The sequence below is a fragment of the Candidatus Magnetaquiglobus sp. genome (genome assembly GCF_058402785.1).
In genome coordinates, this window is sequence record NZ_JBZVFG010000034.1 from 1 (window position 1) to 41,784 (window position 41,784).

The 41,784-nt window shown below is 58.5% G+C and carries 35 protein-coding genes and 1 pseudogene; 9 read left to right on the forward strand and 27 right to left on the reverse strand.

Annotation, left to right across the window (positions count from 1 at the left end):
* Nucleotides 1–392 precede the first annotated feature (392 nt).
* Nucleotides 393–875, reverse strand: coding sequence for a chemotaxis protein CheX (locus ACV4UY_RS11510; RefSeq protein WP_491607733.1), 483 nt, complete (start codon nucleotides 873–875; stop codon nucleotides 393–395).
* Nucleotides 876–918: 43 nt separating this feature from the next.
* Nucleotides 919–1,656, reverse strand: a complete 738-nt coding sequence (locus ACV4UY_RS11515) for a hemerythrin domain-containing protein (RefSeq protein WP_491607734.1) — start codon at nucleotides 1,654–1,656, stop codon at nucleotides 919–921.
* 102 nt (nucleotides 1,657–1,758) lie between these two features.
* On the opposite strand from ACV4UY_RS11515, the gene ACV4UY_RS11520 reads away from it, so the two are divergent.
* Complete coding sequence (locus tag ACV4UY_RS11520) at nucleotides 1,759–2,007, forward strand: FeoA family protein (RefSeq protein WP_491607735.1); 249 nt, start codon at nucleotides 1,759–1,761, stop codon at nucleotides 2,005–2,007.
* 92 nt (nucleotides 2,008–2,099) lie between these two features.
* Here the strand turns inward: ACV4UY_RS11520 and ACV4UY_RS11525 are convergent, their stop codons facing one another.
* The 25 genes and pseudogenes from ACV4UY_RS11525 to mamD form a co-directional block, all read right to left on the reverse strand.
* The gene (locus tag ACV4UY_RS11525) at nucleotides 2,100–2,927 is read right to left on the reverse strand and encodes a CZB domain-containing protein (RefSeq protein WP_491607736.1); all 828 of its coding nucleotides are present in this window, start codon (nucleotides 2,925–2,927) and stop codon (nucleotides 2,100–2,102) included.
* Between the two features lie 7 nt (nucleotides 2,928–2,934).
* The gene (locus tag ACV4UY_RS11530) at nucleotides 2,935–5,055 is read right to left on the reverse strand and encodes a hypothetical protein (protein ID WP_491607737.1); all 2,121 of its coding nucleotides are present in this window, start codon (nucleotides 5,053–5,055) and stop codon (nucleotides 2,935–2,937) included.
* Nucleotides 5,056–5,096: 41 nt separating this feature from the next.
* The gene (locus ACV4UY_RS11535) at nucleotides 5,097–6,029 is read right to left on the reverse strand and encodes a hypothetical protein (protein ID WP_491607738.1); all 933 of its coding nucleotides are present in this window, start codon (nucleotides 6,027–6,029) and stop codon (nucleotides 5,097–5,099) included.
* 3 nt (nucleotides 6,030–6,032) lie between these two features.
* On the reverse strand, nucleotides 6,033–6,455 hold the full coding sequence (locus ACV4UY_RS11540; RefSeq protein WP_491607739.1) for a response regulator: 423 nt from the start codon (nucleotides 6,453–6,455) through the stop codon (nucleotides 6,033–6,035).
* A gap of 380 nt (nucleotides 6,456–6,835) precedes the next feature.
* Nucleotides 6,836–9,376 (reverse strand): annotated as a pseudogene (locus ACV4UY_RS11545) (ATP-binding protein); the annotation flags it as partial.
* Nucleotides 9,377–9,479: 103 nt separating this feature from the next.
* Nucleotides 9,480–10,073: a hypothetical protein gene (locus tag ACV4UY_RS11550; RefSeq protein ID WP_491607740.1), complete on the reverse strand. Its 594-nt coding sequence runs from the start codon at nucleotides 10,071–10,073 to the stop codon at nucleotides 9,480–9,482.
* A gap of 70 nt (nucleotides 10,074–10,143) precedes the next feature.
* A complete protein-coding gene (locus ACV4UY_RS11555; RefSeq protein WP_491607741.1) occupies nucleotides 10,144–11,055 on the reverse strand; it encodes a hypothetical protein in 912 nt (303 codons plus the stop codon).
* A 19-nt stretch (nucleotides 11,056–11,074) separates the two neighbouring features.
* Nucleotides 11,075–11,587 carry a magnetosome protein MamT gene (mamT, locus tag ACV4UY_RS11560; RefSeq protein WP_491607742.1) on the reverse strand — a complete coding sequence of 171 codons (513 nt, stop codon included), beginning with the start codon at nucleotides 11,585–11,587 and terminating at the stop codon, nucleotides 11,075–11,077.
* A 9-nt stretch (nucleotides 11,588–11,596) separates the two neighbouring features.
* Complete coding sequence (locus ACV4UY_RS11565) at nucleotides 11,597–12,157, reverse strand: MamS/MamX family magnetosome protein (protein ID WP_491607743.1); 561 nt, start codon at nucleotides 12,155–12,157, stop codon at nucleotides 11,597–11,599.
* A gap of 10 nt (nucleotides 12,158–12,167) precedes the next feature.
* Nucleotides 12,168–13,058, reverse strand: a complete 891-nt coding sequence (gene mamB, locus ACV4UY_RS11570) for a magnetosome biogenesis CDF transporter MamB (RefSeq protein WP_491607744.1) — start codon at nucleotides 13,056–13,058, stop codon at nucleotides 12,168–12,170.
* A 56-nt stretch (nucleotides 13,059–13,114) separates the two neighbouring features.
* A complete protein-coding gene (locus ACV4UY_RS11575; protein WP_491607745.1) occupies nucleotides 13,115–14,107 on the reverse strand; it encodes a LemA family protein in 993 nt (330 codons plus the stop codon).
* A 23-nt stretch (nucleotides 14,108–14,130) separates the two neighbouring features.
* Complete coding sequence (gene mamA / locus ACV4UY_RS11580; protein ID WP_491607746.1) at nucleotides 14,131–14,793, reverse strand: magnetosome protein MamA; 663 nt, start codon at nucleotides 14,791–14,793, stop codon at nucleotides 14,131–14,133.
* Between the two features lie 22 nt (nucleotides 14,794–14,815).
* The gene (mamP, locus tag ACV4UY_RS11585) at nucleotides 14,816–15,643 is read right to left on the reverse strand and encodes a magnetosome magnetite formation protein MamP (RefSeq protein ID WP_491607747.1); all 828 of its coding nucleotides are present in this window, start codon (nucleotides 15,641–15,643) and stop codon (nucleotides 14,816–14,818) included.
* Nucleotides 15,640–17,601, reverse strand: coding sequence for a TSUP family transporter (locus tag ACV4UY_RS11590; RefSeq protein WP_491607748.1), 1,962 nt, complete (start codon nucleotides 17,599–17,601; stop codon nucleotides 15,640–15,642). Before ACV4UY_RS11590 ends, mamP begins: the two co-directional genes overlap by 4 nt.
* Nucleotides 17,602–17,655: 54 nt before the next feature.
* On the reverse strand, nucleotides 17,656–18,981 hold the full coding sequence (gene mamN / locus ACV4UY_RS11595; protein ID WP_491607749.1) for a magnetosome biogenesis transporter MamN: 1,326 nt from the start codon (nucleotides 18,979–18,981) through the stop codon (nucleotides 17,656–17,658).
* A gap of 18 nt (nucleotides 18,982–18,999) precedes the next feature.
* On the reverse strand, nucleotides 19,000–19,986 hold the full coding sequence (mamM, locus tag ACV4UY_RS11600) for a magnetosome biogenesis CDF transporter MamM (RefSeq protein ID WP_491607750.1): 987 nt from the start codon (nucleotides 19,984–19,986) through the stop codon (nucleotides 19,000–19,002).
* A complete protein-coding gene (locus tag ACV4UY_RS11605) occupies nucleotides 19,983–20,162 on the reverse strand; it encodes a lipopolysaccharide assembly protein LapA domain-containing protein (RefSeq protein ID WP_491607751.1) in 180 nt (59 codons plus the stop codon). The genes mamM and ACV4UY_RS11605 overlap by 4 nt, the downstream gene beginning before the upstream one ends.
* 97 nt (nucleotides 20,163–20,259) lie before the next feature.
* Nucleotides 20,260–20,580, reverse strand: a complete 321-nt coding sequence (locus tag ACV4UY_RS11610; RefSeq protein ID WP_491607752.1) for a DUF4870 domain-containing protein — start codon at nucleotides 20,578–20,580, stop codon at nucleotides 20,260–20,262.
* Between the two features lie 51 nt (nucleotides 20,581–20,631).
* Complete coding sequence (gene mamK, locus ACV4UY_RS11615) at nucleotides 20,632–21,666, reverse strand: MamK family actin-like protein (protein ID WP_491607753.1); 1,035 nt, start codon at nucleotides 21,664–21,666, stop codon at nucleotides 20,632–20,634.
* A gap of 80 nt (nucleotides 21,667–21,746) precedes the next feature.
* Nucleotides 21,747–23,390 (reverse strand): hypothetical protein, encoded by a 1,644-nt coding sequence (locus tag ACV4UY_RS11620; RefSeq protein WP_491607754.1) that lies wholly within the window; start codon nucleotides 23,388–23,390, stop codon nucleotides 21,747–21,749.
* Between the two features lie 127 nt (nucleotides 23,391–23,517).
* Nucleotides 23,518–25,677 (reverse strand): trypsin-like peptidase domain-containing protein, encoded by a 2,160-nt coding sequence (locus ACV4UY_RS11625; RefSeq protein ID WP_491607755.1) that lies wholly within the window; start codon nucleotides 25,675–25,677, stop codon nucleotides 23,518–23,520.
* A gap of 6 nt (nucleotides 25,678–25,683) precedes the next feature.
* Entirely contained in the window at nucleotides 25,684–25,908 is a 225-nt protein-coding gene (gene mamI, locus ACV4UY_RS11630; protein ID WP_491607756.1) for a magnetosome protein MamI, read from the reverse strand.
* A 19-nt stretch (nucleotides 25,909–25,927) separates the two neighbouring features.
* The gene (mamH, locus tag ACV4UY_RS11635; RefSeq protein WP_491607757.1) at nucleotides 25,928–27,208 is read right to left on the reverse strand and encodes a magnetosome biogenesis transporter MamH; all 1,281 of its coding nucleotides are present in this window, start codon (nucleotides 27,206–27,208) and stop codon (nucleotides 25,928–25,930) included.
* A gap of 55 nt (nucleotides 27,209–27,263) precedes the next feature.
* On the reverse strand, nucleotides 27,264–27,578 hold the full coding sequence (locus tag ACV4UY_RS11640) for a magnetosome magnetite crystal formation protein family (RefSeq protein ID WP_491607758.1): 315 nt from the start codon (nucleotides 27,576–27,578) through the stop codon (nucleotides 27,264–27,266).
* Nucleotides 27,579–27,693: 115 nt separating this feature from the next.
* Entirely contained in the window at nucleotides 27,694–28,560 is an 867-nt protein-coding gene (mamD, locus tag ACV4UY_RS11645) for a magnetosome protein MamD (RefSeq protein WP_491607759.1), read from the reverse strand.
* 508 nt (nucleotides 28,561–29,068) lie between these two features.
* Between mamD and ACV4UY_RS11650 the strand changes: the two genes are divergently transcribed.
* From ACV4UY_RS11650 to ACV4UY_RS11685, 8 genes are all read left to right on the forward strand, one after another.
* Entirely contained in the window at nucleotides 29,069–32,896 is a 3,828-nt protein-coding gene (locus ACV4UY_RS11650) for a hypothetical protein (RefSeq protein WP_491607760.1), read from the forward strand.
* A 10-nt stretch (nucleotides 32,897–32,906) separates the two neighbouring features.
* Nucleotides 32,907–33,851, forward strand: coding sequence for an OmpA/MotB family protein (locus ACV4UY_RS11655; RefSeq protein WP_491607761.1), 945 nt, complete (start codon nucleotides 32,907–32,909; stop codon nucleotides 33,849–33,851).
* A complete protein-coding gene (locus ACV4UY_RS11660) occupies nucleotides 33,848–35,119 on the forward strand; it encodes an EH signature domain-containing protein (RefSeq protein WP_491607762.1) in 1,272 nt (423 codons plus the stop codon). The genes ACV4UY_RS11655 and ACV4UY_RS11660 overlap by 4 nt, the downstream gene beginning before the upstream one ends.
* A gap of 112 nt (nucleotides 35,120–35,231) precedes the next feature.
* Nucleotides 35,232–35,987: an oxygen-binding di-iron domain-containing protein gene (locus ACV4UY_RS11665; protein WP_491607763.1), complete on the forward strand. Its 756-nt coding sequence runs from the start codon at nucleotides 35,232–35,234 to the stop codon at nucleotides 35,985–35,987.
* Nucleotides 35,987–37,243 carry a sensor histidine kinase gene (locus tag ACV4UY_RS11670; RefSeq protein WP_491607764.1) on the forward strand — a complete coding sequence of 419 codons (1,257 nt, stop codon included), beginning with the start codon at nucleotides 35,987–35,989 and terminating at the stop codon, nucleotides 37,241–37,243. The genes ACV4UY_RS11665 and ACV4UY_RS11670 overlap by 1 nt, the downstream gene beginning before the upstream one ends.
* 68 nt (nucleotides 37,244–37,311) lie before the next feature.
* The gene (gene feoB / locus ACV4UY_RS11675) at nucleotides 37,312–39,447 is read left to right on the forward strand and encodes a ferrous iron transport protein B (protein WP_491607765.1); all 2,136 of its coding nucleotides are present in this window, start codon (nucleotides 37,312–37,314) and stop codon (nucleotides 39,445–39,447) included.
* A gap of 146 nt (nucleotides 39,448–39,593) precedes the next feature.
* A complete protein-coding gene (locus ACV4UY_RS11680) occupies nucleotides 39,594–40,394 on the forward strand; it encodes a hypothetical protein (protein ID WP_491607766.1) in 801 nt (266 codons plus the stop codon).
* Nucleotides 40,395–40,772: 378 nt separating this feature from the next.
* A complete protein-coding gene (locus tag ACV4UY_RS11685) occupies nucleotides 40,773–41,507 on the forward strand; it encodes a cytochrome c (protein WP_491607767.1) in 735 nt (244 codons plus the stop codon).
* Nucleotides 41,508–41,784: the final 277 nt, after the last annotated feature.

Below are 41,784 nucleotides of genomic sequence, written 5' to 3' on the forward strand. Positions count from 1 at the left end.
ATGAAAAAGGATGCTGGGGATATTGCCGTATCCCTGGTATTCCATGGCGGCGCTTACAGCGTGTGCGACATGTCAATGATTGTTTTGCATTTTCTCCATTTTTTGCATTTTTGTAAAACTCTAAAGTCCAGAAAATCTGTTCAACATCTTGATTTTTAAGGATTCGTTGGTTGATAAATTGTCAACCGGCTCTTTTCGCCTAATTGACAAGATTTATTCAACTGTTTGATTTTAAAAGATTTACTGGTTGACAAAATCGCCGGTCAACGCCTTGATCTGGTTGACAAAAGCGCTGCAACCATTTGATTTACAGAGATTCGTTGGTTGACAAATCCGGTTGGTCCACCAACAAAGTCACCGTGATGGAGCAGGCGTGCCGGGTGAATCCTCGCTTACGGCTGATAAAACACCTCCACCAGAAACGGGCCGTTGTCGGTGCGGAAGTAGCATTTCGTGCTGGCTTGTCGTTTGGTGAGACCGATCTGATGGTCGCGGCCAATGACCACCCGTGGCGGAGTGAGTTGGATCTGATCGTCGCAGATGCGACTTTTGACAGCACCGGCGATGATGTTGGCCAGTTCGCCGATGGCATCCTTGGCGGTGTCGTCGAAGGCGGGGAGCTGTTCTCCGGAGAAGGCAGAGGCCAGGACCACGGCGCAGTGGAACGGCGCGGAGAGATGCACCCCGCCTTCGATGCTGCCGTTGAAGGCGATGATCGCGGTGACATCCGCCTGCGGGGGGAGATAGGGTTCATTGGCCGAGGTTATCACCGACGGGCCGGCCTTGATGCCGATATCCGAGGTGAAAAAGGCGACAGCAGTCTCCTGGATCGATTCCCGGATCACTTCCGCCAGACTTGCAAAGTGCATGGTCATGATCTTACCTCTCCACATTTTGAAGCCATTTGCTTGGGTGGCATCAATTTTTGCAGGCAACCAGGGCGCTGTAGAAAGCACACGATCTCTTCTCCAAAAATTCGATCCGGATTTCGTCCTTGGAGACCGCCACGATTCGGCATGACATCCAGTCGCTCTCCTCCAAGGGGATGATGTGCAACAATACGGTTTCACCCCTTTGGATCCACTCCGGTACCGCCTGAAAGAACAACAACGCCCCCGTATCGCTAACATCCACCACATTGCAGGTCAGACCGCGACCGCCGGAAAGTTCCAGCAAGGCGCGTGCATTCAGCCTGATTCGGGGTGAACGCTGTTTGACCTCATGCGCGCGGCCAAGAAAGTGCTCGCGGTGCTGACGGTCCACTTTCAGAATGTGCTGGCACAACCACTCTTGCAACAGGGTGGCTAGTTCGATCGAGATGGTTTGCAGGTTGGCCAAATCGTTCCTGGCAAATAACAATTTCTCTTTGATGCGCCCGTATTGCACTCTGAATTGGTCGTGCATTTTTTTGTGTTGCGCAAAAATCAGAATGCTGGATTTCTTTAAAATCTGCTCTTCATACGACAAATGCTCCGATATATAGGACTCAATTTCCAACAAAACAGCTTCGATTTGGAGGATATTTGAATAATTCGCTTCGGTGATTGAGCGACAAAGAATAAACAATCGTTCGTGTTGCTCATCGATACCAGTAATGTCGAGCCTGAGATCGGATTCAAACGTGATCTCTTTTTGCAAGCAGATAATTTTTAACATTTTATCTTGATATTTTTTATTAAATTTTACTTGACACGATCGGTTTCTGTCACTATTTTATTGACTAACCCCAAAACCCAGTTGCCGCGCAAGGAAATTTCGATGATCAACACTACTGCCTCCACCATGACGCTCGACAAACTGCCCGCCGGTTGCACGGCCCGCATCGAGGGACTTCAGGGCGATGATCTCGGCAAAAAACGGCTCATGGCCATGGGGCTAGTGCGGGGCAAGGAGATTGCCCTGGAAACCAAGGCCCCGCTCGGAGATCCCCGCATCTATACGATTCTTGGCTATCGGCTCTCCATCCGGAATGACGATGCCAGAAACATCCTGGTCTCCTCGGTTTGATCTCTTGGCGGTGCCGGTTCATGCCATCGGACCGGCACCGCCCATTTCTGGCACATCCCACGTTTCGCCATCCCCTTTCTGGTCCGAATCGTTCAATAATCCAGCAGGTTTAGCGGTTTGGCCACCTGACCCGACTGCAACAGGGCCATTTCGATGCGTGTCAACAGGTAGATCACCTCGCGTCCGAGCAGCACCACCTCCTGATAGCTGGTTTCGGATTTGCGGAAGTTCTTGCGGCGCAACAGCCGGATGGTCTCTTCGGCGCGCTGATGGAACAGTTGGTGCTTGTCGTCCAGTTCGCGGATGAACGCCGCGTGCTGTTTGTTCAGAGAGCCGACATCGCGGATCCAGATCCCGACAAAACAGGCCTCCGCCGTCTCCAGAACCGCATCCCGTCCCCAATGTTGAAAGGCCTTCAGCAGTTGTCGCGACCAGCGCAGGTGCATCAAACGGGCGTGACTCACCTCTAGCACCCCATGGTTCCAGGACTCCCCGTGATCGGGCAGATGGATGTTGAACAGGCGGTGGATCATCGCCTTGAAGGGGTGGGCGGAGAAATCTTCCAGGGGTTTGTGTTCCAGATAGTCCAGTTCGGCCTCGGTGATGAAATAGACGATATCCCGACTCAGGGAACGTATCTGGCGCATCTCCTGTTCCACCTGCTCGGGGGCGGCGTTGGCAAAGATCGACAACAGATGCAGCGCGGCGCGATGGAACCGCTCATGGATCTCCACCAGTTGCCGGATCGGCGCCAAATGATACAGCTCGCGAATCCCTTCGCCATGCAGCCAGCTACCCAGTTCGCAATCCTCGTGGCTGGTCAAATGCACGCTCTGGCGGCGCATGGAGACCAGATCTTCCAACTCCGACTCCCACATCACATGGGCGATACGGGCGAGGCCAAAATCGATCGATTTCATGGCAACCTCACGGTTTGGTGGTGCGCAGGATGAAGGACATGGTCAAGGCGGTCAGATCCTTCAAATGCACCCCATCCGGACCCTGTTTGACCACACGGCTGACGCTGACGGCCTTTTTGCTGGCCTTGGAAAATGGGGTCCAGAGTGCTTGCGGGATCACCACCTCGCCGTTACGATCCAGCTCGAACATGTAGGCGCGCCCTTTTTCCACCTGCAATACCAGCCGCAACTCGGCCATGGATTCCGAAGAGAGCACGAAGGTCTCTTTCGGTCGGATGGCCGTATGTCCCAGCATGTCGGCAATCGAGAAAAGCATGTCGCCGTCCGCGGTGCGATGCACCCGCAGTGCACCGTGTTTGGTGTTTTTGGCGGGTTTGAATTTCTCATACGACTCTTTGGTCAGCCGTACCATCGGGGTGTCATGACGGGCGAATTGCGTCTGCCAGGATTCCGGTTCCGAAGGCTTTTGTGCCTGAACAGATTCAAGGGGCGTGGCGGAAAGGTTGGGCGGTTCCGCGGCCTTGACATCCACGTTGGGCAGATTGTTCTGCTCTTTCATCAGTGCAGAGAAGCGGAGTGATTCGCTCTTCCGGCTCTCCGTGGCGCTGGGCCCGGCGGCAACGGGTGCCGGGTCTGGTTTGCTGGCGGCAACCTGTATTTCTTGCATGGCCGGAGCCGAAGGTGGCGACACAACTGCCGGTGCCGGGGATGACGGTACGACTGCCGGAGCCGGGGCGGGTGGCGTGACCACTTGTGGCGTCATGGCAAGGGTGGGAGGCTCTTTGGGTGCGGCAGGTTTGGCTGCGGGTGGTGTGGCAACCACGGGTGCCGGTTTGACGGCGGGGATCTCCTGGACGGGTGGCGCGGCTTTGCCAACGGTCTCCTTGGAGGGCGCGGCGGGCGACCACAACTGGACGAGGGGGGCGGGCAATGTGACGAGTTGTGTCTGTTGGGCCGCGACAACCAGCAGACCCGCTGCTGCCATGCCGCCGAGCATCCAACGTTTTTTGCGGCTTTTCGCGGCAGCCTGCTCGGCCTGCTGGCGTTGTTGCGCTTCGGCCTGGCGTTCCGCCAGATCCCGGCGTGCGCGCTCCTGCCGCTCCAGTTCCTGCCGCTCCAGTTCCTGCCGGTTTCGGAGCCGCTCTGCTTCGTCGTTGGCGGCCTGACGGCGTTGCTGATCTTCGAAATGGGCCTGACGGGCGCGGGCCTCGGCCTCGCCGAGTTGCGTTTCTTCCAGCGGATCGGTGGGGGTGGGTTGGCCGAGTTCGCCTTGGTGGGTCTGCTCCTCCATCTCGTCGAGTTGCGTATCGGCCAACAGATCCTGGGCGCGTTCCGCTTCGGCCCGGACGTGCGCCTGGGCTTGGGCCTTTTTTTCCAGCCGTTCGACTTCGTTGGTCACAGCCTGGGCTAGCTCCTCCGGGATCTCCAGCCGCACGATGCGCTCTTGCGGTAACTGGATCAGGCCGTGGAGGATTTCGCCGGGCAGAACCGTGGTCAGCAGCAGGCGCACCATGCCACCAGGGAGATCGTCGCGCCAAGTGAATCCCTTGTTAAGTTCCGGCTTGGAGGCAATCACTGTGGCCATGGCTTCGACCGAGGCTTTGATTCGTTCGAATTGGTTGCGGTTGGCCTCTGGATCACCGCTCAGGGGAATATGGAGAGAGTAGAAGTCGAGCCCCTGGGTCACGGCCATGACCAAGGCTTGCGGGTAGTCCGCCAGGTTGAACTCCGGCGGATCAGCATGGGCGGCCAGCATGGCCGAGATGGCGAGCAGTTCCTGGTCGATGGCCAGGGGTGGGTCCAAATAGGGATTATCCAGCAGTTGCGCCAATTTTTTGAAGGCCGACCCGACCACCGGGATGAACTCGGCTCGCGCATGCAACATCTGTCCACGAAAACGACCCAGAAAGGATTCCATCGCCTGACACAACCGCACCAGTTGCGGCATGGCGTGAAAACGGGCCGAGCCGCCGATGCCACGGGTGGTGCGCAGCAGGCGGTCGAATGCGACTGCCCGTTTTTCCGGAGCATCCTGGCTCAGGGTCTCCAAATCGTCCAGGCAGAGTTTGACCCGGTTCTGAGACTCCTGGATAAATAATTTTAACTGGGAATTGTTTTCATCGAGCATGGCAGCCCCCGAAACACTGGTAAAAAAACAAGCATGAATGACTATTCGATTTCAAAAAAGTTCTCAAACTTCATTTGATGCAAAAGAGTTTTGATGTGTGGGCTGCAATGGATCATCCGGATCGGTTCACCCTGTTTTTCACGATTGTGTTGGTTCAACATCAGCATGGAGCCGAAGGCGGCCTTGCCGAGATGCACCGTGTCACAAAAATCGAGGATATATTTTGTGTTGCGTCCGCGATAACGATAGATTTTGGCAAAATCATTACGACAGTTATAGTCAAACATCCGAGCGATGCGTATTTGGAGTGTGGTTGGTTGACCTAACTCACGAATCGTTTCAACCTGGAACTGATGGGCCGTATCACCTTCCTGTTCTTCACCGAGCAGGGTGATGCCGATGGCCGGAAGGTTGACCAGCGACAAGGCATCCAGGATCTCCTTGCGACAATTGAAGAGGACGATGTCGTCCTTGGTTCCCTGGTTGTGTGCTTCAAGATGCAGCAGCATGGCCACTCCCGAAGGAGCGATGCCTGTGACATTCTTGAAATCAACCCGGTAGCGCCAGAGGGGGGGGCGTTCGCGATAAATCGGCACGAATTCATTCCAGTAATCGGCAGAAAGTTCTCCACGCAACCAGATCATGCTCTCCTCGTCGGTATGTTGAACATATTTGACTCCGCTGCCTGAAGAAGAGCACAATCGGGTAAATATGCTCGACTCTTCGATGGAGACCAGGGAGACGCCAGACTTGGTCACTCGAGCCACCTTGATGCGTTCCTGGATGGTTTGTCCGTCCAAGGTGAATTTCAATAGACCCTTGTGGCCAATCTCGAATGATTGCGGGGTCGGAAAGACTAAAAAAACCGCAATATCGTTGACATCCAAGGCGCTTCCGAGCACGCCATCCAGTTCCATGGGAAGTCCGCAGAAGACGCGTTCATGTTTTCTTCGGGTATGTGAGGTCATGGCCATGGATCACTCCTCCTCGGCATCCTCGGGGATCAAATTGAATTTCTTTAGTTTTTCCAAAAGCGCCTGCCGGGTGACCGGTTTGGTGAGATAGTCCGAACACCCCCCCTTGAAATAGGCCTGCATCGCCTGGAGCGAGGAGTCCATGCCGGTCACCATGATGACCGGGATCTCTTTGTAGCCTTCCCGCTCGGCGGTCACTTTTTTCTCGGCGGCGCGGATGCGAGCCAGGGCCTTCTGTCCGTCCATGACCGGCATGATGATGTCGAGTAGCACCAGATCGTATGGGTCGCCATCCTCCAGATCGGCGGTGAACAGCTCCAGGGCAGCCTTGCCGTCGCTTACCATGTCGCAATGGGCGTATTGTTTCAAATAATCGCGCAGCAGCTTGCGGTTGTTCAACTCGTCATCGGCAATCAGGATCTTCATGCGACACCTTCTTCGGTTAGACGTTGAACCAGGGCCTCCACATACTGTTCCAGGTTCGGATACATCATCAGCGCATCGTCCCAGGCTTCCATTTCGGCCTGGCCAGTCAGGCGGATGGTGTGCGAGGCCAACCGATTGGCACCGATATGCCCGGCCATGGTGCGCAACCACTGCCCCTCCTGGACCACACTGCCCAAATCGTTTTGCAACAAGGAGTGCTGCAACTGCCGCAAGTGATCGGGAGCCTCGACCACGAAGTTACGTCGGCACTGCCGCAGGGTCTCCTCATCGGTATCCACCTCCGCCAGGACGATCTCGCCGACCACCGGTTTGCCAGACGGCGGCTTGTTAATCCTGGAAAAGCTGGAGACCGTTTCGATGAGTTCATGGGTCTGATACGGTTTCAGAAGAAAGCCGTTCATGCCAATTTGATAGCACTTCATCTTCTCGTTCATCATCACCATGGCCGAAACCGCCACGATCGGTACCTTGGGATTCCCGACCTCGCTCGGATCACCGGTGCGGATGCGTTGTGTGGTCTCGAAGCCATCCATGATCGGCATCTGCAGGTCCATGAGGATCAGATCGAAGCGCATCCCGTTCTTCAGGCAATCGAGCGCCTCGACGCCGTTGTTGGCGAGCGTGACCCGGTGGCCCTGGAGGGTGAGGATGTCGTGGGCGAGTTTCTGGTTGGCGGGCAGATCCTCGACCAGCAGGATCTCCAACGGCTGTGTGACTTTGGACAGCGTCGGGGAGGGGGTGACCGGCTCGTCGATCATGGTTTCGCCCAGCTGTTGGCCAAGCAGGCGTGCGATCTTTTTGATCAGCAGAAACTGCCGTACCGGCTTCTTGATGATCGCGACCTTCTTGAACACCCCTTCGAGGACAAAATTCCGAGAGGTCAGATGGGTCGAGATCATGACAAGGATACGCGACTGGTAATGCAGATAGGGCTGTCGATCCAGGCATGAGCATCCCTGTACGATTGCCTCATCGACCAACAGCAGGTCGAAGGGTGCGTCTACATTCTGCTCCATTTCTGCGATCCAAGCGGCGCGACTGCCGGCCCGGGTTACCTGCGCTCCGTGGTAAAGCAGCAGGTTCTCCAGGATATCGGCGCTGGTCGCATGTCCATCGACCAGCAGGATCCGCCTGCCCTGGAGTTGCGTGTGTTTGGGAAGACTCCCCTGATCGCGCTGCCTTGGTTTCATCCAGGGCTCCAGGGGTTCGGGCTGGCGGGCGAGGAGGAAGGGAATGGTGAAGAAAAAGCGGCTCCCTTTTCCCTCGCGACTCTCCACCTGGAGCTTGCCACCCATCATTTCGACCAGATGGCGCGAGATCGTCAATCCAAGGCCCGTGCCGCCGTATTTGCGGGCAATTGATCCATCCGCCTGAACGAACCCCTGAAAGATCTGTTGTTGTTGCTCTTTGGGGATGCCGATGCCGGTATCGCTCACCGAGAAACGGAGCCAGATCTTTGGGTGTGACGCCTCTTTTGGGCGCATCACATGCTCCACGGTCAGCACGATCTCGCCGGCGCTGGTGAATTTGATTGCATTGTTGATCAGATTGACGATGATTTGCTTCAAGCGCAGAGGATCCCCCTCCATGGCGAGCGGAAGATCCGGCGGGATGCGGTTGTAGAGCCTTAACCCCTTCTGATGGGCCTTGATGGCCAGCATTTCGCAGGCCCCTTCGAGTTGACCGAGCAGATCGAACGGGATACGTTCCAGTTGGAAATGGCCGGCCTCGATCTTGGAGAGATCGAGAATCCCGTTGATCAGATCCAACAGCGACAACGATGAGTTGCGCACGATCTCCAGGTTGCCGAGCATCTCTTCGCGTGCCAGCTTGGTGTTCAACACCAGATCGGTCATGCCGATGATGGCATTGAGAGGACTGCGGATCTCGTGGCTCATGTTGGCCAGAAATTCACTTTTTGCTTTATTGGCTATTTCCGCTTCTTCTTGGGATGCCTTCAATGCCTGATCAACTCGTGAGCGTATAATCAGATTGACCAATACCTTTCCTATCGAATCCAGCATCAAATTGTTGAACATTCCCTCTACGATGGTTCTGTCAACCACCATACGAAAAATTCCTATATTCTTAGTTTGTGAAATCAATGGGATACAATAGTCAATCTTGTTTTTCGATTGCTCTTCGGAAAAATGATGCCCCGGAGAGACAAACACACTTAATAAAGGATTGGTATGCAATGAGTGCATGCAGAAAGAACATTCATTGGATGCATATTGACAATGATAAAGTTTTGGGAAACCACCTCCCGGGCAATCTGCAATCAGTTCGAAATCATTATTATTTCTTAAATAAACTCCTAACCAGTTCTCTCCATTGACCAGCCACGGCAACCTGCTGATGAAATCCAATGCCATTTGCAACTTCTCTTGTAAAGAGCGATCCTCCAGGGAGAGATGAAGAATATGATTCACCGTTTGCTGAGTTTGCAATGCAATTGTGGCGTTTCTTTCTGATCGTTTTACCCTCTCAAGTTCAATATTTTTTTTGGCGGCATTTTGTTCAGCAATCATAAGGGTATCATTGAGCGCATTGGCTAATTGCTGAAATACTGTCATGTCTCGAATACTGGCAACACCATATAATTCTTGATCAATTTCGACAAGAAAAAGGGATATTTCAATATTAATAAGAGAACCATTGAAGCATACAACATGAGAATTAAATCTTTTGAGGAATTTCGGAACCAGATTTTTCTGATTTTTTAAGAGCTCCAGGCCACGTTTATGCGCTGAACCAAATTCCGATGGAATCAGAAAATCGCTGATATTCCTGCCAATGCAATATTCTTTAGAGAAACCGAATAGCGTTTCTGCTGAATGATTGAATTCAACAATTTTGCCATCAAGATCGGCAATGACCATTGCGTCAATGCAGTAATCAATTAATGAACGTGAAATATTGTTAATTCTGTAATTTTTGATATCACAAAAAGGGGAATGTTGCTTTTCGCGATCATGGGGTTCCGCGTTTGAAATAATGGCATCATGTTGGATCATGGGAGCCTTCTCCCAGGCTTTCAACGGCATGCGAGAGACCGAAGGTCACCACATACGGCACGATGTGCCGCTCGGCGCCGATGTTGACGTAGTAGATGCCTCGGCGCGAGGTCTGCTTCCAGATCAGCCGGTAGCGCACCATCTGGCCCGGTTCGGTGGAGAAGTGGATCTTGACCCGGCGGGTGACCTGCGTACCGAATTCGATGTGCAGGGTTTTCTTCAGCTCCTTTTCGACCAAGCCGTCCACCAGACGCATAACCGAGGATTTGACCTGGTTGACCCGCTCCTGACTGCGATCCACGGCAAAGCTGATCTCTGCGGTGCGCACGAATTCGTGTTCGCTGGTCAGCACCTTGTTGCCGTGACGGTTGTCCAGCGGCACCTCTTCGGTGGCCAGAATGATCGACTCCTCCTGGATGAGCCGTTCGCCGACCAGATCGATCAGGGTGATCGGCGCCCGTTGCGGCAGGTTGCCGGACGGGGGATCGTCCAGATGTTCGCTCAAGAACTCCGGCACGTACTTCTTGCCGAGCAGCCCGCCGACCAGCGCCGCCACGCCGTAAGGGATCAATTGCAGCATCTTAGAGTCTCCCGGTTCGATGGTGAAGAACGTCCCCTGACCAACCAGTCCCCAACCGATCCTCTGAGCCTCACTCCGTCGCCACACCCACGCCAAGTGCCTTCAACTGCTCCTGATAGGCCATGTGCTGCAGCAACTCCGCCTGGCGCAAACGGTCCATCTGCTGGGTATGCGCCTGATGTTTGCGGCGCATCTCCTCCAGGAAATCGGGAAAATCCCCATGCAGTTGCGCCATGAGATCGTGCGCCTGGACGATGATCTCCAGGTTGTTGCGGAACAGCCGCCCCACGTTCTGAAACGGAGTCACCACGATCTGCAACGCCTGCTGGGTGCGCTCGAAGGCGGCCTGACACTTCTCCATCTCCGCGCTCACGTTCTGCAACATGTCGGCGATCTCCCGATCCGTGCCGGTCTTCTGGCCGGTGAGAAGCTCGTTCAACTCCTTCAAGGCGTTGTTCTTCATCTCCTCGGCCTGACGCCCTTCCTCTTCCAGCATCTCGATCAAGGGTTTCAGGTAGATCATCAGGCGCGGGTCGATCCGTTTTTCCAACGTTTGCAAAATGGTGCTCTGCTGGCTCTGGAACTTGTCGAACAGTTCCGGAACCTGGGAGAGGGCATCGAGCTTCTCCACCATCGGCGATGCCGCGCCCAGCGGCACACCGTCCGATTTTTCCACCAACTGGTGCAGGGCTGTCTTCAGCTCGGCCACATCGCGGCGCACATCGGAAAGCCCTTGTTGCACCTCGGCGCTGATCCGGCCATCGGTCGGCATTCCACTGCCGAGATCCGGCGTACCCTCCATGCGGCGCATGAAACCGGTGATGGTCTCAGCCGAGATCTCGATGCGGTTGAGCTTCTCGTCCAGGCTCTTGACATGCACTGCCGTGGAAAGATGCACCTCCACCACCTTTTTCAACAGATCTTCCAGAAGGGCGATGCGATTTTGCACTCCGACATCGTCGGAACCATCTTTCTGAGCCATGACGATCACTCCTTCACCATTACTTGGTTTGTACGTACACCAGGATATCGTGACACTTGATGCAGCGACCCGAAGGCGGATGCGGACGAGTCGAGTTCGGCATGATCGGTGGTCCCACCTTGTAATAGGCCGAAACCTGCTCCCACACCTTGGCCACCGGCGTGGCAGGTTGACTGCCGGGCGGCGCCCCGCCACGGATCAAATGGCAGTTGGTGCAGGGTCCCCAGCTCGGGTGCGGCATGCGCGCCCCGGGGTCGATGGTCGGGATGCGCTTGACCAGCATCCGCTGCAACGATCCGGAAGGGGGATTCACCAACTGCAACACCGGCTCCTTCAAGGAGGGCTGCGTCGGCTTGGGGATCGAGCCGAACACCTCGCCCTGCACCTGCCCGGTGGCCTCGTCGGCCAACAGCGGGGTGGCGCGCCTGCCCCAACCGTCCAGACCCCAGGCAATCAGCCCGGCCACGACGATCAGGCCGAACACCGCGAGAGCCGTCTTGAAGCCGGAGGAGTGAAAGGGCAAACCGCTCATCGCATCACGTCATCGCAGCTTGTTGGACCAGAGGGCAAACCCCTCGTCATTGCGCAACTGGCAGAGCCTGCCGTTGATGCGGATCCGCTTGGCGTAGATCAAGGGCCGCGCCCCGCCTTTCTCGTAAGAGAAACCCACCCCGTCCACGGCCACATCGTGGGCCAGCGGACAGCCGAGGTATTTCAAGAACCACCCCGGTCCCACGGAGATGCGTGACTCCACGCCATTGGCCGCGGTCAGCCAGAGGTGCAACTGTCCATCGCTCTGCGGCTGCTCGGAGATCTGCTGCACCTTGCCTGAAAAGGTCACGGTCGGCGCCTGTTGCAACTGGATCAGCCCGGCGGCGCCGGTTCCGCCATCCGCCGGGGCGCGGGGGGCTGCCACCGGGATCATGCGCAACCCCTGCTGGTCACCCGGATGCCACTGGGCGTTGCTCGCCGGACCGGTGGGAAGCGGCGTGGCCTGGCGCGTCCAGAGCCGCTCGGGCAGCAAAGCCGCCACCACGATGCCCAGCACCACCAGCACCCCTGCAAGCAGGATCCACTCCGCCAACCCCAAGGAACGTTTCATCGGGTCACCTTTATTCGTCCTCATCCCGGACATCCGGGGTCAGATAGAACTGCATGCTGCCGACATTCTCCACGTTGAGGCTCAATTTTTCAGTCAGGGCGGCAAGGATCAGATCCCCCTCGAACACCTTCAGATTCTTGTCCACCCGTAGATCGGCCTCGATGTAGAGCGATTCGCCCAGACTGCGCGCCCGCAGATAGTTGATCCCCTGAATGCGCGGAAAGGCGCGGATGATCTTGTAGATCCCGTCCAGCTCTTCGACATCCGGCGAAGCGTCCATCAGGTTATCCACTGCCTCGATGATCAACTCGATGCCGATCTTGATCACCAGAATCGACAGGATGATCGCAGCCAGGGGATCGGCCACCGGAAAGTCGAGCACCGTGGCGAAGAACAGTCCCACCACCATGCCGACCGAGGAGAAGGCATCGGAACGGTTATCCCAGGCATTGGCCATGATCGCCGGGCTGTTGTTCTCGATCGCGACGCAGCGTTGATAAAGGAACATCAGCTCGTTGCCGATGGTCGAGACCACCGCCGCGACCAGGGACATGCGATCCGGGGTGGCGAAGGTGTTGTTGATGATGCTCAACAAGGCATCGACCAGGATGAAGATCGAACCGACCACCAGGATCAAGCCGACGATCCCCGACGAGATGTGCTGGATCTTGCCATAGCCGTAGGCGAATTTCTCGTCCGCCGGACGGTCGGAGAGGCGCAGGCTGAACAGCGTGAAGATGCTCGCCAGAAGGTCGGCCATGGAGTGGAAGGCGTCCGCCATCAACGCTGCGCAGTTGGTCACCAGCGACATGATGATCTTGTAGGTGACCATGAACACGTTGAACCAGATCGAATACCAGGTCACGTAATCACGGCATTGGATACAGTGCGGATACTTCATGGGCGCGTCAGCCTTGCATCAAAATGAAAAATTTCGATTGGATCCATTGTGTCACCCTATTGCGTTCCTTCGAGCTTGCCCGCCGGCTTGCCCGCATCGACTGGAGGCGCGCCGATGGCCGCGGCATTCGGATCGCTCTTGGCAGCCCCCTTGCCGGCATCGGCGGGTGAGGCCTCGTGCCTGGGATGCTCCTTGCCGTGCGAAGTGTTCAACTCCCCCTCCGGGATCAGGCGCATGAACTTGCGGGAATCCAGATCCATATCCATGTTGTCCGGACCCGGGCTGGCGCTGAAATAGGGATAGCGCTGGAAGCCGAGAATCCGCGCCATGATCGACCAGGGGAAGGTGGTGATCAGGGTGTTGTAGAGCTTGACATCGGTGTTGTACTCGTCGCGGCGCTGGCTGATGAGATTCTCGATGTCCACCAACTTGTCCATCAACTGCTGATAGGTGGTCGAGGTCTTGATGTCCGGATACTGCTCCACCAGCCCGAACAGCCGGGCGATCGCCTCGGCTGCCGTGTTCCCGGAGGGGAGTGGCGCGCTTCCCGCAGGCGCACCCGCTCCAGAGGGGGGGCTGGGCGGCTGACCGCCAGGCGCCTCGCCATTGCCCTTGCCGCCATTGGCCGTCCCGCCGCCACCGGGCATCGTCTTGCCCATCATCCCCAGACGACCGTCGGAGACATAGCGGAACACCTCCTGCTCCAGCATGGCGTGGTTCAAGGTCAGATTGACCAGATTGCCGAACAGGTTGGAGCGTCGCTGAAGAGCATCGTGAATGTGCCCGCGCGCGGACAACACCTGCTCCTCGGCGGCGATGAAGCGGTTGAAATTGTAAAAGGTGGTCACCACAAGAAAGAGAATAGCCGCGATACTGAATCCTACTACCAAGGTTTTGGACTTGATCGGCGGCACCTCGACGACCGGCGTGACCTCCTCCTCCTGGTAGAGCTGACGCATCAGCTTGCGCATGCGCTGCATGCGTTCGCTGCTGGTCATCTCCAGACCGGGCTCATCCATTTCGTCCATCGGGTCGCGTTTGTCCGCCATGACAGGTCACATCCAACCGTTGCTCAACCGTCGCCAATCCCTTCCTTGATCTCCGAGGTCTTCTTAAAGAAGACCACGGCCTCGTCGTGCCGCCCCTGCTGATCGAGCACGAAACCGATCGACTGGTACACCTTCATCTCGTTCGGACGGATGGTCAGGGCGTTCTGGAACGCCTCGATGGCACCGTCGTATTCGCCGAGATGGTCCAGCGCCAGTCCGAGACGATAATGCATGTTGAAATTGTGCGGCGATCTGGCGATCCCGGCCTGCAACACCTCGACCGCCTTCTTGTACTCCTTGGCCTGGATGTAGGCCATCCCGAGGATCGAATTGACCCGCGCGCTGGCCGGGTCCAATGCGCGCGCCTGCTCCAGCGTCACGATCCCCTCGCGGGTCTGATCGGTCTTCAAGTAGCAATAGCCCAGATGGAACAGCGCATCCTCATCCTTGGGCACATGGCGGATCACCTGCTCCAACAGCGGCAACGCCTGCCAGTAGCGCCCCATCTTGGTGTGCTCGACCCCGCGTTCCCGATAGAAACGGGCCCGCATCGCGTCATCCACGGTGAAGACACGATTGAAGGAATCAATGGCGTTGACGGCCATGCGCTGCACGACCCCCAGACTGGCAAAGGAGAGCAGTTTGATCTCATCCAGCATATTGACAGGCGAACGTGATGTACTCATGAAGGTCGAATCCCTTATAATTTCAACGGATGATGATGTGACAAGCCTGACATGGCCCCCGATCCTTGTGGGGGGAGACCGCGTTGGCCCGGATGGGCGGAGGCGGCATGATGATGCCATCCGGATCCGGGACGATGTGTCCGGTCGTGCCGATGGCGTGACACTGGGTGCACGGCCCCCGATAGGGGTGGGGCATGATCTCGCCGGGCAGGATCATCGGCGCGGTCTCCACCTGGGCATAGCCCAGATTGTTCTTGGCCACCAGCATGAACTGCTGCATCTTCCCCTTGCGATAGACCAGCATGGAGGCCGATTTGGCCATCTGTACCCGCCGGGTCTCGACCACCAACTCCTCCAGGCTGCGCACCGGTTTGCCGTTCACGGCCACCAGCACATCGCCAGCCAGAAGACCGGCTTCGGCGGCATTCAGGGTCACCTCGTCGATCAGAAGCCCTTCCAGTTCCATGGGCAGTTTGAGCTTTTTCTTCAGCTCCATCGACAAGGGCAGCGCCTCCAGCCCCTTCCAATGCCCCTCGGAGAGTTTGGCCTTGGGGTTGAAATAGGGTTTCAGACCTTGATCCACGGCACCCTTGCCCGGCAGGGCGGGCGCCTGGGCCACAAGCGGTGCGGGCGCGGCGATCTGGGGTGGCTGCGGTATCGCTGGTGACGCGGGTGCCAAGCGTGCAACCGGGGTTGCGGGGGGCACAACGGGTTGCGAATTCACGACGCCATTGACCGGCGCCTCACCTCCCTTGCCCTTTGGATCGGCCAACAAGGCGAAAAGGATCAGCCCGACGATCAGGATGAAACCGACCGAAACCAGCAAGGTCGCATCCAGTTTGAATTTCATGACCAGAACATCCTTATCGCGATGATGAACATGAGCACTGCATAGATCCAGCGCAGCACGTTCAAGGGGATCACCGAGGTCAGCCAAGCCCCGACCATGCCACCGACAAAGGCCCCTGGCGTCAGGATCAAGGCCATCACCACCGGGGTTTGCACTTCGAACGAACCGGTGGTCACCCCATGCCACAAGGCCACGATGGAGCCGACGATCGAGGCGAAAAAGACCAGCGTGGCACTGTTGGCAATCGCGGTGCGCAGCGGCATGCGCGCAATGTAGCGCTGCAACGGCACCTCGATCACCCCGCCGGTGATCCCCAGAATGCCGCTGATAATCCCCATCGGCAGTCCAAGCATGCCGTGTCTGGCCCGGGCGCTCTGCAACTCGGGCGGCGGCAGGTCGTCATCCACCCGGCTGCCGAAATATTTCTGCAACCAGGAAAGCCAGGCGGACTCCTGCTTCTCCCGGGGGAGATCCTCCTCCAAAGGGTCACCTTGCTTGCGGTAGCCGCTCACGCGGTACTCGGTGATCTCGACCAGCATCTTTATGCCGAGCAGCAGCGCGAACACCCCCAACAGCCACTGGATGGCGGTTTTGCTCATCACGTTGCCGATGAAATAGCCCAGCACCATGCCGGCCATGGCCCAGGGGATCAGCGGGCGACACTGATGAAATTTCAACAGCCCCTGGCGTTGGTAGCGCAACATGGCCGCGCCGTACATGAAGATGTTGGTGATGTAGGCCACCGGACGCACCAGCAGCAAACCGTAGCCGAAAAACCACATCAACCCGGTCACCTTGATGATGCCCCCACCCATGGTCATCATGCCGCCGCTGATGCCGGAGACGAAGCCGAGAAGCAACAAGCCGAGGAAATTTCCAGGGGTGTAGCCCAGGATCAACAGTTTGGTCTCGTGCACCGGATCACGCACCGCACCGACCGAATCCCCCGGCGCGAGCGCCACATGCTTGCCAAGATTGATCCCCAACAACCCCTGCACCTTCTGCCACCAGATATCCGCAGTGCGCGGGGTCCGTGTCGGCTGCTGGGAGGTCGCCGGCTGCGGCGGGGTGGAAAAGAACGGCTCGGCGGACGGGGTGGCAACGGCTGCCGGCGTACTCTTGTGGACAAAGGTGACCACCTCCTGGAAGTGGGTCACCAGCACGGTGGTCGGGATCGCATAGCCGAAAATTCGGCCCGCGTTATCCTCCACCGCCAGATTGATCCCCACCAGATGGCCGCTGCCGTTCACCAGGGGACCGCCGTTCTGCGCCCAGTTGTAAACCGCGTCGGTCAGCATGAGGTGGGTCAGCGGGGTGCCTTTGATGGTCACCGGTTCGGTCAAATCCATCCGGGCAAGGGTGCCGACCCGCTGGATCGGCTCGGTGCCCAGGGGATCGCCCCATGCTTGTACCGGATCGCCCACCTGCAACACCGGGGTCTGTTCGAGAGCCAGATAGGGGAAAATGTCCTGGGAGACGATCTTGATCAGCGCCAGATCGTGCTGGGGCAGCACCTTGACCGTCTTGGCCGGGTACTGGCGCGGCCCATACGGGGTCTGCACCCGCACCTGGATCTCAGCCAGATCACTCAACAGATGCTGCGCGGTGACCACATACCCCTTCGGGTTGATGAGCACCCCGGATCCGGTGCTGACATAGTTCCCTTCCTGGCCGTTGGCCGGCTTGCTGATGCCGGCGATGTTCACCATGGCCACGCGGATGGGATTGATGGCCTGGGAGAGGGGTTGGGTCAGGGCCACCCCTTGGCCATTCACGCCGGAGGTCGCCGATTGGGTCATGGCCAGCATGCCCAGGCCCAACTGATCGGCATGATCCCGCACCAGATGAATCCCCCAGGCAAAGGTGCCGATGAACAGCACGATCAGCACCATGGCGGGAATGCGCCAGGCTTGACGGCAGAACGGCAGAATATGGGGAAGATGCTTGTACGCTCTCATCGTGGTGTCCCAAACGATTGCTTGATTCCAAACAACACCGCTACAGCCAAACCATCAGGCTGCAATCACCGTGATGTAGACGGTGGAGATCAACAAAAACAGCAAAGCGACCGGAATTCCCCAGTGGAGATAGCCGTGGAAATCCAGAACCTCACCTGTCTGACGCCCGTCGCGTGACCACTCCCGGTTCATGCGGGCCATGGTGCTGGCCACGACCGGTCCGGCGGTGGCGCCAGACAGACTGGCCGACGAACCGGCCAAAACCCCCAAAGAGAGCGCCCACCAGATGGCATCCCCCGGCAACTCGCCGCTCATTCCCTTCACCACCGGGATCAACAGTGCGGTGGTGGGACCGGCATTGAACAGTGGCGTCACCATGCCGGCCAGCCACATCACCACCACCAGGGTGGTGGTGCTCTGCTGGCCACCCAGACTCTCGATCACTGCCCGGAACAGTTCCAGCACCCCGGCGGCCTGCAGCCCGCCCACCATGACGAACAGTCCCAGAAAGAACAGCAGATCCCCGCCGCTCATCGCGGCAAAAAGCCCCTCCCTGGGGATCCGGCCCAACACCAGCATCGCCACACCCGCCACCAGCGAGATCATCGCCGGCTGAACTCCCAAAGGCTTGGCGAGAAAGAATCCGATCAGAGAGAGCACGAATCCCCAGCCGCCCACCTTATAGAGATAGGTGTCCACCTGAATGGTGCCATCCGCCCCGTGTCGCGGGGAGAGTTGCGCCAGGGCCTGGTGAATGGCCTCCAGATCAAGCGTCCGGGAAGATCCGACCTCGCTGACGGTTTTCTGGAAATGGAGCAGCAAAACGGCCAAAAGAATCAGACACGGCACCATCATGCCGGCGATGAAATCATCGAAATGGAGCCGGGCCACCGAACCAATGATCATGTTGGGGAAATCCCCGATCAGGGTGGAGGCTCCACCCAGATTGGAGGCGATCAGCTCCGCGGCCACCAAAGGTGCTGCCGGCATGGCCAGCGACCGGCACAACACCAGGGTCAGTGGCAGCACGATCACCATGACGGATAAATTGTTGAAACAGAGCGAGGCCGCATAGGTGGCCAGGATCAAAAGCGTCAGGATCAACTGGCGATTCCCCTGGGAGTAGCGCACCGCCTTGAAGGCCAGGGCGTGGAAGAACCCTGAGCGATAGAGGACGTTGGAGATCAGCGACATGCCAAAAAGCAGAGCCAGACTGTCAAAATAGATCGCCTCAAAGGCTTCCTGAAAAATATAAAAATCGAACAGCCAGCCGAGCAGCAGAAACAGGACCGCTCCGCCGACCATCGCCACGCCCCTCTCCACCCGGTCGCTCTGCACCAGAAAGAAGATCGCCACGAACAAAGAGAGCATCATGATCATGCGAAAACTCTCCATGGGTCAGCCCACTCCGAGGTCAGGGGCTTCCGTCTCGGCCTTGCGGGCAAATTTTTCGCGCAGCGCGGCGAATTCGTCTGCCATCTGCTGCATCTCCGGCACACTGCCGCTCGCGGATTTGAACTGGACGCTCACCTCTCCCAGATGAGGGATGGCGCTGACCAGACGCTCCTCGACCCACAGGCTGATCTCCTTGCCGCGCTCCACGGTCAACTCCGGATCGATGCCAATCACCAGGGTCACCCAGATCTCCTGTCCAACCCGCCGTGTCAACACGCTCTCCACGCTCCGCACCCCTGCGACACCGCGGGTCAACTCATTCACTTTCTGGATGGTCTCCTGGGGGGCTGAGACATCCATCAACCCCTGCAACGCCTCCGAGGTGATCTTGATCCCCAGATGGAACAGATCCAGACACTCCCCGACCGCCACCAGGGTATCCAGCCACGGCATGTTCAGATAGTGCGAGCCAATGATGCCCAAGGCCACGGCAAAGGAGGAGATGGCATCCGATTTCTGATGATCCGACAGGATGGCGATGATCGGGCTGTTGACCTGATGGGCCACGCAGCGGGTGTAATACCACATGTAAAGGTTGGCACCGACCACGAACAACGCGGTCCATAGTGCGATCATGTGCGGGGCCTTGTGGGTCATACCCGCCCCGGAGAATACCTTGTCGGCTTCGAAATAAATGAACATCCCGGTGATGGTGATCATCGAAAGGCCGACCACCAGCGAGAAGAGGAACTCCGCCTTGCCGTGCCCGAACTGATGCTCCTCGTCGAGCGGTTTCTTGGAGTAGTTGAGACCCAGCAGGATGATGATCGAGGTCAGGACATCCTTGGCCGAATAGAGCGCATCGACCATCAAGGCCTGCGAGCCGGAGATGAACCCGACAAACAGCTTCAGCAAAGACAAGCCGATGTTGACCACCAGACCCGTCCACCCCACGGTGCGGTGACAGATCAGGCATTGCGGGTAACTCATGGTTCCTCATTCCTGCGTCGGATGCGCATCACTTTGCGGGCCAGATGGTTGACTGTCGAGACCAGAAAACCGGCAATGAAGGCCCCGGAGATGATCAGGATCAGGGGCAACTCCAAGGGCGGTCCCGCGACCAGTCGGATCTGCACCGCGTGCATGTTCTGCGAGGCGAAGATCAACAAAAGAATCGCCAAAAGAAGAGCGAGGAAGGCACGTGACCGGCCTTCCTTGTCTCTTTTGACGGGAGTGCGCTGCTGACCCACCTTCATGCCGGTTTCAGATGTTTTCTGCCCAATTGCCGATCAACGGCAGTTTCCAGGCGCGTCCCGAAAAGACCGAGATCAGGCCGATGACGGAAAAAACGAAACAGAGCAGGCTGGAGATGCCGAAAAAGAGCCGTCCAAGCCCGGGGAAGACCAGGCTGTAGATGGCCAGGACCTCCCACATCCACAACACGATCCCCTGCCGGGCGTGAAAGCGCACATAGGGATCGTCCCGATTCACCACCAGCGGCACCAGGGAGAGGATACCCAAATAGCTCATGGCAGCCAGCATCCGGGTGGTCAGGCTGCGTGACATGGTCAAGGTCGAAGACATTTCTTGCTCTCCTTCTGTTGGAAGGTGGTTTGGCACGTTGTTTGACAAAGATCAGGCAGAAGCCACATGTCCGACCTGATCCCAGTATTGCGGCGGCAACTCCATGGCGAGCTTCAAGGCGCCGATCACCCCACAGTAATCCGGATCCGGCACCTGTTGCACCTGCACCGTGCCGTAATCCTGCATCATCGCCATGATCATCTCCTCCAGGCCGCGAATCTTCGAGCCGCCGCCGGTCAGATAGATGTTCTGCAGTGCCTCTTCCTGATCTTCGGGATCAAAGACGCTGATCAAGGCCTGGAGATGCTCGACGATCTCGCTGACGATCGACTCGCAGGCGGTGCGTATCTCCCGAGTCAGATTGATCGACACCGGTTTTCCGGCCAGGCGCATGCTGACGACCACCTCCTCCCGGGGCGTGCCGACGAAGGCATACTGCTCCTTGATCTTGCGCGCCAGATTGTTGGTCATCTGCACATGTGGGTGGTTCTCGCGAATCAGATTCTCCAGCACCAGGTCGATATAATTGCCGGCCTTGAGCACCGTCACCTGTTCGTTGACCCCTGGGATGGTCCCCATCATGGCGCAGATGTCGGTAGTGCCGCCGCCGATGTCGATGATGATCGCGTTGTTCAACTGGTCGATGGCATAGGCGGCCATGAACGGCTCGGAGACCACCATGGAGAGGTCCAGCAACTCGTGGGTGATCTTCAACAACTGGTTCTTGTTGAAGAGAGAAGCGCGCGCCGGTACGCCCAACACTCCGTAGATCTTCTCGCCCGGCTGCGGATTCATGAGGCTGATGGCGTGCTTGATCAACAATTTGGCCGCCTCGGTGGCTTGGTCGTTGGCATCCTTGAGCACACCGTCCTCCAGGGGATAGTGAATGTTCAAATAGGATTGCCGCTTGACGGCCTCCTCACCGATCATGTGCGATTGGTGCATCAGCTTGACGCCAATGATGTCCTTGGGATAGCCGACAACGGAGCGCACCGTGGCCTTGTCCCCACGGTTGGACATGATCATGGTCCTGGAGGTCCCCAGGTCGATCCCGAGCAAAAGTGGACTGCGATCGGATGGTTGCATGGTATATCTATCCCTTCGGCGTGGATGTGAATGGAATCGTCATTCCTATCGCTTAAGAAACGTGACGGTTGGCAATCCGGTCATTTCCTGCCCGGTTTGAATGCCTGAAATACCGAACCAATGGCGCCCAGCACCGGCATGGTGACGATGCCGACGGCACCAACCACGATGTTCCCAGCGCCGACCACGATCTCGGCCACGCCGCCACCCGCGCCCTTGACACCCCTGGCGATGCGTTGCGCGGCCCGATCGGTGCCCGAGAGCTTCGGACCCGGCGCTTCCGGTTGCGGCTCTTCGCCGGTCACGGTGGTCTGCACCTTGTGGGCAGCCGCGATACTCCCCTCGACCACCGCACCCACCATGTCACCCAGGGCATTGAAGATGCCCAACCCCAGCGACTCGACCGGCACCTCGACGGAGCCATCCTCGCCGACGCGACGACCGGGGGCTCTCTTCGGTTTGGCAGAGGCTTCCGTCTCGGGCTGCGGTGCGGCTTCGGCGGGCTTGGAGCGGGAAATCTTGATATCCAGCTCCTCCGGCATGGGCTCGTGCCCCTTCAATTGCCGCAGGAAGGCCTCGGTCAAACGGGCCTGGCTCGGCGAGGGGAGGGGATCCATCTTCTGCCGCATTCCGCTCGGGGCCTTCATCGAGGGGGGGAGCAGAACGCCGGGTTGCACGACGGGGGCCGCCGGCTTCTCCTCCGGCATGCCGGACGGGGCGCTCTGGGCAACCGCCTTATCCACAGTGGCGACGGATTCGGGAGCCGAGGTGGTGATCACATCCTCCTGAATGGTGAAGCCGGTCTGCGACGTGATCTCAGCGCCTTCGGTCGCAATCGGGGCCTCGGTCGGCGCCTCGATCGCCGCTTCGGTTGCCGCTTCGGTTGCCGCTTCGGTTGCCGCCGGGGCTTCGGTTCCTTCCGGGGCCTCGGTCTGCGGGGACATTCTGGCCTTCAACGAGGCGCGCAGATCAAATCCCTCCTCCATCCGTTTGGAGGCGGCATCGCGAATCATCTTCAACACCCGCTCTTTCTCCGCAGCGGCCACATAGGGATCCTTGCGGGTCATGCCAACATCGATCTTCGGGCTCTCCTCGACCGGGGCATCTTCAGCCTCTGCCGTGGCTGGGGACGGGGTGCGCGCCAAGTCGGTGAAGTGCTCCGCCAGGCCGGACATCTCGGCGATCCGCTCGGCAATCGGATTGGCCGGTTTCTCCTCCGGTGCCGGGGTGGCATCCTCCATCGCTGCCGCTGCTTCTGGCGTTACTTCTGGCGTTACTTCTGGCGTTGACTCGGGCTGCGCGGGTTCCTCTATGGCGGCAGGGGCGGCCTCGGTGGCGAGTGTCTCAGGTGGTTCAACGGTTTCGGGTGCCGGCTCGATGGCAGGTGCCTCGGCGACAATGGCAGCAGACTCTTCAGTCGGGGAGGGGGCTGCGTCCACCGCAGACGGTGTCGTTTCCACCATGGCCTCGGGCTCTGTGGCGGCCTCCGGCTGGGGTGCGGCATCCACGGTCTCGACCGGCGTGGTCTCGGGGGCATCCCCAAGCCGCAACACCAGATTCGGCTTCTCGGCAACCGTTTTCGTATCCACTGCGGAGAGCGTCTTGGCGGAGGTGAGGGATTTGCTGTTCTGCTTGCCCTTCAACTTGTCGTTGATCTGACGTTGCAGCACGGCATCCATCTGGCTTGCGGCAGCATCCTCGGCGTCAATCGGATTTACAGCCACGGATTTCTCCCCATTGGATGGTGACTTGGCCCCTTTTTTTTCTTCTCCAAGTCCGTCTTTGTTCTTTTCCATTTCGCTGTTTCTCCTGTCAGCCGTTATTCAGTGGCGAAAATAAGGAATATTGCTGCTATTGCAATGTGACAAACATACGTTTTCCGTCTCGCTCCACATCCAGAAGAATGGTCTTCGCCGTGGCGCTGGTCTTGATCGCCTTGTCCAGCTCGGCGTTGCTGCCAACTGGCATGCCATTGATCGCCACCACGATGTCGTTGGCGCGGATGCCGGCCATCTCCGCCTGCAGACCGGGATCAACCTCCTTCACCAAAGCGCCTCTTTTGTTCTTGAGCGCCGGATTCTTGGTGATATCGGCCTTTTGGATCGGATTCAGCTCCATGCCGAACCACTCGAACTCGGTTGGCGGCTTGGGCTGCTTGGGTTGTTTGGTTTTGGCCTTGGCAGTGGTCTGGTCGTTGGCCGCGGCGGCAGGGTCAACCGGCATCTGCTGGGTGGGATCCATCATGACGACCGGCGGTGACATGGTGACCGGCTGCGGGGTCATGGTCAGGGTCATCTCCATGCGCTGCCGCTTGCGCACCAGGGAGAAGCGCGCCTTGTCGCCTACGGGGATCTCCTGGAGCCGTTGCTGCAACTCGTCCGGATTGCGTACCCAACGGCCATTGACCTTGAAGAGGATGTCCCCGGTCTGCAACCCGCCGCTCTCGGCCAGGGAGCCGGGCTGCATGGATTGCAGGAAGACGCCGGTTGAATAGGGCGGCTGGAACCGCTTGACCAGCCCGTCGTCCAGCGCCCGGAATTCAGCGCCGAGAATGGTGGACAGGACGCTGATCGAGGTGGCTGCCGGATTCGCGCCCGTGCCGGACGGATTGGCCTCGGCGACCGCATTGCTGGTTCCAGGCTGGTTGGCAGAACCCGGCGTGGCGTTGCCGACCGAATTGACCGCACCCGCGCCACCCTGGGCGCTGTTGACGCCGGCTCCGGGCTGTTGGGGGTTGAGCGAGACGTTGATGCCGTTGGCGCCACCGGGAACGGTGCCGTTGCCAACCGCCTGATTGACCGGCTGGCCGCTTTTCAAAAGAACATGGCAGTTTTCGCACGGACCGCGATCCCCGTGCGGGGCTACGGCATTGACCGGGATCGGCGGCGGGCCGGTGCGGGTGGCGGCCACCGGGCGGCCCTGGCCCAACCAACCCGGCTGGGTCATGGCCGGGGTCACCTCCGGGATGGAAATCACCTCGGCGAGGAACTCCTTGACACTGTTGACCGGCACCGCGAACCCGACGCCCGAGAAGGCCTGGGTCGGCGAGTAGATCGCGGTGTTGATGCCGATGACATAGCCATATCGGGAGACCAGCGGACCACCGGAGTTGCCCTGATTGATCGCGGCATCGGTCTGGATCAGATCCTTGTGGATCGTTCCTTCGATGGTGACCGCCTTGCGGGCGCCGGAGATGATCCCCTTGCTGACGGTTTGATCGAGTCCGAAGGGGCAGCCCACGGTGATCACCGGGTCACCGACCGCCAGAAGATCGCTGTTGCCGAGCGGAGCGGGTTGCAACGGAATCGGCACGTTGATCTTCAACAACACCAGATCCCGGCTCGGATCCAGTCGCACCACGTCGGCAGGGTAGCGCTGCATGCCGTAGGGGCCGAACACGGTCACGAAGACGTTCTGGGAGTTCTCGACAACATGGAAATTGCTGACGATGTAGCCGTCCGCGGAGACGATCACCCCGGAGCCGATGCTCTCCATGGCCACCCCGGAGTATGGGCTGGCGAATTTGAGACCATCGGGGGAGCCGGGCGCGGCCACGTTGGCCGGTTGCGCGGCACCGGGCTGCTGGGCCGCGGCGGGCGTGGACATCGGCATGGTGTTGGGCATGGTCGAGCTGCGGTTCTGCGTGCTGACGTTCACCACGCTCGGCAGCACGGAGCGGACCACGGTGGAGAAGGACTCCGGATCCGCGGGCACTGGCGATGGATTGCCGAAAAGCGGCTGCGGCCAGACCAATCCCGCCTGCTGGCCTTGCGCCATGGCCACGGGTGCGATCTGCACCGGGGTGCCGGGCAACTCGGCAATCGCCTGAACCCCCCTCTGGCCGACATCTCGGGTCAAGGCATACGCCTTTTCCGAATCGATGCCGATCTCATCGAGGAAATAGTTCAGATACCAGTAGCTCCCCACCAGACCCAGGACCGAAAGCGCCCCGAGGATGTAGAGGTACTTCCGGTACTGGAGCCCACATTCAACGCTTTTGCTGGAAAACATAGCGTTCTACTCATCGGATTTGGGGGTGGACTCGGACAGTTCGGCATCCAGCGGCGCGGCTGGATGCTCCTTTTTGATCTTGGTGACCCCCGCGCCCAGGGAGACGATGCCCAGAATCAGCAGCGCCATGGGCACCAGGCCCCGCAACAGCTCGACGATCGACCACCACCAGGTGGAAACGCCCCACAGGCCAAGCGCCATGGCAATCAATCCGAATACGATCTTAGGCATTACAAGCCATCCTCAATTTTTAGATGGAAGACAAATCCAAACCTTCATCCAGCGTCCTCTCCCTCCGGACCTCTTTTTTTACGCCCAGCGCGTAGAGGAACAGGAGCAGATTGACGATCCCCATGAATATGAACGGCACGGTCGGCCCCAGCCAGTCGAACAGGATACCGCCGACCTGCAGAAAGAAGATCACCCCGAAACAGCCAACCGTGTTGAACACCCCCAGCACCGAGCCGCGGATCTCCTCGGGTGCCAGATCCATGGCCAAAGTCTGTGGTACCAGCACGCATCCGGCCTGACCGATGCCGATGATGGCCACCGGAACCAGGATCCACCAGGAAAAGGGGTTGAGGATCAACCCCATCGCCGCAAAGCCGATCCCGGAGATCAACAGGCCGATGACGATGGCCGGGATGCGCCCGATGCGCGCCGTGACCCGCCCCCAGACCGGAATCGAGATCAACACCACCAGACCGAGCATGCCGATGACGATCCCGGCGCGCGAGGCGGCCTGCTCGTGGCTGGTGTTGTGCAGCATGTCGGCGAAATAGACGAACCAGGTCATCAGGAACAGTCCGACCAGCACCATGTCGTTGCGGGCGGTGAAGGCGGAGAGGAAGCTCAACCGCAATCCCTGCTCACGCTTGACCAGCGCCCACACATCGCGAAACGGGAAACTCCGGTCCACGATCCTCGGTTCGACCATCTCCACCAGAAGTCTCTTGGCCAGCCAGGCCCCGGCCAGGGCGAACAGTCCGGCCAGCCACATGGTCATGGTGATGCCGATTTGTTCGGGCAACTGCATGAAGACCGCATAGACGATCGTCACCCCGAAGGCCATCATGAAACCGACATTGGCCAGCAGCAGGGGCCGATCCTCCTGCCGGGTGTAGTCCCCGGTGAGGGTGGCGATCTGGGGCCAGATCAGCGTGCCACCCAAGGACATCAACACCCGCACCACATAAAAGATCACCAGCGCATTGAACCCCAGCATGGCCCCGATCTCTCGATCGAAGGGAGCCAAAAGCGCGGTGATGCCCGCCAAAAGAAATCCGTAGACGATCAGCGGGATGCGCCCGATGCGATCGGAGATGTAGCCGAGATAGCCGACGAAAAGGAGATCGACCAGCTCGGTGATCGCCTGAATGTTGGCATTGACAAATCCGGCGTTCTCCCGCGTCAGACCCAGAACCCGGCTCAAATAGAGCGGTTGCAGGGCCAGGACCAGGGTCAGAAAGATCATCACGATGGCCACGATCAGATAGAGGGCGTTGTGATGATAACCCTCCAGATCCTCCATCACGGGTCTCTTTTCACCCGTTGTTGTACCGATTGGCTCCATGCCCACGTCGATTTCACGCCTTTTGATGCGACGTTTCGGCGGACAAACCAGCGATCGAGGCGATCACCGGGATGCGCCAGCGTTGGTTCATCACCACCGAAAAGAGGCCGAACATACTCAAGAACAGCACGAGCACGGTCGAGGTACTGAACAGATAAGGTCCGAGCCCGGGCAGATGCATGGCAAAGTAGGAGAGCACGGTCCAAACCCACAGCACCAAGCCCTGTCTGGCGTGAAACACGACAAACGAATCCCTGGACTCCATCAGCAACGGCACGAGGCATAAAACGCCCAGATAGCTGAGCGCGGCCAGCAAACGGGTTTTCATGGTTTTAAAGATCATCCAAGCAGGGTCGATACCCCCCGTCTGCCGGTTCGCCTTGTCAAGCGGACGACCGGCAGACGGAAACTTTGACAAGGAGGTCCGATCGACATAATAACGATCAGCTCAGCGCATCCTCCAGTTCGCCCCCTTCCTGGGAGCGCTTCATGTAGCTGTAAATGCCGACACCCACGGCAGCCAGCGCACCGACCAGCATGATCGGTCCCCAAGCGCCAAGGCCAAGACCCAGACCCAGGCTGGTGCCCGAACCGGTCCAGATGGTGCCGCCGGTGGCTGCCGCCTTGGCGCCGGCGGAGGTCGCCGCGCTGGCCGCAGCCTTGGCGCCGCCGGAGAGGGTGGCCGATCCGGTGAGCGCGGATCCGCCCGCCATGGTGTTGGTGGTCCCGGTGGCGATGCCACCCGCACCCAGGGTCGATCCGGCGGTGGCCGCAGCCAGGGTCTCGTTGCCCGCCGCCGCCGTGGTGCCCACCTTGCAGGCCGCAGCCCCCTTGCCGGCCATCGCGCCCTTGCCAGCGGTAGCCGCAGCGGCACCCTTGCCGGCTCCGGCCCCCTTGCAGATCAGGCCGCCCTTGCCAGCCGCGCCCTTGGCGGCGGTCCCTTCGATCTCAAAGCCCATCGGCTGCATGGCCACACCCGCCATGCCGGCCTTGGCCGCCGTGCCGCTGATGCCCGGATGCAGGATCAACCATTTGCCGGCGGCTGCCGTGCCGATCGGAGCCTTGCCCACGGTGACCGTCTTGCCGACCAGGGAGGTGAGTTGACCGGCCTGACGTGCCCCTTCGAGTTTCAGGGCCACCATGCCGCTGTTCGCTCCTTGGCCCGAAACCGGGTTCAGAAAGATCCAGTTCGCCAGACCATCGCCGGTTGCCACGGTGCTGCCCACCGTGAACGACTGACCCGCGAGCATCGGCACTTGGGCAGCCTGGGCAGCTCCGCTCAACTTGAACATCATGGTTTCCACTGCCATCGTAACATCTCCTTGTTTTGTTGATTATGCGTGAAAGTCAACACGCCGCAGCAAAATTATCCTTAACTCTTGACGCAAACAAACAAACAAACAAACAAAAGAATGGCAATATAATTTCAGTTGATTAATTTTATTGATGATCAATACGTATTCTTGAAAGTGGTTTATATATAGCATGCTGTGAATGTTCAATTCAAGGATGATATGGTCTTTTGGTTTAAATTTCCTGGCAGATCAATATATTGAGAACGACTCTCATTCAAGATCGAGCATTATTACATAAAGAAGAATATGCTTTCCTTTTATTGATTTTATCGCTCACAAAACACGAATTTAATTATAAAATTTACAATATTCAAAAATACAAAATACATGTATGATCTTTTTGTAATTTCTTGACATTATGCTTTCTCATACTGTAGTATCGAAAGCTGGAATTAACCAATATTGCTTACTTTTGTTCATTAATGTTTCCAAAATTATTGAGATCACGCTCAGGGGTCCAACCATGATGCTTGCCATTGCCACGTTCTTCTCCAGCCTGGGAGGCCACCTGGTTCTGGCCTGCATGGTCATCGGTGGTTTTTTGTTGAGTCTCGGGATCTTCTTGTTGCAGACCCGCCGCATCGGCAAGCAGATCGCCCGCGGCGTGCGACTCGTCAAGATGCATGCGGACTTTTCGGAACTCGACAGAGAGACCGACCCCGACCTGCGAATCCAACGGCGCAAAATCCAGTTCGCCAAAAACTGGCAGGCGTTCCGCCAGGATATGGAACAGCCGGGCATGGGCTATTTCGACTCCTCCTGGGCCGAGTTCGTCAAGCACATCATCGTACCCGCGCCGAATTCCGGGCAGGCGGTGCGTACCAGCGCCGATCCGTCGCTCTATTTCAATGAACGCTCTCTCTATTTCGTCAACATCAACACCCGGCTCTTCGATGCCATCCCCGGTTTTTTGACCGGTGGCGGCATCTTCGGCACCTTCGTCGGGTTGGTCGCCGGCATCTACCTGGCCCAGGACGGCATGTCCGCCGGACCGCAGGAGATGAAGCAGGCGATGAAGTTTCTCATGGGCGGCGTCTCCACCGCCTTCATCACCTCGATCTTCGGTATCGGTCTCTCCATCCTCTTCTCGATCATCGAAAAACGGCGCCAGCACTGGATCGGGCGCCTGGTCCACCAGTTCTGCGAGCAGCTCGAAGCCTGTTTCGAGATCCAGCATCGGGAAGACACCGGCATGACCCGCCTGCACCTCGCCCAGATGGAGCAGGTGGCGGAACTGAAAAAACTGACCCGGCTTCTGCAAACCAGAACCGTGGGGGCAGAGCAGCCCGCCCAGCCGGCTGCCGAGCTGGAAACCCGCATCGGCGCCAGCCTGGCCCCGGCGATCGGCAAGATGTTCGAGACCCTGGTGCGCTATCAGGACAACCAGCGCGCCACCCAGCAGCAGGCCATGCAGGGCGCGCTCGCCCCATTGTTCGAGCAGTTCCAGACCACGCTCGGGGAGAAACTCTCCGCCATCGAGCTGGGGCTGTTCGCCTTGAACGAGAATCTGCGCAACCAGAATGCCGGCTTGGGCGATTTGTGGAGCGATCTGCGCGCCAGCAAAAAGGAGGGGTTGTTGAACATGGCCCAGAGCATCCGCGAGGCCTTCGACGACTTTGCCGTGCAGTTCACCCTATTGATGCGCGAATCCTCCGCCGGCTCGCTCAACAGCCTCAATCAGGCCATGAGCCAGTTGACCGAAGCCTTGACCACCATCCACACCGCTCAGGAGGCTCAGTTGCGCGGGGTCGCGGAGGGACTGAACCGCTACCAGGGGGATCTCCATGGCCTCAATGACCGGCAGGGTCAGGCGCTTGCGCAACTGGTCACAGGCTTGAACGACACCACCGGACAGGGGCAGAAGCGACTCGAACAGCTCCTCACCGGTTTGAACGACATGAGCGATCAGGGGCAGAAACGTTTTGAACAGTTGTTCTCCACCCTGCAAGGGGCCAATGATCAGAGCAGCCAGAGGCTTGAACAGCTCGTCTCCGGCCTGCACAAGGGAATCGTGGCGCAGAACGAACGGCTGACCCTGTTTGTCCAGGATGCGGCGCGGATTCTTGGCGAGTTGCAAAAAAACGGTGAGGTGCAGAGCGCTCACACCCAGCAGGCCGGCTCCAATCAGGAAAAAGTGGTCAATCACCTTTTGGCCAATCTCGCCGATGTGGCCTCTGGCATGAAAAGCTCGCAACTCGAACTTGCTGCCGCGCTGAAGGACTCCTCCACCGGCATGAGCAGCCGCCTGGAGCGGGTGCTGGCCGATCTGGCGGATGTGGCCGCCGGTATGCGCGGCGCGCAGAGCGAGATGTCCGCTCTGCTCAAGGACTCATCCGCTGGTCTGGCCGGCACCATGCAACGCACCATCAGCGATCTCGGGGTGGTGGCCGCTGGCATGAAGAGCGCGCAGACGGAGCTGGTCACCCTTCTCAAGGAGTCGGCCAACAGCTTTGCCGGTCAGATGGGCAACTCTTTGAAAGACATGGCCCAATCCTCCACCGCCATGCTGGCGGTGCAAAACGAGATGCAACGCATCTTCGGGGCTGCCCCGAATCTGCTCATGGCCACCGAAAGGCTGCTCGAGGGGATGGAGCGGTTCCAGACCTCGATCGGCTCCAAGATCGATACCGCCATGATCGCGGCCAAGCCGCGCGAGGTGATCCAGCCCGGCGTGCAGGAGAAGCTGATCCTCGACCAGATGACCCGCTACATGGATTCGACCCGCGATGCCCTGCAGGAGGAGTCCAAGACCATCTCCGAGACCATGATGATGGCCGGCGGACTGCTGCTGCGCGCCGCCGAAAGCCTGGAGCAGACCGCTTCTGGTATGGCCAGCCACTTCGCCACCTCGTTGAATCAGCTCTCGACCCAGCACACCACGGCGGCCACCACCCTGCGGCAGGCGAGCGATCAGGTCGCCGGTCGCCTGGAGGAGTCCATCTCCACCCTGCTTCTGACCATGGAGGAGATGCGGTACGCCGTGGATGGCATGCTGCAAAACGCCAACAAGCGGGAAACCGTGGTGCAATCGCGCCCGGATGAGGAGATGCGGCTCGGCCAGCAACGCCTGGAGGAGACCCTGATCGGTATTCTGCACTACATCGAACGGCTGGAGAGCAATCATCAAACGACCGTGTTGAGCCTCGATCACCACAACCAGACGGTCGCCACCGCCTTGCAAAACTCGCGTGACTTCATGAGCCAGGGCCACGCCGAGCTGCAATCCTTGGTCGGCGTGGCCGCCTCCTCTCTGGTGCAGGCGGTCGGCGAGATCAATCACGCCCTGACCCGGCTGAACCTCTCGATGCAGCAGCAATCCACCCGCATGGTGGATGACAATCGTCAGGCACTCACCGAGGTCACCTCGCTCTCCACCAACCTGGCCAAAAACTTCGATCCGGAGCAGGGGCGTTTCGGCAATCTGATCGAGGCCATGGAGTCCGGGGCGATGATGATCGCCGTGGCCGGCGACAAACTGCAAACCAGCAGCGACAAGCTGGAAAAGGTCTCCACCACGCTCACCGCCACCCAGGAGACCGCGCGCCAGACCCTGGCCGGCATCGGCAAGGCGCACGAGCAGTTGCGTCTGCTCCTCACCAACTACGAAGCCCGTTTCGAGAAGGTCGATGATACCCTGGGTCGCACCTTCGGCCATCTCAACAACGGCGTGCAGGAGTTCTCGGAGAAGGTGCTCCATTTCATCGGCCAGATCGATGAGCACATGGGCGGGATTTCCGAAAAACTGGGCTACAGCGTCGGCGATCTGGGCTCCAAGCTTGATGACATGAACGACACCTTGAGCGGCTTTCTGGAGTCTCTTTCCAATACGCTGCTCAAACCGTTGATCGAAAGCTCCCGGCAGGTGATGCAGGCCGGGCAGAAGATCCACGCGGCTATGGAGAATTTGCAACAACTTTCGCAAACCCTGAAGACTGCCGATGGCCTCTCCCACAAGGAGGCCGAGCAGACGCTGGCCGCCATGAATGAGGCCCAGGAGCGGTTGAAGATGACCATGGCCGCCATGCAGCAGCAATTTCAATCCACCTGGAGTGAGCATCAACAGAAGGTCGATCAGGTCACCCGAGACATGGCGCAAACGCTCGGGACTCTCAATGGTGACCTCAAATCCTTCTCCTCGGAGAAGATCCTGGAGTTCATCGGCGGCGTGGACGAACACATGGATCTGGTGTCCCACCAGTTGCGCGGCACCATCGAGGATCTGCACGGCAAGCTCGAAGAGATGAACGAGACCATGAATTACTACATGCAGATCAACCCGGACCAGAGGTAACGGAACTGCCATGTATCAGCGCAGGCGCGAAACCCGGGGGCCGCAATACACGGCGCACGACTACTCCATCTCGATCAGCGATGTGATGTCCGCGCTGTTGTATGTGTTCATCGTCATTCTGATCATCTTCTCGTTCAACATGGGCAACTCGGAGAGCGATTTCCGCGTGGAATATGAAAAGGCCGCCCAGGAGCGCGAGAAGATCAAAAAACTTCACGACGAACAGAGCGAAAAACTCAAAAAACTCGAAGTCGGCATCGTCGAGTTGCGCGATCTGGCCGCCAACCTGAAACGCGACCTCGACTCGCACATGGCCAAGACCCGGCAGCTTCTCCAGCAGCTTCTGGCCGACCTCCACCACGATCTGCAAGCCGAGAATGTCCAGGTGTTCATCGATCCCAATCACGGCATTTTGCGACTGCCGAACGAGATCCTCTTTCCCCTGGGCGTGGCGCAATTCGCCCCCGGCGGGGAGGAGACCCTGACCAAACTGGCCCGGGTGCTGGCGCGGCATCTCCCCTGCTATGCCGGGTCGGTGGACAAGGCGACCCGTCCGGCCTTCTGCACCGAGCAGCAGTGGAATCCCGGCACGCTCGATGCGGTCTTCATCGAGGGGCATACCGACAACGTGGCGCTGGGCAAGGCCAACCCCTTTGCCAACAACCTGCACCTCTCCGGCATGCGCGCCATCAAGACCTTCGAGACCATTCTCGGTGGCGAGAAGGGGGCTTCGGTACTCAAGGAGTTGCGCAACCAGAAGGGGCAATCGGTCTTTGGCATCAGCGGCTATGGCGAACACCGCCCGGTGGTCCCGCATGACGCCCCGACCGCCGAACCAGCCAACCGGCGCATCGACATACGCTTTTTCCTGGTCAATCCCAAACCACCGGCGGTCATTCCGCAACTTTTTGAAGAGTTGGACCGCCTGACCCAGAAACTCGATGCCCTGAAATGAGCCTGAAACGCGCCCTTTTCGCTTATCAGCAAGCCGTGGTCCATCCGGTCAACCTGCCCGTGGGCAGTCGGGTGGCGCTGGCCGAGCAGAAATTGGCCGCCCTGGTGGCACAAAGCGGCTTCACCCGCATCCCGGCGGAAGATCTCCAGACTGGTCTGTTACGCGTGGCCGAATGGATCACCCAGCACGACGGGATCGACGGACTCGCGCGCAAGGATTTGAAGAAAATGCCCTGGTTCCTTTTCGAGGATCTGGGGGATGGGGTGACCCTGGCAGCCCTGCCGGAGTTGCTCCCCGCCTGGCTGGCGTGGTTTCGCGATCATCCTTCCAGCGGCACGCTGTCGGTGCTGCTCCATCAGGTACTCTTGAAGCCCCTCACCCCGCAACAATTGACCCGGTTGCATCCGGTGCTGCTGGCGAGCATGGCCAGCAGTCGTCATCCCAAATGGCAGCTCTGGAAGGAGCGTTGCGATCGTTTTCAGCTGTTGTCCCTCGACGGGCCGGATCGTCTGGCCGAGCGGATCTGTCAGGGTGATCTCAGCTTCGAGACCTTTTGCCAGGAGGCCGGTTTCACCGGTGAGTTGGCCACGGGCGGCTTTGTCCAGCGTGCCCTGGTCCGGCTGCTGATCCGGTTGGAGCACTACGCGGACCCGAAACGCGGGCTGAAATTCGAGTCGTTGAAAACACTGCTGCACGGCTTTCGCGATCAGCAGGGGCATTTTTTGCAGATCATTCCCGGTTTCAAGGCGCAACTGGCCGAACGCCTGCTGACCCCCTTCGTCGATCGGGAACCCGAGGCCAACCTGAAGAACCTGGTGCGGGATTTCCTGGTCAAGAATCTGGGCGATCCGCGCACCCATCCGGCAGCCTGGCAGGCGGTCGATCCCAGGGCGCGTCAGGTGATCACCGTGTGGCTCTCCGGTCGCCCGGCGCGGGTCGATGACAAGTTGTGGATGTTTGTGGAGGAGGCCAACAAGCAGATCGCCGGACTGGAGCAGGATTTCTACCAGATCCGGAATCACCCCTCCGCCGTGCCGCCCAATCTTCTGTTGCAGGCCAAGAATCGCCTCAATGCCATCATCGGGGTCGCTCAGTTTTTTCACCTGTTTGATGTGATCAACACCTGCAAGACGATCGAATCGACCTTGAACCGGATTGCCCAGCGGCAGATGGTGGAGGATCTCCAACTCGTCGATGAACTGTTCGATCGCCTGGGACTGTTGCAAACCGCGCTCCGGGATGTGCCGGGGTTCATTTTTCGCGCCTGAGATCTCAAGGTCACCCATGCCGCCTTCCACGCTCCCGCCCGTTGTGCATGATCGCCCCATCCGGATCACGGACCATATCTATTGGGTGGGTTATTACGATCCGGAGAGCCGGATGTCATGCAATCCGTATCTCATCGTCGATGGCGATGAGGCGGTGGTGATCGATGCCGGCAGTCGCCCGGACTTCAGCACGGTGATGCGCAAGATCCTGCAGGCCGGGGTGGCGCCAAGCCGCATCCACACGCTCATCTACCAGCACTACGATCCGGATCTGTGCGGCAGCCTGCCCAATTTGGAGGAGATGATCGACCGGGCTGATCTTAATGTAATTTCTAAGAGTGAAAACAATTATTTCATCAAACACTATGGAGGTAAATCGCAGTTGCGCTGCATCGACGCCCTGGAAAGGAAACTCACGCTGGACTCTGGGCGCATACTGCAGTTCATTCCCACTCCCTACGCCCACTCGGCGGGCAGTTTCATGACCTGGGATGAATCTTCCCGGACGCTTTTCACCAGCGATCTGTTCGGCGGGATGTGTGCGTGCGGGGAGGGCAACCAACTGTTTGTTCCTTTGTCACCCGTCTGTCATGCCTGCGATCGCCAGGGGTCAGTCGATCGGCTGCCGTGTGACCAGACCGGCAAACCCTGCCCGCTGCCCGGCATCGAGCAGTTTCATCGTCAGGTCATGCCTTCTTGTGCCGCGTTGCGTCATGCTCTGGCGCGGGTCCGGGAGATTGCCCCGGAGATCGTCGCCCCACAGCATGGCGCGTTGCTCGCCAATCCCGCGGATATCGCTTTGGTCACCAACCGCCTCTCCGCCTTGAACGATGTCGGCATCGACGGCGTGCTGTTGAAGACCGCGTGATGAACAACAGCCTGCACCACCTGCTGGTCGAATGCGCCCGGGATTCCGACCCCCGTATGATGCAACTGCTGGTCATCATCCTCGAGCAGCAGGCCCGATTGTCGGAAAAGGAGCTCTATCATGACCTGCTGGTCGAGTTGATCGGCCAGTTGGTGGAATCCGAACAACAACTGACGCGCAATAAGGAGGCGCTGCAATCGGCCAAGGAAGAGCTTGAAGCCCAGAATCGCCAACTGATCGAGCTGGACCGGATCAAGCGGGATGTGGAGTTGATCGCACGTCACGACCTCAAATCCCCCTTGAACGGCATCCTCGGGTGTACGGAGTTGCTCGGCGAGACCTCCCTGACCCTTGAGCAGCAGCGCCATTTGCAGACCATCCGCAAGGCGGGCATGTCGGCTCTGCATATGATCACCCTGTCGCTCGGGCTTTACAAAATGGAGCAGAAGAGCTACCGACTGGAGCCGGTGCGTCTCGATCTCGTGCCGATTTTATCGACGATCCGGGAGGATCTGCGCGCTTTGATAAACGGTAATGAGTTGCATTTAAATATTCTCCTGGAGTATACTCCACTCCAGGCCGGCGATACCTTCTTCGTGCGTGGCGAGGAGCTGCTCTGCTATTCGCTGTTTGCCAACCTGATCAAGAATGCCCTGGAGGCCGCCCCCCCGAGTTCCACGGTGCAGGTGCTGCTGTTTGTACGCCCCTTAAATGGAGTGATTCTCATTCATAATTTTGGAGCGGTCCCGGAGGAGTTGCGCGGGAACTTCTTCGAGAAATACACCACCGCGGGCAAGCATTCCGGAACCGGTCTGGGTACCTATTCGGCCAAACTGATTTGCGAAACCATGGGGGGGCGGATCGGCATGCAGGCCTCAGAGCCGGAGGGGACGCGCATCATCGTGGTGCTGCCCTCCGGGGTGGGCGATTGGGCTGGAGAGACCATACCGCCGGAGGTGGTCGAGCCCTGGAGGCATTGTCCGCTCGCTGGGGTGACGACGGATCAGGAGGTGCAATCGCCAGGATATGCCGCGCTGCTGCGAGAACTGCGCCGTGCTTTGGCGGAGCGGGATCTCCCTGGCTCCCTGGAGCGGGTCGAAGCGTTGAAACGGTTGGCCTCCGGGGCCGGGATCCGGGGTGTGGCCACGCAAGCGCTGCGGCTGCAGGGGGTGATCGAGGTGGAGAGTTGGGAGGCGGCGGAAGCGGCTTTTCTGAAATTGGTCCGAGCGGTCGAACAGGGGGGGAGCGTCTTGTGAAGGCGTGATGGGGATCGAGTCGTTTTGGGTGTGTTGAATGTTCATGGTGCGTGGTATGGGAGTGGTCAATGGGTGAATCATCTGCACGGGTCACGGTTGGGCTGATCGGCAATCCGAACAGCGGCAAGACGACCCTGTTCAATCGTTTGTGCGGCGCGCATGCACCGGTTGCCAACTATCCGCGGGTGACGGTTCTGGTGCACGAGCAGGAGTTCGAGCACGCCGGCTTGAACTTTCTGCTCGCCGATCTGCCGGGACTCTACGCCCTGACCACCCAGACCCCGGAGGAGAGCGGCGCGCGCGATCATCTGCACGCCGAGCGCTCCCAAATTCTGGTCAACGTGCTGGATGCGGGCAATCTGGAGCGGTCGCTGTTTCTGACCACCCAGTTGGTGGAGATGGGACGACCGATCATCTTCGTGCTCAACATGATCGACGAGGCGGAACGCAAATGGCTCTCCATCGATGCCGCCGGGCTATCGAAGCGTTTAGGCGGTCCGGTGATCAAGGTCAACGGGGTGACCGGCGAAGGGATCGACGGGTTGCGCGCTGCCTTGGTTGGGATCGCCCGGGCCATGCCGCATCACCCGGCCCCACTGGTGATCGATTATGACGATCATCTGGCCGCGGCCATCGAACGGGTGCAGGGTCTGATTCGTCAACTCCATCCCGACTCCATGGAGCCTCATCAAAGCCGTTGGCTGGCGATCAAGCTTCTGGAAGGCGACGATGCCCTGTTGCAACGCGAGGGGGATCATGCCCAGTTGCTGGGATTGGTCGATCAGGAGCGTCAGGAGTTGGCCCGCGAGCATGGTGGTGAGTGCGAAATGTTGTTCGCCGATGCCCGTTTCGCCCATGTGCAGGGGTTGATCGCCGCCTGCGCCCGTCGCGCCGAACCCTCGGACAGGCCGGATTGGACCGGGCGGTTGGATCGTTGGCTGTTGCACCGGGTGTGGGGTCTGCCGCTGTTCGTGGGGTTTTTGTGGGTGATGTTTCAGACCACCTTCACCCTGGGGAAATACCCGATGAGCGCGATCGAGGCGGTCGTCGGCTGGGTCAAGGAGTTCGCCGACAGCCTGATCCCGGCGGGCATGCTGCACGATCTGGTCATCAACGGGGTGATCGCCGGGGTGGGCGGGACGATCATTTTTCTGCCCAACGTGGTGATTTTGTTCTTCTTCATGGCAATGTTCAGCGAGAGCGGCTATCTGACCCGCGCCGCCTTCCTGATGGATCGGTTGATGCACGCCTTTGGTCTGCACGGCAAGGCGTTGATCCCGCTGGTGGTCGGGTTCGGCTGCAACGTGCCGGGGGTGCTGGCTGCCCGGACCATCGAGAGTCCCCGTGCCCGGTTGATCACCATCCTGGTCAACCCCTTCGTGCTGTGCGCGGCACGTCTGCCGGTGTTCATTCTCTTTGCGGGGGCTTTCTTCAGCGATATGGCGGCCACCATGGTGTTTCTGATGTACATGATCAGCATCGCCATGGCCATGGTGGGTTCGGTGCTGCTCAATCGTCTGCTGCCTAAAGGAATGAAAGAGAGCTTTATCATGGAGTTGCCCCCCTACCGGATGCCGACCTGGCGTTCCCTAAGCCGGCAGATGTGGGACAATGCCCTGGATTTTCTCAACAAGATCGGCGGCGTGATTCTGGTGGGCTCCATGGTGCTCTGGTTCATGAAGGAGTTTCCCAAGGAGATCGACTGGAGCATGGATTTTGCCGGTCACATCGAACAGTTGAAGAAGGAGCCGGAAAGCCCGCAACGTGACGAGGCCATTGCCAAATTGACCCGGCAGCAGGCCCAGGAGTCCCTCGCCAACAGCTATCTGGGCCGCATCGCCCAGGCGGCAAGCCCGGTTTTCGCGCCTTTGGAATTTACCTGGCGGGATACGGTGGCGATCTTGACCGGCTTCATGGCCAAGGAGGTGGTGGTGGCCAGCTATGCGGTGCTCTACGCTGAAGAGCGCGAGCAGGCCTCCGAGTCAGCCAGCCTCAGGGAGCAGTTGTCCAAGACCATGACCCCCTGGGTGGCCTTCGCCTTCATGATGTTCACGCTGCTCTACTCCCCCTGCCTGGCCACCATCGCCGCCATCCGGCGCGAGGCCGGCAGTTGGGGATGGGCCGGCTTCTCCGTGCTCTTCTCTCTCTCCATCGCCTGGAGCCTGGCCTTCCTGGTGGTCTGGATCGGGAGGTTGCTATCCTGAAAATCGCCGTGCACCACGTTTCAGGCTTGTCATCCGAGCACCCCGCAAGAATCCGGTTGTCCATGATCGCCCGTTCACGGTCACGGATGGGGAGGTGAGACGGAAGATCCGCTCTTGCTTCGATCCAAGGGGGGCTTTTTGAAAACGTGATCAAACCAGTCGAACTCACGCCGGATGTCGCCCTGGAGCGGTATCGGCATCTCACGGCCATTGAGCAGAGCGTCCTGCAATTTTTGGCCATTCTCGTTGAATCCACCCATCGGACCCATCTGGCCAACGGCTTGCGGGATGCCGGCATCAAGGGCGAGGCGGGCAAGCCGCTTAGAACCCAGGCGCTGATACCGATTCTGCATCGTTTGAGCTCCCTGGGCTTGGTCAGCTCCGATTATACCAGCAATCAACCATTTCGTTGCGAGGCGGTCATCGCCTTCCATGCCACCCGGTCTGCCATTCTCGCCAAACGGTTCGATCCGATCGTTGCCAGCATCCGGAAACATTTCCCCCTGATCGAACCTTATTACAGCTACTCGAAGCGGATGGTCAGCGTTGCACGGGGTTTGCGCGAGTTGCGCATCGCCGTTTTCGTTCAGGACCCCTCAAAGATCGACTTCCTGCTTGAAGCCTGCCGGGAACAATTTCCGCACGAGATGGCAGCGTCCCGGCCCTGGGGCTGGATCTGCGATACCCCCTTCGAGCGAGCCTGGTTCGAGACGCTGCCGCCCGCCATTCAGCTCCAGGCGTTGAATGAGATCATCCCGGATCGTCTGATGCGTCTGGAGAGTGTGACCGATCTTCGTCAGATCGTGGGCGATTCGCTCAAGCATCCCGACCCGCTTTTGGCCCCGAGCTTAAGAAAACAGTGGATCACCATTCTGTTGTTTCAGGGCGAGATCCGCGAGGCAGGCACCCTGCTTCCATGTCCCTGTTTTGATACGCTCACCCCATGAGCGAGATCACCCAGCCCCATGATCGTCGTGTTCAAGGTGCTGTTGTCCACTCCGTGACGGCAGGTGCCTTGCTGCGGGAGCGTTTGCCTCCGGAGGTGCCGCGGTTATGTCTCAGGCTACCCACCCAAAAAATTACAGCAGTTTACGGACTCAATCTCGATCGAATCTTAAGTGTAATCATTAAAAATTAACTTCTTAAGTTTTTACAAACACAGGCAAGTCAATTTTCGTGGGACTTGACACGGATAAAATGCAAGTTAAAATGAATGGATCCAGTGATAAAAGCTGCTTGACTCCCAAGACAGTTATGAGACTTCCATCAATAAAATCACCCACCCCAATATGGATGTGTTTTATCATGCGAATCAGGAGGCGATCATGAAATACAGAATTAATATTAGTTGTTATGTTGCTTTTTGGATAGCCTTTGGTGGAATGTTATGGTCTACATCAGGGGATGCTGCCGAACAAATTTCATCGATTGCCAGAGGAGGTAAACTTTATGACAAATGGTTCGAAGAGAAAGGATCTTCGGAGCCGTCAACAACCCATCCAGCATACCCACCAAGCGGTGGGTATGCTGACAAGGCCAAAGACACATGGCGATGCAAAGAGTGTCACGGATGGGATTATCAAGGAAAGCTTGGGGCTTATGAAACCGGCAAGCACGCTACTGGGATCGTGGGAATCGAGCGCTTCAAACAGGGGGATGTCAGTAAGGTCGTAAATATTCTAAAAAATGACACACATCTATATGGCGAAAAATTGGATGAGAAAGATATCAACGATTTAGCCTTGTTTGTCACTCAGGGGCAGGTTGAAATGGATCGCTGGATTAATAAAAAGACAAAGGAGGTCAATGGGGATCGTCAGAGAGGTGAGGCGGTTTATAATACGATCTGCTCTGGATGTCATGGCAAGGATGGACTGGCCGTGGAGAAAATGCCAGCGGTAGGTAAGGTGGCATCTGAAAATCCGTGGGAAACATTGCACAAAATACTCAATGGAGAACCGGATAGCAAGATGCCGGCCTTGCGTGCCTTGGAACTGCAAATTTCTGTTGATGTGCTGAGCTACGCCGCCACGCTGCCAAAAAGCAAATCAGGAAAGTGATTCCATGGTATGAACTTGGAATAATCCAATAAAATCGAATAGATCCAGGGATGCCTTCCTGATTTTTCCAACGATGGAGATCCCTGGAGAGGATCGATAAAAAAGATTGATTGTTGGTGGCGACCGGACGTTTCGATGGACGTCCGGTCGCCACCAACAAAGGTGTGATCTCAATGCATCCCGATGGCCTGATGGTACAGGTCCACCATATTCTCCTGTTCCGAAAATGCCAGCGGTAGGTAAGGTGGCATCTGAAAATCCGTGGGAAACATTGCAC

Excerpts from the sequence above, each read along its gene's own strand:
- ACV4UY_RS11665 (WP_491607763.1), top strand. The coding sequence starts at position 35,232 with ATGTCATGCAATCCGTATCTCATCGTCGATGGCGATGAGGCGGTGGTG.
- mamB (WP_491607744.1), bottom strand. The coding sequence starts at position 13,058 with ATGAAGTATCCGCACTGTATCCAATGCCGTGATTACGTGACCTGGTAT.
- mamN (WP_491607749.1), bottom strand. The coding sequence starts at position 18,981 with ATGATCATGATGCTCTCTTTGTTCGTGGCGATCTTCTTTCTGGTGCAG.
- ACV4UY_RS11530 (WP_491607737.1), bottom strand. The coding sequence starts at position 5,055 with ATGCTCGATGAAAACAATTCCCAGTTAAAATTATTTATCCAGGAGTCT.
- ACV4UY_RS11575 (WP_491607745.1), bottom strand. The coding sequence starts at position 14,107 with ATGGCGGACAAACGCGACCCGATGGACGAAATGGATGAGCCCGGTCTG.
- mamD (WP_491607759.1), bottom strand. The coding sequence starts at position 28,560 with ATGGCAGTGGAAACCATGATGTTCAAGTTGAGCGGAGCTGCCCAGGCT.
- mamK (WP_491607753.1), bottom strand. The coding sequence starts at position 21,666 with ATGCAACCATCCGATCGCAGTCCACTTTTGCTCGGGATCGACCTGGGG.
- ACV4UY_RS11535 (WP_491607738.1), bottom strand. The coding sequence starts at position 6,029 with ATGGCCATGACCTCACATACCCGAAGAAAACATGAACGCGTCTTCTGC.
- mamP (WP_491607747.1), bottom strand. The coding sequence starts at position 15,643 with ATGAAATTCAAACTGGATGCGACCTTGCTGGTTTCGGTCGGTTTCATC.
- ACV4UY_RS11590 (WP_491607748.1), bottom strand. The coding sequence starts at position 17,601 with ATGAGAGCGTACAAGCATCTTCCCCATATTCTGCCGTTCTGCCGTCAA.
- ACV4UY_RS11670 (WP_491607764.1), top strand. The coding sequence starts at position 35,987 with ATGAACAACAGCCTGCACCACCTGCTGGTCGAATGCGCCCGGGATTCC.
- ACV4UY_RS11685 (WP_491607767.1), top strand. The coding sequence starts at position 40,773 with ATGAAATACAGAATTAATATTAGTTGTTATGTTGCTTTTTGGATAGCC.
- ACV4UY_RS11525 (WP_491607736.1), bottom strand. The coding sequence starts at position 2,927 with ATGAAATCGATCGATTTTGGCCTCGCCCGTATCGCCCATGTGATGTGG.
- ACV4UY_RS11565 (WP_491607743.1), bottom strand. The coding sequence starts at position 12,157 with ATGAAACGTTCCTTGGGGTTGGCGGAGTGGATCCTGCTTGCAGGGGTG.
- mamM (WP_491607750.1), bottom strand. The coding sequence starts at position 19,986 with ATGAGTTACCCGCAATGCCTGATCTGTCACCGCACCGTGGGGTGGACG.
- ACV4UY_RS11625 (WP_491607755.1), bottom strand. The coding sequence starts at position 25,677 with ATGTTTTCCAGCAAAAGCGTTGAATGTGGGCTCCAGTACCGGAAGTAC.
- ACV4UY_RS11650 (WP_491607760.1), top strand. The coding sequence starts at position 29,069 with ATGATGCTTGCCATTGCCACGTTCTTCTCCAGCCTGGGAGGCCACCTG.
- ACV4UY_RS11555 (WP_491607741.1), bottom strand. The coding sequence starts at position 11,055 with ATGGCTCAGAAAGATGGTTCCGACGATGTCGGAGTGCAAAATCGCATC.
- ACV4UY_RS11610 (WP_491607752.1), bottom strand. The coding sequence starts at position 20,580 with ATGTCTTCGACCTTGACCATGTCACGCAGCCTGACCACCCGGATGCTG.
- mamI (WP_491607756.1), bottom strand. The coding sequence starts at position 25,908 with ATGCCTAAGATCGTATTCGGATTGATTGCCATGGCGCTTGGCCTGTGG.
- feoB (WP_491607765.1), top strand. The coding sequence starts at position 37,312 with ATGGGTGAATCATCTGCACGGGTCACGGTTGGGCTGATCGGCAATCCG.
- ACV4UY_RS11640 (WP_491607758.1), bottom strand. The coding sequence starts at position 27,578 with ATGAAAACCCGTTTGCTGGCCGCGCTCAGCTATCTGGGCGTTTTATGC.
- ACV4UY_RS11540 (WP_491607739.1), bottom strand. The coding sequence starts at position 6,455 with ATGAAGATCCTGATTGCCGATGACGAGTTGAACAACCGCAAGCTGCTG.
- ACV4UY_RS11660 (WP_491607762.1), top strand. The coding sequence starts at position 33,848 with ATGAGCCTGAAACGCGCCCTTTTCGCTTATCAGCAAGCCGTGGTCCAT.
- ACV4UY_RS11510 (WP_491607733.1), bottom strand. The coding sequence starts at position 875 with ATGACCATGCACTTTGCAAGTCTGGCGGAAGTGATCCGGGAATCGATC.
- ACV4UY_RS11520 (WP_491607735.1), top strand. The coding sequence starts at position 1,759 with ATGATCAACACTACTGCCTCCACCATGACGCTCGACAAACTGCCCGCC.
- mamT (WP_491607742.1), bottom strand. The coding sequence starts at position 11,587 with ATGAGCGGTTTGCCCTTTCACTCCTCCGGCTTCAAGACGGCTCTCGCG.
- ACV4UY_RS11515 (WP_491607734.1), bottom strand. The coding sequence starts at position 1,656 with ATGTTAAAAATTATCTGCTTGCAAAAAGAGATCACGTTTGAATCCGAT.
- ACV4UY_RS11550 (WP_491607740.1), bottom strand. The coding sequence starts at position 10,073 with ATGCTGCAATTGATCCCTTACGGCGTGGCGGCGCTGGTCGGCGGGCTG.
- mamH (WP_491607757.1), bottom strand. The coding sequence starts at position 27,208 with ATGGAGGATCTGGAGGGTTATCATCACAACGCCCTCTATCTGATCGTG.
- ACV4UY_RS11655 (WP_491607761.1), top strand. The coding sequence starts at position 32,907 with ATGTATCAGCGCAGGCGCGAAACCCGGGGGCCGCAATACACGGCGCAC.
- mamA (WP_491607746.1), bottom strand. The coding sequence starts at position 14,793 with ATGAGTACATCACGTTCGCCTGTCAATATGCTGGATGAGATCAAACTG.